The sequence below is a fragment of the Pedobacter antarcticus genome, from assembly GCF_900112985.1.
Taxonomy (GTDB): domain Bacteria; phylum Bacteroidota; class Bacteroidia; order Sphingobacteriales; family Sphingobacteriaceae; genus Pedobacter; species Pedobacter antarcticus.
In genome coordinates, this window is the sequence record NZ_FONS01000004.1 from 230687 (window position 1) to 288357 (window position 57671).

Sequence of the window (57671 nt, forward strand, 5' to 3'; positions counted from 1 at the left end):
TCCACTGATGCCTGGCATGTTAATATCTAAAAAAACTAGATCAACCGCTGTCTCTTGTATAAAAAGGCCGGCAGATGTCGCATTGTTAAAACTGCCTAAGAGTTCTAATTGTACAATCTGATCAACTAATTTTTTTACACCCTTGCGTGCTATAGGTTCGTCATCAACTATAATACATCTCACAGTTTTAAGATTAATTTCACGGTATAAGTATCAGTTGATTCGCTCTTCGTTAATGAATAGCTATTTGCGTAGAGCAAATTTAGCCTTCGAACGATATTGGTCAACCCAATGCCGCCTATTTTTCGTGAAACAGGCTGTGCAGGTTTTGAATTCTCACATATAAATTGAAGTTCTTTATTTTCCAGCTTAAAAACAACATGAACATAAGAAGATCCATGGCTATCCAAATTGTGTTTTACAGCATTTTCAACAAAGGGTATAAATAGCAAGGGGGCAACAAAAATCGAATTAAGGTCGCCTTTACTTTCCATGATAAACGTAAACTGTTCTCTCCGTACTTTTTCCAATTCCAGATAATCGTTCAATAATTGAATATCATCTGTCAGACGAACCTTTTCTTTAAAGCTGTCTGTAAATTGATATTTCAATAAGTCGTCTAATTTAGTTAAAATATGAGAAGCCATCTCAGGGTCTTCGTCTACTAATATATGGGCATTGTTAATGGTGTTAAATAGAAAATGCGGATTAATTTGACTTTTCAAAAATTTCAATTCTGACTCTCCTGCAGCTTTTTGCAATTCCTGTTCTTTAATATTGCTATACATTAATGGTTTAAACAATAAGACAGTTGACATGCCGAAAATGAACAAAATAATGGCCAGAAAGGACGAAGATAGGCTCAGAAAGAGAGCAAAAATGCTGGGCTCTTGCCGGCTGACGGCGATATCATAAAATAGGTCTTGCAAAACCATTAGTATCAAGAGGGCTAAAATTGTAAATAGCACCACAGCTATTAGATACGCTATCATCTTGTCTTTAGCCAGAAAATAAGGGAACAATAAGTAAACGTTGACATACACCAGCATATTCATAAATAAATAGTAAGTGATCCAGCCACAAAAACGATTGAAGGAAAGATTTAAACTGTCCGGGGCATCGAAAAATATACCAATTGTAATAAGTAGCATAATAACTTGTAAAGTAAGATGCCGGGGTACGCGATACTTATCTTGTGTCAAGAATGCGATTCCTTTATTATTTTCCGTTATAAATTCCATCACCTTAGGTCTAATTGGAGTTCTACTTTTCCTGATTGAGTAGTCAAATTATATAAATCGGGATATAATTTATTTAGTTTATTGACGACTTCTATTTTATCTTCATTACTTATGGTAAAGTCTTCAGAATAATAACAGTTAAATTCTAATTTATTGTTTACAGTTTCAATTGAAATATTCAGCGCTGTAACCGTGTTATTATTTAGAATATGCTGTGGCAACACAATTAACAGGAGGGGAGGAATTAGTATATTAGAGGTATTACCGCTTACTTCAATCTGGTATTCGAAATGCTGATCGCTGATTAGATCATTTAAGATTAAGAAGTTTTTTATAAAGGTGATCTCTGAATTAAGAAAAACCTTTTCCTGGTCGCAATCATATAATTGATAACGCAGGATTTTTCCAATTTGCATAAGGATTTCAGCTGCTTTTTTTGCATCCTGATTGGTGAGAGATGAAGCTTTTTTTAAGGCCTTGGACAGGAAAATTGGAGAAACCTGACCTTTGAGTTTGTTGACTTCCGATTCCAAAAATTGATATTCTAAGGTAATAATATGATCATTAGTATGCTTCCATTGACGAAACAAGGTCAGCGCGGACATGCTCCAAAAGCAAATAACTGTAATCATAGAATTGGATAGACTATCCAGAAAAATCAGGGGATTGGTGTAGGATTGTATCCGGTGCGGCAAACCCAAATAAGTTCGTACAGTATATTCCAGAATTATACCTGAATACAGCAGTATAAATACAATAAGCAGCAAATATAGAATATAGGTCATGTAATTCTCCTTGAGCAATAAGCGCGGGATCAGTAAAAAATAGTTAAGATAGGTGCTTACTAAATAGGTCGAAAACGATACTAGGCAAATGATATATAGCCTATTCCCCAATTGCGGCATACAATCCTGATAACTTATAAATACCTGATTGAAAGTTATAATAGCTAAGGTAAGAATAAAGAGAAGGTGTCTCCAGATTCGGTATTTAGAATCAACAATCAGCGGATAGAATTTACTTTGCATGTAATTTTCTCAAAGTTCAAATAAAATTACATTAAAAATCTATTCTGTATAATATATTAAAGAGTGAAGTTGCCTGTTTTTTGGGCTCAATATTGCCACTTTTTAGATTATAGGCATGGCCATAATACTCTTTGGTACCGGTAGCATTTAACCATTTAACAGCAAATTCCTGCGCACGTTTAGATCGGTTTATTCGATAACTTATGGAATAATTGGCTAGGAAAAGCGGTGCAAATTGTTTGGTGTAAGCCTTTGTCTCTTCGTATCCTATCTTGTGATCCAGAGGGTTAAAGGAAGCTGTTTCATCTACCGGAGTATAGCGATCGCCTCCCTGCAGCGTTAATTTCAGATTGACGCTCAATACATCTCTTTTTTGTACACCTAACCTCCACTCTTTGCCTGCTAATCCATTGACAATAAAACGTCTATTGAATTTTGTATTATGCCAGATACCGTCTCCACCAGTGTATTTGGAGTCAAATATAGAAGCGGTCATGATATAGTAAAATCCTTTGTTCAGGTATTTTTCCAGGGTTACATCTACACCAAAGTTTCTTCCTTTGCCTTGATTTACTAAAGCGTCCTCTACATAGAACAAACTACGATTGAGTACAGAATAAGAGCTGTCAGCTATAACCGGCACATTAAATAGGTATTGAAAGTAAGGTTCTGCTTTTAGACTCATATTCTCTGATATTTTATATTGATAGGATAATAATATGTGATGAGTTTTTATGAAATCAAGATTTTGGTTTACTTGGTGTCCGGTAATTTTATCTTTGACATAATACACATCCATTTTTTCCATACGGCTATGTAAGCCATAGGCCAAAGACACGACATTTTTTGGAGACGTTTGCCACCTGATAGATGCTCGCGGTTCTATCGCACGACTCTTATTTAAATTTAGCATTTGTGCATTTATGCCTATTGTAGCAGATAACTTATCACTTAACTCAAACCGGGAACTGCTGTATGCTGAAATTAGATTGGTATGGCCAGTTCCTTCCGCAATGCTTTCTAATGAGTTCCCTATATAGGGTGCAAGCTCGAAGTGCATATTATACTGCATGCGGGTAAGGGTGAAACCTGTTTTATTGGTATGTCTTGAACTGTATTGTTTATCAAAGGAAGATGTGAAGATCAGATTGGTATATCGGCTGTCTACGTTCAAATATGGACTTGTGTTTTCTGTATCATCATAGTAATCTTCTATAGCTTCATTACTGGAATAACTGGACGCCAATGTGCTGCGGAAGGTTCCTCCATTAGCCAGGTAGTACTGATGACTAATACCTGCTGTTGCCGTGGTTTGTTTCATTTCCGAATACTTGCCGTCATCTGTGTATTTCCAATTAGCTTCTTGTTCTTTTTTATTTCTGAATTTATCGACCAATCCTGTACCCCAGATAGAAAATGTTCCGGCGCGTCTTGTGGGGAAGTTCAATTTAAAGTTTAAGTCCTGATAGTCCAATAATTGGTTTTTATGATCGCCGGAACTTATTTTACTCATCAGTCCGGTTGTAGAATAGCGATAATTGAATAGATAGGATGCATCACTATTTTTACTAAAAGGACCTTCAGAAGCGAAGTCTAAACCCAATAAACCGGCCTGAAAAGTATGTTCATATTTGCGATTGTTGCCCTTACGCAGTTTCATGTCAAATACACCCGAAACCGCATTATTGTATTCGGCGGGAAAGGCACCAATATAGAAGTCCGAATTAGCTAAAACATTTGTGCTCAATGACGAGAGTACACCGCCCCCTAAGGTTGCTATATCTGCAAAGTGGTTTGGATTCGGTATTTCTACTCCCTCCATCCGCCATTGCAGCAAGCTAGGTGCATTGCCGTGAACGGATATCCCATTATTACCGACATTGAGGGACACCCCCGCAAAGGAGCTTACCAGACGAGCAGGATCATCCATTCCTCCGGCATAACGACTGGCTTCTTCCATTCTTAACAAGCGACCTCCTGTCAAAGCCATTTTATTAGAAACCTGTTCTTTGTTAGATACGTAGTTGATAACCACATCTTTTAAGGCAACTTCAGAAGTAAGCATCGTTATCTCTAACAACACTTCTTTGCCCGAACTCAAAATAATTTCATTGATTACTGTGGGGGTATACCCTACACAAGACGTCTGAATGCTGTATCGACCAATTGGTACATTTTGCAAGCTGAAGTGTCCATCTGCCGTTGTTTGGGTTGATATACCGGGAAGTTCAAGCAGCTTAACAGATACCATTGGGATGGCCTCACCCGACAGCTGATCTTTTATTACACCTCTTATTTGTTGGGAAACAGTTTGCTGACTGTACGCTGAAATAGGAAATAGCAGACTCAGCAGTAGCATGGGCATTTTATTCTTTAATATGCTCATAATCTTATAGAACATATTGAATATCTGTTGTATTCTTTTTTTCTTAGACAACTCTTCACTTAAAACTTCTTCAAGGGAAACCAATACTTTCTCGCAATCGGAAACTGCAATTTGTGATAATTCTGATATTTTTTTGATTGTGTCTCTTTTATTCATCTTTAACTCCTGATTGATAACACAAAATTAACTTGCGCCAAAACGTGCTCTGGAGATTTGCGACAGAATACCGGTTTTATGCGACGAAAGGGAGAATTAAGGGTAAGAGGTGGGGAGATTTACTTGGTGTAGAAATATAATCATTTATATCTCAATAAGTTAACTATTGGTATTCGTGTTAATAATGAATAGGTTTTAATTATATATTTGTTAAATATTATAATCTTATTTTTGGTTAAAATTAACTATTATGATTTCTTTTGTATCCATGTGTTGCAGATGTTCCAGTTAAATAGTTTGTAAACCAAATAGTACCCATATGAAAAATACAAAAATGGGTTTTGAAAAATATTTTTTTGTTGAGGAAGTGAGATGTATAATGGCCGGGAGTGCTGGGAGGCATCTTGGTTGTAATGGATTTTTGTTGGCATCTTTATCTCTTCTTCTTACGCCAGTAGCAGGGACCGCAGCGGGTGCAAGCCTAATAACCGGGCGGCTCTCATTTATTAACGACGCGCTTTCAATTGCAGGGGGGAACGATTAAGGAAATGCTTAAAATAGATAATTAGAATGGCAGGTGATTTTTATGAGGTGAAAGTTCTTAGCGCAGTTAGATATGGTGTATTCATAAATATATATTTGTTCGGGGGTGTAGCATTAACTGCTTTTTTAACATGGCAGCTGCATCAAATAGTAATATTATATATTGGAGTATTTATATTTTGTATAACTCCGGTTTTCATGAAAAAAATATTTAGGCGTAAGTTCATTAGAGATGTTAAAATAAATTTTTTGCCGGAAAGTATACATATAGATTTTTATAAAAAAGGCGAATCTGATTTATTTGACAGAATCGAAGTCGACTATAATAAAATCAATTCCTATAGATTTAGTGAGAATGTAGATTCTTCAGTAATTGCGCTTTACATCGAGAATACCTCAAAATTGAGCTTGCACTTTGAAAACCAAAATGATATTGATTCGATCGTTTCTGTTTTTAGAAAATATTTAAAAGACTATAACCACCGAAATGTAGGTAGACCCAAAATTCGTTTAAAACCAAGTCTATATACTACAAAATTAGGCACAGCAGTTATTATCTTTTTAGGTATCGGTTGGATCTTGATTTCTATTTATTTACTAATTAATATTCCTAAGACTATACCATTCACAACTATCGGAGGTATATTTTTCTTTCTTCAAATACTAACTCAGCGAAAAAGGGATATTCAAACAAGCGTCATGGAAAATGGTAAATAAAAATGTCTTCTTAAATGATTTAATTTAGTGATTGGATTCCACAGGAATTTCAGCCCGACGCAAAAGATTGTGGACCGACTTGGATAAAGATTATTTATAAGTATTATGGTCGATTTTTTAGTGACACTATTTAAGAGATCTTTGCGGAATTTCTAGAGAAGGAATTTCACTTTTTGCTCCGGTTGGACAGAAGCACGGAATGGGGATTAGCTCGCTGCGCTCGCTGATCCCCGGAGGGGGGGCTTCAACCAAAAATGCTGTCGCTGCGCTCCTGGCAATTTTTTGTTTTAACCTGGCCTTCGAACTGAAGGGTTCGGGCCGGTGTAAAACAAAAAATGCCACCCGAAAAGGGTAGCATTTTTGTTTGGCGGAGAGTGGGGGATTCGAACCCGCGGACCTTTAACAGTCAACAGTTTTCAAGACTGCCGCAATCGACCACTCTGCCAACTCTCCGCGACAAAAGTACAAATAATGTTTATTTGTGCAAACACTAGAGTTAAACAATCGCTTAAATGCCTCATTATAAAGTCGTTTTTTTTCAAAAAGACATCAAGTAGGCCGTTTAAACGGTGTTTTATTCCATTGCGGGTAGGCCGATAGCCTGCCATTCTTCCTTTGAAGGACCGTAAATACCAATAATAGGTAAGTCCAGCATGCGCATTATAATGGTCATCTGGCTGCGGTGGTGGGCTTCGTGTGCGATCAGCACATGCAGTACCTTTCCTTTTGGCCATTGTTCGCCATACATGTCGATACTATCTTCCAGGCTGGAGTCTGTCCACTTTAAGCGTACTCTTTTCTTTAAAAGGCTGCTATGCTCTTCGTGCAGCTGAATAATCTCTTCAATAGTGGATGGGCTTGAAAGATCAGCCATCGGATCAGAGTCGATTAATCCGGCATGCAGACCCATTTCTGTAATCGTTTGCGTAATGTGCCAGGCGAGCCTGTTTAAGCTGCGTATGTTTTCGTGGATCTTAATGTTTTTTTTGTCTTCCGTAATCAGGCTGAAAAGTTTGCGTGTCTGGGCGGTTTCTTCCTGATAGTTTTTTTCGAAGTCTGAAATGCTGCGGTACATAGGTGTGTTTAGATATTTGTTTTGCTCGATTAGTTTTGAATAGAGTGTATTCAGCTGTTGAAAATAAAAAAAATCCAGCTTTCAAGCCATATAAACAGGAATAAAAAAATATTTAAGATATTGTTTGTAACAAGTCTAAATAATCACAATATTTGCAGGACTAATACAAATCCACACATGCAAACACTTGTTGCCGCACCAAAAGTAAAATTAGCACCTGTATTTGAGACCAGTAATGGAAGTGTCTATCAGTCGGACAATGAGAATTGCTGGTATGTTGACTTTGCTGGTAAGTTTGCGCGTTTCGATTATCGTTGCATGATGAAATTGAAAAAAGCGGTGCTTGGTATAGATATAGAGGCTCTGTTGCTGGCTACAGACAAAGCTCCTGACGTAGAGATTGTATTTATCTGCGCTTGTGATCACTGTTATGTATTAACACTGCTGGAGATCATTTCATTCAAAGAATTACTCGAAGGAACCTTCGTGATGCTGGAACTCAATAGGATCATTCACGATAGAGTATATCGTCTGTCTTTCTAACTACTTAGAATTAGAATCTTTCCATATTTCTCATTTATAAGGTAATATAGAATTATAGCACTATTTTTGATTCATCAAATAGACTACAATTTAATATTATTCATATGAAAGATATCACTCGTGTAAAGTGTATGCTGTCTACAGAAGTAGAAACACTTTTAAATCAACAAATAAAAAAAGAAGCACAATCATCATCTGCTTATCTTTCTATGGCTTCATGGTGTAACAGAAATGGTTTCGACTTTTCTGCAGACTATTTCTTTAAACAAGCAGAAGAAGAAAGAATGCACCAGTTAAAAATTTACAAATACGTATTGGATTTAGGCGGGACCGCGATCTCTCCTGAAGTAACTAACATCAAAATAGAATACAATTCATTCAAAGAAGTATTTGAAGAAGCCTTAGATCAGGAAATCAGCGTAACGCAATCATTGAAAAACATTGCGGCTTATTGCTATAAAGAACAAGATTTTGTAACTATTGAGTTCCTTAACTGGTTCTTTAAAGAACAACGTGAAGAGGAATATAAAGCAAGACGCGCACTCGAACTGTTCGAAGTTATCGGTGAAGAAGGAACCGGAAGATGGCAGATTGACAAACACGTTGGGGGCATTCAATATAACGAAGATCCGGCGTAATCGTCCACAAATGAAATACAAAGGCACCCAATCGGGTGCCTTTTTTTATGCCTGTAATTTATGTTTAATGGTTGAGGTCAGGTGCCTGCTTAGATTTATGATAACAGCGGCAACCTTATTTAAAGGTAGATTATTGCTTTTCTGCATCTTTTGCAGCATTCGCCTCAGCCTTTGCTTTCTTCTTAAAGAAACCTCTCAGAAGGAAGTTATGCTGCAATGCTTCCATATTCTCGTCTAATTTTTTAGTGCTCGATTCCAGGTTGCTGACAGTAGATTTCAGGCGTGCGCCAGTCTCCTCATCATTTAGCAATACACCGATTGCATTCTTATCGGAATTCAGTTTGCTACTGGTTTTGTTCAGATTATTGGTCATTTCCGAAGCAGAGGCAGCAGTAAGCTGGAGACTTTTGACAGCACTTTTCAGATTACTGAATACAGTAGTGTCTGTTAGTAATTCCGTAGCAAGTGTACCCTTATTATTCAGTTTAGAAGTATATTGAGATATAGCTGATGTTACCCTGGCAGTGGTAGCAGATGCATTTTCAAGGTTAACACTCATCTGACGAAGTCTATCGGCCATTACCGAATCAGTAAGTAAAGTACCTAAAGTGCCTTTGCCTTTCAGCATACTGGAGCTAACAGATTTGAAGTCATTAGTAATAGCCAGTATGTTTTCGTTATTGGCTTGTAAAGTCTTCATTATATCTTCTGGCCCTAAAGCTTGCGCAATTTGCAGTTTATCGCCATCTTCAACTTCCGGGGATTGAGTAGGCCCACCGAGTATTTCTATCATTTTGTTACCGATAAAACCTTCTGAGCCTAATTTCGCCAGTGAATTTTTGTGGATATATTTCTGTGCAGATTTCTCGATATGCATAGTCACCTCGACCTGTGAGGTACCATAGAAATTGATTTTGCTAACTGTACCTATCTTTACGCCCGAGAAAAAGACATTATTACCCGCCTGTATACCGTTCACATTGTCAAAAACGGCGAACAGGGTGATGCTGCTGACAAAACGTTTTTGTTTCCCACCTAAAGTAAGTACCCCCGCAATAAAGATGACGAGTCCTATAAAGATGAAAATTCCTACTATAATTGATCTCTTATTTTCTGTAGCGCTCATTTATTTTGTGAAATTATAATTATAAAAAGATTGTACCCTTTCGTCCGGACTTGCAAATACTTCATCGAACGTTCCCTGTATTGCAAACTGTCCATCAAGCAACATAGCAATTCTGTCGCCAGTTTGCTTGGCACAGGTTAAATCGTGGGTAATGATAATAGATGTGGTGTTATATTTTTCCTGAACTTCATTAATCAGGTTGTTAATTTCGATACAGGTAATAGGATCCAATCCCGCTGTCGGCTCATCATAAAGCATGATTTCAGGCCTTAGAATTAGGGTTCTGGCGATACCAATACGTTTACGCTGGCCGCCCGAGAGTTCGGAAGGCATCTGTTCGATAGTCTGAGATAAACCCACTGCTTCTAAAACTCGTTCCACCTGGACATTGATTTCCTTGCGCCTTAAGTTTCTGGAGTTACGGACAAGCGGGAATTCAAGGTTCTTACGAACCGTCATACTGTCATATAATGCACTGTTTTGAAAAGAGAAGCCTACTTTAAGACGCAGCTCCATCAAATCCCGGGAGTTAAGAGTTTCTACTTCTCTTCCTAATACATTGACTTCTCCGGAATCCGGATAAAGCAGACCTGAAATAATTTTTATTAATACAGATTTACCCGTTCCTGAACGGCCAAGTACAACCAGGTTTTCCCCCTGGTAAACTTCCAGATCTACGCCGCGGAGAACGTGAAGGTCTCCAAATGATTTTTTAAGGTCTTTGATTGCAATGACCGCATTATTTCTGTCTATAGCTTTCTGTTGCATATTTGTCAAGGATTAACGGAAAGCATTTACAATCTGTACAATAATAATTTCTTCCACAAAAATAAGGAACATGGCCGCAACAACGGCAGAGTTTGCTGCCCGTCCGACACCTTCAGTACCTTTCGAAGAATTGTATCCATGATAACAACCAACTGCTCCAATTGTGAACCCGAAAACTGTCGATTTAAAAGTTGTCGAAAAAATATCAAGAAAGCTTAAAGAATCGAATACCTGGGAAAAGAACATTGCGAAACTAGTCTGTTCATTACTGTGTACGCTTAAGAATGCACCAAATAAAGCTACAAATGCGGTATACATTACAAGTACAGGAATCATAAAGGTAGTAGCTATTATTCTGCTTACAACTAGATATTTAAAAGGGTTTGTTGCTGAAACCTCCATGGCATCAATCTGTTCAGTAACTTTCATTGAACCCAATTCTGCACCCATGTTAGATCCAACCTTTCCTGCTGCAATTAATGCAGTAACAAGCGGAGCTAATGCACGCACGATAGCTATTGAAATAAGGGAAGGCAACCAGGACGTCGCACCAAAATTTGCGAGCGAAGGACGGCTTTGATTCGTAAATACTATACCTGTAATAAATCCTGTAAGTGAGATCAGGGGCAGAGATTTATAGCCTACCTCATAACACTGGTGGATGATTTCTTTAAATTCGTAAGGCGGTACAAAAACTTCTCTGAAGAAGCGGAGAATGAACTGGTAAGCATGGTAAATACTGTAGAACATGCTATCCAGTCTTTTGGAGACTACGTATTTTGGCTTGGGACTTTCCGGATTATCTGTGTTAGGATCCATTCTTAAAATTTGATGCAAAAAGATGATGCTTCATCCTGCAAACCAGCAGGGATATGAATGCAAACAATCAGAAATGCATTATTGTTTGTGCTGACTTTAGCTACATTTTGGTCAAATGTAAGATAACAGCTATTATTCGTGAATAGCTTACATTAAAATGACAAAATAATGATGTGGAGCCATAATAACATAGTTTCTAAGCACAAAAATATTCAATTTATGCAATATTGTTTCATTTACAATCCCATAAAGCTTAGTTTTACCATATTGATACCCTAAATATATATGTAATGAATAGAATTTTAAAATCCGCTCTGTTCGGTTTATCTCTCTTAGTTTTTTCAAACACCACATTAAAAGCCCAGGAACATCCCCCTTTCTGGCAGGACATTCAGGCCATCAAACAATATGATCGCGTTTATGAACCACCGAAAAATCCTATCTTATTTGTCGGTAGTTCTTCCATTCGCTTGTGGGTAGATTTCACAAAAACATTTAAAGATTATACGGTGCTCAACCGGGGAATTGGAGGAGCAGTTACAGCTGATATTGACCGGTATCTGGAAGATATCGTATTTCCATATCAGCCCAAACAAATTGTACTTTATATCGGAGAAAACGATTTACTGGAAGCTAGTAATGCTGAGCAGGTATTTAAATCTATAAAAAAACTCTATACAGATATCAGGACCCGCCTGCCGGAAGTTCCGATAATTTATCTCGCTATCAAAGGTAGCCCTTCCAGATCTAAAGAATTTAATAAGGCTAGTGAAACTAACAGATTGGTTAAGAATTATTTAATAGATAAAAATAACGCTATTTTTATAGATGTTTTTACGCCAATGCTAGATAAAAAAGGGGAAATGAACCCATCAATTTTCAAAGCAGATCAGCTTCATATGAATGCATCCGGATATGCCATCTGGAACAAATTATTGGTTCCGCATCTGCTTAAAGATTAAAGATAACCCTAAACTATAATAAACAGAATCATCAAATGAAGAAAACAGTACTCTTAGGTATTTTTCTGGCATTGGCATCTTTGTCCACACAGGCACAACAGCCAGCCAGATGGATACAGCAACCCGCAGTTTCACCCGATGGAAAATGGATTGCATTCAGTTATAAAGGCAATTTGTTTAAAGTTCCTTTCGCAGGTGGGCAGGCTTTGCCGCTAACAATCGCATCTGCGTATAGTGGTTATCCGGTATGGAGCCGTGATAGTCAGAAAATAGCATTTGCTTCAGACCGGTATGGTAACTTCGATGTTTATATTATGAGCGCCGCAGGCGGGTCGTCCACCAGGCTTACTTATAATTCCAGTAAAGACATTCCTTATGACTTTTCAGGAAATAATGAGTCGGTAATTTTCGGAACCGACCGTTATGATACCTACACCTCTGCACGTTTCCCGAACAATGCAATGTTTATGAAACTATATGAAGTTCCGGCTCAGGGTGGGAGCAGCAGAATGATTAGCAGTGCGGGAATGGAATTTGCCCATTACAACCCACAGGGTGATCAGGTAATCTTTCAGGATAGAAAAGGTTATGAAGATCCCTGGAGAAAGCATCATACCTCAGCTGTGACACGTGATATATGGACTTATCAGATTAATAGTGGCACCTATACCAAGGTATCGGATTTTAAAGGAGAGGACCGTGAACCTGTATGGGGTGAGAATGGTGTGTTTTACTATCTGAGTGAGCGTAATGGTAATCAAAACCTATTTCGTTCTTCGTTAAAAAACCCGGTGGAAGTTACGCAGCTGACCAAATTTGAGCAGAATCCTGTCCGGAATTTGTCCAGAGCTGCTAACGGTTCATTAGTGTTTACCTATAATGGGGATGTTTATACCTTAAAAGAGGGCGCAGAGCCGGTTAAAGTAGACATAAACTTACAGGCCGACTTTTCTGCAGATCAGATTGCAACGCTGCCTGTAAAAGGCCAGGCAGCTGAAATGGCTGTTTCAAAAGATGGAAAGCAAGTTGCATTTGTTTACAGAGGTGATATTTTTGTAAGCTCAGCAGACGGTTCCACTACCAAAAGGATTACAAATACGCCTTATCAGGAAAGAATGGTCGATTTTAGCCCTGATGGTCGTAAATTACTGTTTTCCGCAGAGCATGAAGGCTCCTGGGATATTGACGAGGTAAGCATTGTGAATGCTTCTGAGCCTTATTTTTACGTTGCTACAGTTTTGGATGTGAAATCTGTCATTGCCGGACCTAAAGATGAGTTTCAGGGCGTTTATTCGCCGGATGGTAAAAAAATCGCTTATCTGGAAGAAAGGAATGTCCTTAAATCTTTTGATATCGCTGCAAAGACGACACGCACGTTATTGCCACAGGGGTTAAATTACTCTTATGCAGATGGTGACCAGTATTTTACCTGGTCTCCGGATAGTCAGTTTCTGCTGGCACAATCGACAGAAGGTGGCGGCTGGTTTCAAAATGAAGTGGTGCTGATTAAAGATGACGGCTCGGGTAAACGGGTAAATTTGACAGAAAGCGGTTTTAGTGATCAGACTCCTCAATGGGGACTAGATGGCAAGATGATGTACTGGATTACGGACAAAGACGGTATGAAGAACCTGAGCAGGGGTAGTCAGGCAGATATTTATGCGATGTTCTTTGATCAGGCTGCCTGGGATAGATTCCAGCTGAGTAAGGAAGATTTTGACCTTAAAAAGGACGCAGAGAAAAAAGATACAGCAGGTAAACAGATCGTGTTGACGGCTAAACAGAAAAAAGAAGCTGCAAGAACTGATAAACCAGTTAATTATGACCTGAAAAATCTGGACAACCGAACTAAACGCCTAACAAATGCTTCAACAACAATTACAGGTCTTAAGCTTTCTAAAGACGGCGAGAAACTGTACTATATGGCACGTTATGAAAAAGGTTTCGATCTTTGGGTAACGCAGACCAGGACCAATGAGAGTAAGGTACTGGCTAAGCTGGACGCACCTTATGCAAGTCTTGATATCAGCGATGATGGTAAATCTTTATTCGTGCTTGCCAATGGCAATATCAGCAAAATAAACGCAGAAGATGGAAAGGTTAATGTAGTGAAGATCAATTCACAGATGGAGCTGAACGCTGCTGCTGAACGGGCTTATATTCTGGAGCATGCCTGGAAGCAAGTGAAAAAGAAGTTCTATGATCCGAAACTACATGGTGTCGACTGGGATTATTATTATAATAATTACAAGCAATTTCTACCATATATCAACAATGAATACGATTTTCAGGTTCTTTTAAGTGAGTTTCTTGGTGAATTAAATGCCTCGCATACCGGTGGACGTTATAGCCCCTCGTTTCCAAACGGCGATGAAACTGCGGCTTTAGGTCTGATCTATGATCTGGGTCGTAAAGGTGACGGACTGCTTGTAAAGGAAATTATTCCGGGAGGTCCATTTGACAGGGCTGGTTCGCAGATGAAAAAAGATATGCTCATCGAGAAAATTGATGGCGTGCAGCTTAATCAGAAAAGTGATTGGGCAAAACTGTTGAATCAAAAAGCCGGTCAGCTGACAAGAATTACTTTCCGCCCGTTAAAAGGTGGTAGTCAGCTAGAAGAAAGTGTAAAGCCAATCAAGCCCTCAGTGGAAACCAGCGTCCTGCTTTATAAGAAATGGGTGAAGCTGATGGAACATTTGACTGACAGCCTTTCTGGTGGTAAAGTCGGCTATGTACATGTGAGAAGCATGGACGACCCTAGTTTTAGGGTTACTTTTGATAAAGTACTCGGTAAAAACAAAGATAAAGGTGCATTAATCGTCGATTCCCGCTTTAATGGCGGAGGTTGGTTGCATGATGACCTGGTTACTTTCCTGGGTGGTAAGCAATATTTCACCTTACGCCCTCAGGGACATATCACAACAGGTGGCGAGCCGTTAAACAAATGGTCAAAACCAAGTTGTGTGCTAATGAGTGAAGGTAATTATTCTGATGCGTTTATGTTCCCCTATGCCTATAAGGCACTGGGAATGGGTAAACTCGTCGGTATGCCGGTAGCAGGAACAGGAACCGCCGTATGGTGGGAAACTCAGATCAATGACCGTTTAGTCTTCGGAATTCCGATGATCGGTACTTATGGTCCGAATGAAACACATGCGACCGAGAACCATCAGCTGGAACCAGATGTACTTATCGCCAATGAATACGAGAAAGTACTGGCAGGGCAGGATCAGCAGCTTGAAGCGGCTGTTAAGGAAATGCTAAAGACAATTCCTAAGTCCTAGTCCTTAAAACGAAGTCTTTATAAATTAAAGGGGCAGTCCAATCCGGACTGCCCCTTTTTTTATGCAATCATTTGCTAAACCTTAATTCCAAACCGGTCTGCAGCTTTCAGAAACTGCTGACGGAGTTCGATACTCAGCTTATCTCGCTTGTAACCTTTGCTGATGTCTTCAAGTCCGTTTAATATGGCAAGTCCAAACCGGATTTCCTGTAAATACCTGCGTTGAAAATCAGGCGGCAGGGTATAGACATAGTTGAACTCCTGTTCCAGGAACCCTGCTGTTTGCCTGGCAAGTTGCTCCGCTTCCTGAGTTCTGTTTAAAGCATATAGATTTTGCACCGTGTACATCCGGTAAAGTGTATCACTGACATTGTAATTGCGCAGTGGTAACTGATCTAAACCTTTATTTAAGACTAACCCTGCTTCTTTACTTCTACCTTCCTTTATAAGGTTCGCAGTCAATGTGTTATTGAGTTCCCAGGTTGAATTCAGAATCCTTCTGGATTCAGGATCCAGATATGTCGATTTTTTAAAACCTGCAAAATCCAGTTTCTCCATCATATTTTTATAGAGAACAGCAGTATTTGTTCTTTCTCTTTTACCCTGCAGTTCCTCTTTCTCATGCGAGATAGGCAGAAGGCGGTAGGCATAGCCTTCCAGATAAAGATAATCATCCATACCGGCATAGGAATCCTCAGATACCGAAGTCGCAAAATATATTGGTCTTTTCCAGTTGTTCTGAACCAGGATATCAAATAAGGCCAGATCACCTTTGCCAGCATAGTTTTTCTTGAAAGTCCATTCCATCGAAGATGCGGCTTTGTGTATCTCGTCTGCTGGTAAAGTTCCTGTTTGGACAAGCTCATTGGCATCTATTGTCATTTTTAGCTTTCTGGCTGGCAGAAAATTCATAAATGTACCGTCAGCCATTTCCACCTGATCACTCTTATTTTCAGATGTCATTACAGCTAACAGATCCTTTAGTTCCACACTGTCTTTGATCCCATAATCTACATAGGGTAGATAGTCCCGCACCCCGTCAACGTACTGTTCCTCTTTCATCTGCATAGGAATAGCAGGGCTTTCGTTTAACGGTTTCCTTAATTGGTTAATAAAAGACGGATCTTGTAAGAACTGTAAAGAAATAACTCTGATGTCAGTTCGGATACCCTCAACTTCCTGTGCATACCATAGTGGATAGGTATCGTTATCTGCGTTGGTAAACAATATAGCATCCTTTTCACAGGAATTCAGGTAGTTTCTTGCCCAGTCCAGTGCTGTAGTTTTAGCAGAACGGTCATGATCATTCCAGTTTTGGGTGGCCATTCTCAGGGGAACGGTAAGCATACAAATTGCCGTTACGAGCATCAAACTCCATTTCGGATTCATCAGTTTGGAGAAATTGTCTTGCAGGAAGAATACGCCAAATCCAATAAAGATCGCGAATGCGTAAAAGGAGCCCGTATAGGCATAATCACGTTCTCTGACCTGAAGCGGATCCTGGTTGAGATACAGAATGATGGCGATACCGGTAAAAAAGAAAACGGTGCTCACCAATATCAGTGCAGACTTATCCTTTTTACTCAGCCAGAATAGTCCGCAAATTCCTAAAATCAGCGGTATCCCGAAATAGACATTCCGACCTTCGTTAGCTTTCATACGATCCGGGAGATTTTCCTGACTGCCTAAACGTGGGCCGTCAATAAAATTCAGCCCAGACAGCCAATTCCCATTTTGAATCTCACCCTGTCCCTGTATGTCATTTTGCCTGCCGGAGAAATTCCATAGAAAATAACGCCAGTACATAAATCCGACCTGCCAGGAACTGAAGAATTTAAGATTAGACAACATATCCGGACCTTCATTTTCGCCAAGGTCCAGCCAGTCCCTGTAGTATTGCACGTGCCCCGGCTTCTGACTGTAGGTGCGTGGGAAAATTAAGTTCCTGTCGAATTTCTGCTGGTAACGGCTGCCGGAAACTTCATAGCTTGTTTTCCCCTTCCTGTAGGTGTCTTCTTTGGGGATATTAGCTGTGTTTTTTGCATCAAAAGTCTGTCCGTAGAGTAACGGGGTAGAGCCATAGCTGTTTCTGGACAGGTAGTCAAATAAAGAAAAAGGGTTATCCGGATTACTCAGGTTGATATTAGTTTTGGCGTCTGCACGAATAATAATCAGCATATAAGAACTGAATCCAAACATTAAAAACACTGTGCTTAGTAGTGCCAGATTTAATCTTGGATAGTGTTTTTTGATGCTATATTTAACTCCTGAAAATAATAGTAATGCAATAGTAATCAGTGAAGTTAATGCGCCTGATCCGAATGGTAACTTTAATTCATTTACAAAGAACAGATCCGTATACGCAGCAAAACTAACCATGTATTGGATAACGATAAATTGTACTAAACCAACAATTGCACAGCCTGCAAGAAATGCTTTCAGCAAACCTTTAAAAGTAGTTTTTGAATAATGATGAAAGTACCAGGCCAGGGAGACTGCCGGAATGATGAGCAGGCTCAGAAGGTGGATACCTATAGAAAGTCCGATTATAAATGCGATGAATAAAAGCCAGCGGTTGTCTGCCGTACTTTCCCACCGAAATACTGCCCAAAAGGTGATTGCTGTAAATAAAGATGACAACGCGTAGACCTCAGATTCCACTGCCGAGAACCAGAAAGTGTCTGAAAATGTGTAAGCTAAGGCGCCAACAGTTCCTGCCGCAAGTATCGCCCAGGTATTTGACTGAAGATTTTTTCCGGATTTGACTTTAAGAGCCAGTGCGGTAATAGTCCAGAATAAAAACATAATTGTTGCTGCACTGGCCACTGCGGCACTCCAGTTTACCCAGTAGGCAATTCTTGAGGTTTCTCCCATGGCCAGTAGAGTGAACATTTTGCCAATCATTAGAAAAAGGGGGGCGCCGGGCTGGTGGCCAACCTGTAATTTATTAGCGGTTGCTATAAATTCTCCACAGTCCCAAAAGCTCACTGTTGGCTCCATGGTCAGCCAATAAGTAGTCAGGGCAATTAAAAACACGCCCCACCCGAATAAGGTATTTAGTCTTTTATAACGAAGTACGACTTTAGGCTGATTAATTATGTCGCTGAAATCCTGTTTGATATGAGATTTGATTTTGTCGAGGTCGAAGGCTTCGCCTTTCTCTTTTTCCAGTGCGGAGAGAATGTGGTCATATATCTCATCTTTTAACTGCCTGGTTAGCCCGAACTCATTCAGACAAGACCTGATCTGTTCCTGTTGCGGGATACTAGCTTTCATGTACGTTCAGGTTTGAGGTTTAAAAGAAGCTTTAAGTTCTCCATAAAACTGGTTGTTTCCTGAACCTTTATTTCCAGCGCTTCCAGTCCGGCAGATGTCAACGCATAATACTTTCTGATGCGGTTATCGACTTGTTCAGTGCTGGTTTCCAATAAACCTTCCGCCTCCATTTTATGAAGTGCGGGATACATAGCGCCTTCTGTCAGTTTGATTTCACCACTAGTGATGTCTTTTACCTTTTGAGTGATCTCATAACCGTACATCCGGTCATTCTCCTTAAGCAGGTTCAGAATAATAGTCTGAAGACTGCCCTTCAACAAATTATTTGGTATATGCATAAAACAAATATATATAATTTACCTATATACATAAGAAAATTATGCATACTGATTTATAGTATATTAGTCTACTTTCAACTTTTATTATGTATCATAATGGTCGTAATAATGGAAATGGTTCTCCATGTACGTATGAGCAGGTTGATCTCTTGTCCTGCAGCCGCAGGTGTATTTCTTTTTGGGTTTACCGGATTTAATTAGGAGGGCTTAAGTCAGGAGTAAAGTTTTTAAAGCGATTATTGAATTGAAAATCAGTGTTTTGATAGTTTATTTTATTTTTTGGAAACCGTGACGGGTATATCCACCGTACATATGGCAAATATCAAAACTAAAATGAAAAAAATATTCTTATCCGCATTTGCAATAGCAGCTATCGCATTTGCTTCAACAACAGCAGTTAAAGCACAATCGAGCATGAAAATGTCTGCAGACACTAAAATGGTTGGTGGCGCTGAAATGTATCCTACCAAGGATATTATCGATAATGCTGTTAACTCTAAAGATCATACTACATTAGTTGCAGCTGTTAAAGCAGCGGGTTTAGTAGAAACCTTAAAAGGAACTGGTCCATTTACTGTGTTTGCCCCGACTAATGCTGCGTTTGATAAACTACCTAAAGGAACTGTAGCCACCTTGCTTAAACCAGAGAATAAAGCTGCACTGACTAAAATTTTAACGTATCACGTTGTTTCCGGAAAAATGGATAGCAAAGCAATTGCTGCTGCAATTAAAGCCGGAAATGGTAAAGCTGAATTGACAACTGTTGAAGGCGGAAAGTTATGGGCCTGGATGGACGGTAAAAAATTGGTACTGAAAGATGCAAAAGGTGGAATGAGTACAGTAACTATTGCAGATGTAAACCAAAAAAATGGTGTCATTCATGTAGTAGATACCGTGCTGATGCCGAAATAACGACTTCAGATTTAAATACTTCAAAAAGACCGCTTCTGGACCGACGTTTCAGAAGCGGTCTTTTTTTGTGAATTGGCTAGAGGTTCGGAAGGAACCATTTACGATTGTAGCTCATTAAAATGAAAGCTTTTGGTATTTTTGTTCCGATGAATAGAGAACATAACTACAAATTGTCTTTAAAATGGGATGGAAATAAGGGGCAGGGCACTTCTGATTATAAAGCTTATGGGCGTGAGTATTCAGTAGGTATCGCAGAAAAGGAAACTCTTATTGGCTCTGCAGATCCAACATTCAGAGGAGATAAAACCAAATATAATCCCGAAGATATGCTGGTCACAGCACTAAGTGCCTGTCATCTCTTATCTTATTTGCATGTCTGCACAGTCGGGGGAGTAGTCGTAGTAGACTATGTTGACAACGCGACCGGCCTGATGGTAACCAAATCAGATGGATCTGGTCATTTTGTTGAGGTTGTACTCAATCCTGTGGTGACGGTTGCCGACCCTTCCATGGTTGAAAGAGCAATGGAATTCCATAAAAAAGCCAGTGAATTATGTTTTATTGCGAACTCTGTAAATTTTCCGGTGAAACATGTACCGGTGGTTAATGTAAATGCTAAACCCGATATCAATTAGAAATACCATTTATAGAAGAGTTTTGGTCAACCGATTAGTAGATGTACCAGGAGCAACAACTACTGTTGCTTCAATCATAGCTGAGGGAGACGTCCTGAATTCGGAGTCTAAGGCGTGGTATGTAGAAAAAGACGGGCCGGTGCTTAACTCCACTTAAATACAATTCTTTTGCAAGTGCTGGCAGCAAAACAAGAAAAGAGCGTAAGGAGATTTTTAAAGGATTTGCTGTTAGATAATGATAAGGTATCACAAAGTTATGCCCAACGTAAATCCTTTTACATTCGGAATCGTGAAGGCGCCTGTCCATGAATATAATAATCCGAAGAGCTGATTAAATACTGGCATTGATTTAATAAAACAATCCCCAAATTCAAAGCGTCCATGTCATAAGACCTATCCACCCATTTATAAGCAGAACATAACAAATAAAGACTAATGAGAACGATATCGATACTATAATCCATCTACTGAGTCGGGTACGAATAGCAGTCCATTCCTTGAATACAATAAAGAGATTCAGGATAGAAAAAATACCGAAAAGGGTAAATCCTAAAAAAATAGAAATTGAGATTAAACCTGGCACTTGAAGCTGATAAAGTAAATAATTGCTCTTTTTTACCTCCATAAAGAAATAGATTCCCCAGGAGAGAAACATGACGCTTATCATTGGTAGCACTCTTATTTTAAGTTGTTTTAAGCTTAACTTCTTAAAGGTGAAGTAAAATAAAGCACCAAATCCCATTAAAACCGACAACATTGCAAAAATACCGGCTAAAAGCATCACTATTCGCCAGCTTATAGCGCTTATAGCAGAAACCTGTTCAGCGTAATGTTTATTTATAATTAAAACTCTTTTGCCATCCCCATTTGTCGCAAAAGCTATTTCAGCTGTCTCTGATCCCGGTTGGATAAAGATCAACGGAGTGGTCTGTAATAATTTATGTTTCTTTCCAACGATGTTAAAATTAACTGTGTCATTTTCAACCTCAATCTTTACAAGCATAAAACGATCTACAAATGCTAATAAATCAAATCTCGGATCTTCTAGCTGATAATAGCCAAAGTATGGTGTTATCTCTTTTATATTTAAAGGTTGGGCTTTTACACCTGCCGTAGGTTTATTTTTCATCAGGTACCCGTTGATTAAAGATTCGATACCAGCAAGGCCGTTTGCATTAGATGATATAACGAACCCATATCCTGATTGTCTGTCATACCTGTAGCTTGATCTGCACGTTCCTAATATGCCATCATGTCCCCTGAGCCTTCCAAAATCCTCATTACCCAAAGCGTATCCACTTTTTAATCCGGCGTTGGCGGCTAAAGAACTAGTAGGGGTTTCCATTCTGCTAATGCTTGCTGGTTTTAGGATTGGGAAACCATTTTTAAGGAAAAGTTGTAAAAATTTTATCATATCGTCAGACGATGACCATAAAGATCCCGCGGCTGCAGGCAAAAGTGTTACTGAAGGCACTTCTTTCAGATGCCCCGAGGAACTGCTGTATTCTTTAACATTTTGATCTGGAGTCCGGCTCCAGGCGTTAAAACCAGAAGAGTTCATATTAAGGGGCGTAAGTATGTTATCCGTCAGATATTGATCATATTCCATACCAGTGAGCTTGTATATGATATAAGCAAGTATGACATAGTTTACATTACAATAAGTATATCTTTCTGAAGGTCTCCATCTGCAACTCATTGAGGACTGCTGAAGTAACATCATTTTTTTTGTACTATATGATTTTTGATCAATACTATACATTTTGTTTAGCTTAAAATCGTCAAACCCGGATGTGTTTTCTAGTAAATTAACTATTCTGACCGGGTTAGAGTTTTCCCATTTATTTGTAAATGGTATTTCTGGTGCAATTTCTTTTAACGGGTCGTTTAGGTTCAATTTCCCCTGCTCAACAAGTTTCTGTATAGCTATAGCCATAAAGGATTTTGTTATGGATCCCAACCTGAAACGCGTCCGGTTAGTTACCGGTCGTTTAATTTTTATATCTGCATAACCAAACCCGCCAGAATATAAGACAGAATCTTTTGTTGTAATTCCAAGCATCAGACCTGGAATATTGTTTTTGCGAACAAGGATAGCTATAGAATCGGTGAGATCTTTAATAGAGTTAATTGCTTTAGGAACCTGTGCACAACAAACAGTGCTAATCTGGAACGCGAGTATGAAAAAGATACATTTTTGCATATTATTTTTTTAACTGATGCAAATATGATCCGATAATCAAACATTATCCCAGAGTGGGTTCGGAAGCTATTAATCTATACACAGATGTGTTAAATATGGTGCTTAATCCTAAACACCTGATTCATGGAGATGGACACCAATATTTTAATGTTTAACCTTATTCCTGAAACTATACGTTTCATTTTGGATATTCGAGGCATGGAAGTAATTAAAAAAGCCATTGCGAGTCTATTCGAAAAAGGAACCAAAGTACATCTTTATTTTCTTGTAGGTCTTTTTTTAGCTACGGCTTTAGTGACATTGCAGAAGCGTGATTTTATAGAAATTATCCCAAGAGCATTTTTGTTTTACGTGATGGTCGTTTGTTGTGTTTATGCTGGAAGATGGCTTACACGGCAATTTTTAATAAAAAACAGGTGGGCTTACCTTATATTATTCGGGGGTATAACTGTTATAGTTTTTTCAATAATCAGTACAAGTTTGCTAATCTATCTTTTCGGGAATACGAATGAAGGTGACGTGTCTGACTTTTTGATTACCACCCCGCTATTTGTTATCATTATGATATTTTGTGGTGGATTTATAGCTATTACCAGAACAGTAATACAACAGCAAATTAATGAAGTAAAGATTTTGCAAAACCAAGCTGAAACTGAATTAAACTTACTTACAAATAGATTGAGTCCACATTTTCTTTTTAATACTTTAAATAATTTATATGGACTATCTATTAGCGAACATAGGAAAGTACCGGGGCTATTGCTTAAACTTTCTGCATTATTAAGCTACGCTCTTTACAGCTCCAGTGAGACATATGTAAAACTAAATGATGAACTGGACTATATTAATAATTTTATTGATTTAGAAAAGGTAAGGGTTAGCGACCGGCTGGTTTTAAATGTAGATATTACTAAGGTTAATGGCGATATAAATATTGCGCCAATGGTGCTGATTGTTTTTGTGGAAAATGCTTTCAAACACGCGAAAAACACTTTGGACAAACAAATTAGGATAGATATAAGAATATGGGTAGACCAACAATTTATTCACTTCTTCATTAAAAATAATTGTCCTGACGGGCTTGTCGGTGTCCGGGACGATATGGAATCTGGATTGGGGATAGTAACGACTGTAAAACGACTCGATCTGTTATATGGAGACAATTACAGTCTGGATTATGGTAAGGTAAAAAGTGACTTTTGCGTAAATCTAAAAATTAAAAATGATGCAAAATCTTAATTGTTTAATTGTTGATGATGAACCAATAGCAAGAAAAATTCTTGTTGATTATTGTAGTTATCTCCCAATTTTAAATATAGTTGGTGTATGCGGAAGTGCTTTTGAAGCACGGGATATTCTTTTAAATCAAAAAGTTGACGTCGTCTTTTTAGACATAAATATGCCTGTTTTAGATGGGATTAGCTTTTTGGTCACTATTAAAAAACCTCCACGAATTATCTTTACAACTGCCTATAAAAAATATGCAGCTACCGCTTTCGATTTAGCGGCCTCTGATTACCTTGTTAAGCCATTTTCGTTAGAGAGATTCATACAAGCGGTCGATAGGGTATCGATTCCTGTTGACAATTCTCATAACTCTGCTGCGACAAATGATGAGTTTATTCTGATTAAGACCGAAAACAAAATTTACAATGTTATAAAAGGTGACATCTTCTATTTGGAGGCCAAAGGTAATTATACGCATCTTGTTTTTGAAGATAATATATTAAAGCCTAAAATGGCACTATCTAGTTTGGAAAAACTATTACCAGAAGGACAGTTTCTCCGTGTTCATCGATCTTTTATTATTAATAGAACTAGAATAAATCATATTGAGGGTAATCGGATATTTATGAGAAATTTCGAAATACCAATTGGTTACAGTTTTAAAGAGAGTTTTATGATGACATTAAATATAAAAGATAACTGATACAATTAAGGTTAAGGTAAAAGATGCACATTTTATTACTCTAGATCATGATCAGCTGCAAGGGGAATCTATACCACTTCGAGAGTGATCAATACTTCGTTTATCGCTCCTAAACATCGCCATACGCACGATGTTGAATGGTTTCAACTACTGAGTCTTCAAGAGTTTTTAGCGCAGCTATTACGCTTTCGTTTACCTCCGTTTCTTCAATGAAGGTTTGAATCAGACAATCATTGGTTTGCATTGAACAATTTTCTGATCCGATGGCCTGATAACTTTGTATCATAATAATTAAGAATAATATTATGACTACTGTAATCACGGAATTTCCAAAGAAAGAGCATTCATCAATTGAGTTGGAAGATATCTTCCAGAAACCCACAGGGAATAGTCCTATTACATTATTGAAAAATTGGAATCTGAAAGGGATTTGCAAAATCATGCTGAATTAGTGGCAGAGAAAGGATATACGGCATCTTCAGCAGATTTGTGAAAATGAGTGGGATATATTATTCTTCGGACTTTAAATTAAGAAAAAATGAAAACAGTATTAATTACAGGTACATCTTCGGGAATTGGAAGAGCCGCAGTATTAAAATTCAACAACGAAGGCTGGAATGTGGTCGCTACGATGCGTGACCCATCCAATGAAACGGAATTAAACCAATTGGATAATACTCTTGTTGTTGCTTTGGATGTCCAGAAACCTGAAACCATCACTCAAGCTATCGACGCTGTAATAAATAAATTCGGACAGATTGACGCAGTCGTGAACAATGCCGGAGCTGCAATATTTGGCGTGTTTGAGATGGCGACAGAAGATCAGGTGAATAAAATATTTGACACTAACGTATTTGGACCAATGCGTGTTTTGAGGGCTATTCTTCCTCATTTCAGGGCACAACGTTCAGGAACCATAATCAATATCACTTCGCAGGGGGGAAGAATTACTTTTCCAACCTGTAGTATTTATCACGCAACCAAATTTTCTCTGGAAGGATTAACCGAAGCTATTGCCTATGAATTAATCCCCTTTGGAATACGTACAAAAATAGTAGAGCCGGGCTCAACAGCTACAAAATTTGTTGGTGGAGCAGAACTGACAGCAGGGGAGGTTCCTGAATATGAGGAATTTATTAAAATAGGCTTAGGAAACTGGGCTAAATATGATACTATGACTTCTCAGCCCGAAGAAATAGCGGAAACTATTTTCATAGCAGCAACTGATGATAACGATCAATTGAGATACAAAGCAGGTAGAGATACGGAACTGTATATAGGAAAAATGCAAAATGGAGATGATCAGTCTTATGTAGACTATATGCGTGAAAGGTTTATTCCAGAATATTTAGATAAAAAACAATAGCCATGAATTTCAAAGAAAGCACAGTACTTATCACCGGCGCAGGAATGGGCCTTGCGGCCGCAAGCTGATGGCTCAGAACTTACTTTCGCTCGCCCTTAGCGGCTTTATTAATGGTCAACAGGCAACCGGAGCTTAATTATTTATAAATTTATAGGACGATAAAAGCCGCTTAAAATTCTAAGCAGCTTTATATCTTACGAAACATCGGTGTTATTATGAAAGAGGATAAAACCAATAGATTGATTCATAAAAGTGAACAATTGAAAGACTTTGAGACCTTAAGACTGCAGCCTGGTTCAGACTCCAAGCAGCATAAGCCTTTCCGCTTTTTTAATTCTGCCGAATGCTTGTCTGGAAATCCAATTCTTTACAGAAGAAGGGACTTCTTCAAGGTTAGTTTACTGAAGGGTGAATACATTGTTCATTATGGTGATGAGAGTATAAAAGCCTTTGGTTGTTCACTTTCCTTTTTTAGCCCATGGGTTCCCTATACCATAACGCAATTAAAGGAAGAAGAAAATGCTGGCTACATGATATTTACTGAGCTATACTATAATACTTATTTCAATCAAACCATTAGACAATCTCCCTTATTCGATAACGAATCCAAACCGATCTTTCTGCTTGATAAAAATCAGGTAGAAGAAGTAAAAGCTATCTTCTCAAAAATTGAACGCCAGGAGCAATCCGACTACCCGTTCAAAGATGACCTGATTAGAAATCACCTTAATGAATTGATACATTATGCAAACACACTGCATCCAGCTACGGAACGGCATCATGCACTTTCTTCGAAAGAGCGGTTGCACAGCATATTTCACGAGTTGCTCAATCGGCAGTTTCCTGTTGATGTTTCCAGGCATAAACACCTTCGGACAGCGAGTGATTTTGCTGAAAACCTTAACGTTCATGTAAATTATCTAAACCGTATTTTAAAAGAAATAACTGGTAAGTCTACAAGCGAAATTTTGTATGAGCGACTCCTGAGGGAATCCATTATTCTGCTGAAACATACTAACTGGAGTATATCGGAAATTGCTTACAGCCTTGGGTTTAAAGACTCATCGCATTTTAACCACTTTTTTCGAAGACAAGCTAATGTTACACCAAGCTAATGTTACGCCAAGCTATTTCAGGAATTGAATTTAACAGGTTGAAAGATCACTTGACAATTGGATCCCAGGTCCCTCTTGTTGCGGGGTCTTCCATTTGAATGCCCCAGTCGTACATGGCTTTCAAAACAGGGATTAGTGTTTTACCAGACTCACTTAGTTCATATTCAACGCGTGGCGGTTTTTCCATGTAGCTGTAACGCAGGATCAAACCATCTTCTTCCAACTCTTTCAATTGTTGACTAAGTATCTTTCGGGATATATCAGGCATTTGTACTGCCAATTTTCCAAAACGCACTTTGCCTCCATTTAATAAGCGGATCAGGATGATCGGCTTCCATTTCCCCCCGATATAACCTACAGTGCGTACTACAGCACAGTTTTCCGGATTTTGCAGCATTTTTCTCATTAGTTACTTATATGTTACCAGTTAATAACCTTTAGTCACCACCAGGTAACTGCTAATATCAGGCAGAATAGTAATTGCCTGCATTTGCTTTAGTTACTTTGCGAAACAAAAGTAAATTAATTTTTATAAAATGAGTAATCAACAAAATCAGGACAGAGACCTGGAAGGAAAAATAGCACTAGTAACGGGCGGTACAAAAGGTATTGGAAAGGCTATCGCAAACAGGTTGGCAAGGGCAGGGGCTAAAGTGATCGTAACAGCGCGAAACAGTCCGGTAGAAGCAGATTCGGATCATCATTTCATCGCGGCAGACCTATCATTACCGGCAGATGTGATCAAAGTAGCCGGGCAGATTAATGAATTATTTGGTGGGGTAGATATCCTGGTGAATAATATGGGCGCGAATACTTATCCTGGCGGAGGGTTCGGTACGCTGACAGATGACGACTGGGACCAGGCATTTCAAGTCAACCTGCTGTCATCAGTGCGTTTGGACCGGGCGTTGTTGCCTAAAATGCTCCAGCAAAAAAGCGGCGTTATTATCCATATATCATCCACCAGCGGACAGTTTCCTATATGGGAGTCAACCATGGCTTACAGTTCCGCTAAAGCGGCATTAAATGCATATAGTAAAGCCTTAGCAGACGAGACAGGTCCTCAAGGCGTGAGGGTGCTAACAGTATCTCCAGGATTGACCAAAACTGAGGCTATGGAGGTGTTCTTAAAAGATTTAGCTAAAAAATCTGGTATCACGGTCGATGAAATGACACAAACGCTTTTTGAAAGAGTTGGCGGGGTGCCCTTAGGAAGAATGGCCGAGCCGGAAGAGACTGCGGAATTGGTTAATTTCCTGGTCTCGCCAAAAGCCTCTTACATTACAGGCGCAAATTATTTTATTGATGGAGGTAATTTCCCTGTAGTGAAGTAACGGTCGGATTAGCAAATGGCATCAATCAGGAAGAAAACAGCCAGTGCAGTTCTTCCTGATTGAATTGAACTATTTAAGGTACGGATGCCTGAAAATTAAATATTTCCAGACCTATCTTTTCAACCTGCGGGGTAAACCTGTTAATTTTTATTTATACCAAAAAACTTTTTACTACAGTTGCCAAGGGGGTAGTTGGGTGTCCGATCAGTTGGGATAATGTTTTATTATCAGAAAAAAGAGCACCTTTTGCCGCTTTCGCATCACTATCTGCTAAAACTTGTGCGAATCCTTCTGGTAAGCCAATGTTTACTAGTGCAGCAGTAAAGTCCGCTTCGGACAAATTATGGTAAGGGATATCCTTGCCAGACTGACGGGAGATTTCAGCGGCAAATTCGGATAGGGTATAGGCCTCATCACCTGCTAATTCATAGATTTTGTTTTCATGCCCATCTGTAGTTAAGACCGCTGCGGCAGCTTCTGCATAATCTTCACGGGTAGCAGAGGAAATCTTTCCTTCACCGGCACTTCCGATAACTGCACCGGCTTGAACGGAACCCGGAATAGATGCGGCATAATTTTCTGTATACCAGCTATTACGTAAAATAGTGTACGTTATGCCAGATTCTTCCAATGCTTTTTCTGTAGCCACGTGCTCTGGTGCCAAAGCCATTTCAGAAGTGGCGGCGTGCAGTAAACTGGTATACACAATCCATTTTACACCTGATTCCTTAGCTGCCTTTATTACATTTTGATGTTGTGAAATACGTTGTCCGACTTCACTGCCTGAAATAAGCAAAAGGGCATCGATTCCTTTCAGCGCGTCGACTTGGCCATCTGATTTTGAATAATCAAAAGCCCTTGCCTCAACACCCAATTGTATAGCCTTTTCAGGGTTACGCACCAATGCTACCAGATTTTCCGGAGCTGTTTTTGTTTTCAATTTTGCGATAACCAATTGACCTAAATGTCCTGTCGCACCAGTGATTCCTATTTTCATTTTTTAAGATTTAATATTTTATATAATTGCCTTATTTTTTCCGGTGTCCAATATTGATTTATTGCATTGTTAGGAAAAGATGTACATTTGTTTCACAAAGTAACTAATAAAAGTTTTATTAAGTAACAAGTAGTAAATAGAGAACGAAAAAAGTAGTAACCTTAAGGTAACAGAGTCTATGGCGATTGAAAACGTAAAATGCCCAATAACTTCTTTTTTAATGTTGGTGGGAGGAAAATGGAAACCTATCATACTATATTATTTAGCGTTGGGACCAAAAAGGTTTGGTGAAATTGATGTTCGGATCAACGGGCTTTCCAGAAAAGTACTTACAGAGCAATTAAAGGAACTGGAACGGGACGGGTTCGTTACCCGTAAGGCGTATCGCGAGTCTCCTCCTCGTGTTGAGTATGAGCTTACAGCTGAGGGTTCTAGTTTATCAAATGTATTTGATTCCATGGAAGCCTGGGTTAACCAGTATAAAGAAAAGATGTCCTAACAAGCTCTCCCGCCAGGGGGCTGATCATTCCTATTATAGAAACTAATGTGATGATCTTGCCAGAACACTGTTTTCTAAAATATTTTCAATTTACTGCCAATAAGTTTTAAATGTTCACGTAGCGATACCGTGTAAAAAGTCAAAGCTGTTTTAGAAGAAGAATAGGTAGCCTCGATCAAAGATGGGCATTGGCATAGGATCGACGTTTTCGGGGAGTCTTTAAATCAAAAAAGCCCTTAATAGTGTGATTAAAGGCTTTTTGAATGTTTTACTACTTTTTTTGCGGACCGGACGGGACTCGAACCCGCGACCTCCGCCGTGACAGGGCGGCATTCTAACCAGCTGAACTACCGGTCCGTTTCTCCCTTGCGGGGCTGCAAAGATAGAAAATAGAATTTCAATTGCAAATCTATTTCTGTTTTTTATTCTTTTTCTTTCTTCCCAGCCAGATCATCAGGCCTGATATGGGTAAGCTAGCAGCTACAAGTCCCCCAATTAGTGCTAGGATTTTGCCGGGCAGGCCTAAAATTGCGCCCACATGAATATCGTAGTTCATTGCCGATAATTTTTCGCCGGCGTTCATTTCATCGTAATTTCTCCTATTTAATAGTTTGGCGGAATACTGGTCAAACTGCAGTACATCAAAGTCGTAATACACTTCTTTGCCGCGTATTCCGGTAACAAAAACTGCTGCTTCCTCGCTGAGTGGCGGACTGACTGCAATTCGGTCTGTTTCTTTAAATAACTTTTGTGATTCGATAAATATTCTGTCTAATGGTTTTCCTGTAAAAGGAGCGGGGGTAGATACCTCATACTTAATTTCAGGCTGCTCAAAAGTACGGGCAGCAATTACGTAAACCGTTTTTTGAAACCAGGGTAATGCATATACCAGTCCCGATAACGCTAAGATTAGCGTGATAAACATAGTGTAGAAACCGGGTACATTATGTAGGTCGTAATTCAGTCTTTTAAAGCTGGCACCCCATTTAATTGTAAAGCTCTTCTTGATGTTGGTTTTGCTCCATTTTTTTGGCCACCATAAGATTATTCCCGTAATCAGCATGAAAACAAAGATTAAGGTGCTGTATCCAACAATATATTGCCCATAATCCGGATTCAATAACAGTCCCCAATGAAGATATTTAATGATATTGAAAAAGTCATATTTATAATCATAGTGACCGGTTATCTTTCCGTCATATGGGTTGACGAATATCGATTCATAATGTGCTAAGGATCCGAAATAAGTAAGTGCCTTCGGGTCACCCGCTTTATAAGTCATGAACTCCCATGCTCTTCCCGGATCTTTATAGGTCACCGTATAATTTATGGCTTTATCTTTTCCCAATGCGGTTGAAGCCTGACTCAGCAGGTAGCTGAATGGCAACTGTGTCTTTTGGGCAGGAGGTTGTACGAAGAATGTCTTTTTATGGACCAGATCGGATATTTCTTTTTGAAACACAAATAAACAGCCTGTTATGCTAACTATGAATACGATTAAACCAGTTACCAGGCCTAGCCAGAGATGTATTTGTTGCGTAGCCTTTCGAAATTTTGTCATTATTTATAGGAGTGCCTTATTTAGACTTGTTAAGGTTTAACAAAGCACTGCAAATTTATTTAATCGAACAAATTTGCCGGCACAAATATTTACCTGGCCTGAAAAGTAGGGAGCTACCCGGTTTTCACTGTTAATGCCCGGCTATTATAATAACTATTAATCGGAGTATTGCCTGTGTTTTGTGTGGGTCTTGCGTGTACCAGGTTTTAGCCTTGTTCGACTGGAACCCGAACTTTTATTGAGCCCAACCCGATGTTGACCCGAAGCCGACCCGAACGTTACAAATCTTGTTTTGCAATCATCGTAATGATAATGCCACCTTGCAGATTTTCTAGATTCAAAGAAAAAAAGAGCAGCTTGTATAATTGAATAGGAATAACAAATTTGCGTGTATAGTCTATCTAAAATTAATTCAGCAAACTGTATAGCCATTTCAGGATAAGACATCGATAACTATCAATTGGAGTATTGTCCGTGTTTTGTTCGGGTCTTGTTGGGGTGAGCTGTTACTGTTGCTCCTGTAAAACCCACAAGAACCCTACAACATACCCACATGAAACCCACATGATACCCACAAGACTATGTGTTATTGGTAAGGTCGCTGACGATAATTGAGATTTTTAGTCGAATCCGACTCCTGCAAGACTAAAATGTACCTGGTCACAGCCTTGTTCGGGTCTTGTGCTGGTGTCGGTCTTAGTTGGCCCATTTTTTACCGGGGCTGGCCTATCTAAAGCCCATCCTTTGCCCAATTATATGCTTAGAAACACGTTTTTTTATAATAGAAATAAGCTAATTGTTCCATTAAGTGTAAATGGAAACTAAACTATAACTATCTGATTGTTAAATATTTGTAGGTATAATTATTCAAGTTTTGACAGAAGTCGTGTTCAGGATTAAATATAAAAAATGGAACATTTCGCTTGAACCCTAGTCGACGTTTTATGTGGACACTGCAAAATGTTCCGCCTTGTGTTATATAATATTCGTTAAATGAATAAAAAATGGATTTTCGAAGAATGTGAGGCTAATATGCTGCTGTAAAGCGCTCACGGATATGAGCCGGTTTTTCCAGCTCGTCCAGTACTGCCACAGCTAAATCTTCTACTGAAAGCTTGCTCCGGCCGTGTTCATCAAAAACGGGAGTATCTTTCGATGTTCTGTATTTTCCGGTTCTGGTACCAGGATTGCCTACATTCATTTCAGGTGCCGGGCTGAAATAAGTCCAGTCCAGTTCGTTTTCTTGTCTGATGATATTCAGATAGTCTCTTGCTGCGGATGCACCTGGTTTGTAGGCTTCCGGGAAATCAGGAGTATCGATAAGCTGTAATCCAGGTTTAATTTCAAGGCTGCCTGCACCACCGATAACAATAAGCCGCTTCACACCAGATTCTTTGACACCTTGTTGTATAGCTTTAGACCCCGCGATAAAATCATCATAAATATTGGGGTTAGACCATCCGGAATTGTAAGCGCTAATTACTGCGTCATTACCCGATAATGCATCCTTTACCTGTCCGATGTTAAGAATGTCAGTTTTAACAATTTTCAAATGCTCGTGGTGTACGCTTAATTTTCCAGGGTTTCTGACCAGCGCTGTAACCTGATGGCCTCTGTTTAATGCTTCGTTTAAAATGGCTGAACCTACAAATCCTGTGGCTCCAATGATTGCAATATTCATAAAATTCTGTTTTAAGGTGAAATTCAAATTCCCTGCCATTTTATTGCTTCGCAGGCCTGCGCGTTTTTGGCTGGACAGCTTCCACCGGACAAAAAAGAACCCGCATGAATAGTTCAATGCGGGTTCTTTAGAACTGGATTTAAGATTTTTTTCTTTCCTCTAAGATGAAGCTGTTTCCTGTTTTTCTTTTGCCAGAGTGATTAATGACAATATTATACTGATTCAGGAATGCAGCACCAACCAGATGGTGGGGGAAAGCTGTGCTGAGTGTAATTTGTTGATTTTTAAGGGTTAAACCGTTAAACTGTAACTCCGGTACCTGTATTTTATAGATTGTATCTACGAGTTTTCTTGCATGTACTGTAGAGGTGAGTGTAACGCGGGGGCGTGGCTGATATTTTTTCAGCAGGGCCTGGCCAAGCGGACTTTCTGTGTTTACCTGAAAGGACGCACCAGAACCCAGATCCAGTTTGAAGTCTTCTATAATACCATCAATTCCCACAGAGACCTGCGGTGCAGTGTTTTTGGCAAAGGGAATAGCAGTGAACTCATTAGAAGGCAGAAAGGCACCTTTAGAGAAAGCCAGCTTCTTATTATCATTATCTATGCTCCAGTTATATCTGCTGAGCATTTTTGTGCCGGTAGATCCGGTAACCAGTGAATCTGGAAATGCATAGTTAACCAGTACAGGCAGTGATCTGACTTTGGTTTTGCCAATCTCCATCTTAGGCAGATTAAATATGAGCCTTCTATGGCTTTTCCCGTTTCGGTCCGTCTGCATCATGTATTCCCAGCCAGGAAATAGCTCTTCCGTCTTCTGAAAATAGGAACTCAGACGTACAGGTTCTCCGAATGTACTGAACAATAAAGTTGCAGTGTCTTTGCTAATCTTTACCGGGAAGAAGATCCGCCCGAACTTGTCCTGCTGGAAATTCACCTGTTCTACCGGCTTTCCCTTCACCGTCGTCTGCGCTGAGCCTGCTGCCGGGTTAAAAGTCAATAATCCGGATATGCCTACCACGGTAAGCATAAATTTTCTTATTCTCGATTGGATTATATTAGAATTGTTCATATTCTTCTATTTTAGTATAAAAATACTTTAGAAACAGGCCAAAAACAAATTCTCCTGTCAAATGTTTATCATTAAATAATTTACGCCTACTCTATGCCAATCTGGTTAAAACGTGTCCTGCAGGTATTTGCTGCCCTTATTTTATTGATTATCGTTGTGTTCATTGGCCTTGGCATTTACGTAAGTTCTCATAAAAAAGAACTCCTGGTTTCGGTCACGAAAGAGCTGAATAAAAGTCTGAACGGTACTTTAACAGTAGGTGGTATGGAGCCAAGTTTTTTAAAGGGTTTCCCCGGTGTTTCCGTTAAATTATCAGATGTGGAACTTAAAGATAGTCTATGGAACACTCATAAACATACTTTCTTAAATACGAAGGATCTTTCTGTTTCTGTTAATGCATTGGCCTTGTTAAAAGGGACTGTTGAAATTCGCAGGATATATATCAATGATGCTGAGATTTATCTCTATACAGACAGCACCGGATACAGTAACACATCGATATTTAAATCCACTAAAGATACGACCAGAACTAAAGAAGATAAGTCATCTCCGGCAGAGATTAGACGTTTTGATTTAAACAATGTCCGTTTTATTCTGGATAACAGAAAGGGGAACAAATTGTTTCTGTTTGCCGTTGATGAATTCAGCGGTAAAGTTGACTATCCATTTTCGGGCTGGAAAGCAGATATTAAATTAAAAACACTCGTCAGAAGTCTGGCTTTTAATACTAAACGCGGGTCCTTTATTAAAGATAAAGTGCTGGAAGGTAAAATGGATATTTCGTACAGCAACAGCACCGGTATCCTTACCGTGGAGCCAAATAAGTTAAACATCGGCAACGACCCGTTTGTCATAGGGGCGAAGTTTAATATCAAAAGTGATCCTGTAGATTTTGCAATCAATATAGAAGCTAACGGCATTTTATGGCGTAATGCTTCTGCTTTACTTGCACCAAATATTACCTCTAAACTAAATATGTTTAACCTGGAGAAGCCGATAAATGTAAAATGTATTATATCTGGCAATATGGGAGCGGGCGATCCTTCAATTTTGGTAAACGCATCTGTGAAGGATAACAAATTAACCAGTCCTGGTGGCGCAGTAGACGACTGTAATTTTGCAGGCGTGTTTACCAATAACTTTATTAACGGCAAGGGTTTCACCGATGCTAATTCGGCTATTAAGCTTTATCGTTTTTCCGGGAAATATAAAGATATGCCATTTACAATCGATACAGCTTTTATTCATAACCTGGATAAGCCAATAGCTACGGGTACTTTCCGCTCTAAGTTTGAGGTTACTAAACTCAATCCTGTTGTTGGAGAGGATATTCTGAAATTTACGAAGGGGAGTGCAGACCTTGCCTTGCATTATAGTGCAGATATTGTAGATTTTAAATTGGTCAAACCAGTAGTTACCGGTTTGGTCAGTGTAAAGAATGCAGATGTGAGTTATGTACCCAGAAACGTCAATTTTAAGAATACTTCCATAACGCTGGACTTTAAAGGAAATGATTTATTTATACGTGATATCCGCCTGCAAACCGGAAAAAGTATAATTAATATGGACGGCAGTATTGCCAACTTCATGAATCTGTACTATAACGCTCCCGAAAAAACCCTGTTGAAATGGAAGATGTACAGTCCCCAGATACATCTTGGAGAATTTATGGGTTTTCTGGGTAGCAGAAAGGGCAGGAAACCGGTTGCCAAAGCTAAAAAGAATTCAAATTTCAAGGATCAGATGAACGAGATGCTGGAGAAAGGCAAAGCTGAAATCGAGATGAAAGTTGACCAGGTTCATTATGGGAAGTTTATCGGCACGGGTATGAATGCCAACGTTTTTCTTTCAGAAACAGGTCTTGAGCTTAAGAATGTAACTATGAAACATGGGGGAGGTGCAATTCGTCTGAATGGGAGTTTAACGCAGCAGGGCAGCGGGAATAAATTTAAGCTGAATTCGGTGGTTGACAACGTAAATATCCGAAGTTTCTTTTATGCTTTTGATAATTTTGGCCTGAAAAGTCCGACCTATAAAAACCTGAAAGGTAATTTTTTTACGAAAGTTAATCTTAGTGGAAATATCTCGAATCAGGGAAAGATGTTACCTGGATCTATGAACGGGGATATACAATTTGACCTGAAAAGAGGGGCCCTGCTTAATTACGACGCGGTGAAAAGCGTAGGTAAATTTGCATTTCCATTCCGTGATCTTGATAATATCACATTTGACAATTTACATGGCAACTTTCTGGTACGGGGTAATCTGATTACTATTAAACCTATGCAAATTAATTCAAGCATTCTGAATGTAGATTTGGAAGGGGTTTATTCGATGGGTAAAGGAACGAATATCTATTTGGACGTACCGTTAAGAAATCCTAAAAAGGATGATGGTATTCAAGATAAGAAAGAAATAAAAGAAAGAAGAATGAAAGGGATCGTCGTGCATATTCTGGCCACGGACGGCGATGACGGGAATATCAAATTTAAGCTGATTCGCAAGAAAGATAAGAACGGCTAGGCCGTTCTTTAGGACTGCATGCTTTCAAATTTATCACCAATTAATAGGATCAGGTCTTCTTCAAGTCCGTTCTCGTCATTGGTTACCCATTCATCATCTTCTGACAGGAATATTTCAAATTTTTCTTCACCGGGTATTTCTACATAAAAAAATACTTCTTCGTCAATTTCAGTTTCGGTAATTCTTACCTGAATCTCTGCTCCTTCATAGGATACAGTAAAATTGTATATGATATCTTCCATCGGCGGCAAAGATATTTATATTTGCCTTATGAAGTATTTTTTAGCCTGTTTGTTTTTATGGGTTTTTCATTTCAATACAGCCTCGGCACAGAATCTTGCCCTGGAAGATTTGAATGGCTACATTGGACAAACTGTTTTCAAAGTTAATGAGTCCCTAAAAAGTAAAGGCTGGGTTATTCATCCTGAACTTTCCGGAGAGCAGCAGAACCAGCTTTACAAAACATTTGCCTTCGGTAATGCCGAAAATGAACAGGGAAAAGCGATTTCCTGGTTCCGTATCCATGCAGACAACCAAATGGTTAACCAGCTTTATTATCAATTGCCAGGTAAGGCAGAACTGGAGACCTTAGTTGCTGCTATTATCGCGGGTGGCGCACAGAAGAAAAATATAGACGAGATTTCTAATGAGCAGCTCAGTTCTTACTATATCGGTTATGATCTGGTTTATCAGACTATTACCGGGAAAGACAGCTATACACTCATGGTCGTTAAAAAACCTCTCCAAGATTGATCTGAAAGCCAGAAAAACCTTTACTGAAACCGTAGTCTATCGCAATATTAGTATTAGATGCCTTATTGAATTTTATTCTCAGTCCTGTACCTGCTGCCGGATGAATCTTCTTAAACTGATTATTGGCTTCTGTCACTGAGGTTGCGTTGGCAAACACTACGAAACCAAATAATCCATTATCTGTAATGTCCCTGCGGTATTCTCCTTCCATATAAAATAAGCCCTTTCCACGATAGCGATTCTGATCTATTCCCCGTCCCGATTTGTTATATGGATCCCAACCAATACTAGGCAGGTTAAGGTAGGGGATATTGCTGGATAGTCCGGTCCAAAGATAAGTCCAGAGTGCGAGTACATTTTGCTGGTGGGGTCTGGTGTTCAGGGGAATATATTTACGTGCATCAATATAAAGTGACTTCCAGTTGGTTTTACTACCCAGAAATACAGGATTGTTTCTCACAACCAAGTTAAGGTAGGCACCCGGAAGTGGGTTAATTGAACTGTTTCTAGTATCATATAATACGTTCAGTGAAATTCCGGAAGAGAAGGAGTTATTGCCTTGTTCTGTGCCGACATCGTAACCTGAAAATTCCTGCAGGCGCTGTTCTGGTGTTTTGATATTCACAAAGTAATCTAGATTGTAACCCAAACCGACGTAAAGAAAAGGTTTGATTCTTTTCAAAGCACTCTGATAGAACCTAACATATTTATAATCGACCAGCATTTTCTCATCTTCCTTGCCGCTACCTATTCCCCAGGTATACTGCGGATACACGAGAAAACGGGTGTCTCCCTGAATATTCCAGGAGTTATCCGAAAGCCAGATACTGGAACGTAAAGGTAATCCGAAACGGCTTTTGAAATTCCAGTAGGGCGTGAAAGTAACGTTGGAAATATCCGTAGTTTTTCTATCCCCGAGATAAAAACCCGCACTGGTGGAGGTAATCAACGCACGGCCACCCCCCGGTACAGTAGCACCTATTGGAAGCAAAGAAAACATAACCTTCTTAGGGTTTTCCTGACGCGCAGGCGAAGTTCTGATATGAAATATAGATTTACCTATATCAATCAGATCTCTCTTCCTCGCCGTGTCCCGGACTTCATTATTTACTTTAAGCGCATTGTTCGCATTTTGCGCGCTGGCGTTATAAGAAATGAATAAAAAAAGGAGGAACGTTGTACTTTTATGCATATAGAGCCGAATTTGTAATTCGCATATGCAATTAGTTTGCCAAACGAATAACTAAAGCATTTTTGCTTAATTGATACAATTAATGGCTATCAATAAAATGCCCGATACGCCCTGCTATGGGTTTCAGAACATTGTAAACGGTTGTCCACTTAGCCTCGGGTTGGCTTACTGTATCCTTTAAAAGAATTCCCAGTAAAGAGCCGTCACAAAAAATGCGGTACTCGGTGTTGTCTTCTTTGCCGATGATTAATAACTCTCTTGCTTTACCTTTAAAAATATCCTTATATATATACTGCTGCACGGGCCTAGATAGCTTTAATTTGTTTTCTGTTGAGTTTAAATACTGCGTACATAATTACCAGTGACATAAATATTAGTATCATGTAGCTGTAACTCAGGTTTCTTTCGTCACTTGCCGGTAATAATGAAATGATCCCATAACTCATCATGGATACAATAACATAATTTATTCCGCCGGTAAGTCCGCCCGCAATTCCTGCATTTTTAGGAAACTGACTCAGACAGTAAGTAAAATAATTATTAAAGGTGAAACCGGCACCCACGTGTATAACAAATGCAAAGCCTAATAATGTATAGAGGTTGTTTATATATAACGTGCTGATCCACATTAGTGCTACAAAGACAACCTGAATAGATACATTGACGATTAGTCTGTTGAAGAAAGGTTTATTGATAGTTGCCTTGCCAATAAAACCACCCGTCATCCAGGCAAATCCCAGGAATAATGAACTGTATCCTGCAATGATCGGAGAAAGTTTGAAATGATGTTCTATGATGAAAGGACCAGACATATTATAAATCATAACCATCGAATAGGCAAGCCCAAGCATGATAATTCCCAGTGTAAAACTCCAGGTACGGATCATATCAGCGTAAACCAATGTGATCTTCTTCAGGTTAAATTCCATAGCGTGTTTAAGCGTTTCTCCGCTATAAACAAATTCCAGTATGGCCAGCAGGATGGCAAAACCGCCCAGGAAATAAAAATTGGATTCCCAGCCCATAGAAGTTTGAAGATACCCACCTATAAAAGGGGCTATAATCGGGCCTGTAGACCATATAATAGAAAATAAACTTAAATAGTGTTTGAGTTTTTCGCCGGTAAATAAATCTACGAAATAAGCTCTTTTAGCCACAACGATTGTACCCACCGTTAGACCATGAATAATTCGCATCAGGTAAATAAGGTAAATCTGGTGGGTTGTTGCAATTACAAAACTGGCTCCCGCAAATATCAGCAGACTGATCAGACTGAGCTTATATCTGCCAAAGCTATCCAGCACACTACCTATAAATAGTTGCGATAATCCGTAACTGATTAGAAAAAGACTTAATGTTAACTGGACCTGTATGTCGCTGACCTGTAGCGATGCAGCCATTGAAGGTAGTGAAGGTATGTAGACATCGGTGGCAAAGCCAGATAGCGGCAGCAGTGCGAATGCAAGCAGCGTAGCCATCCCCTGATTCTTCGATTTGATTGTTTTATGTGTTAACTTGCTCATCATAATAAGGGCGCAAAAGTACAGCTTAAAATGATGCGTTATGACAGGACTACGTCAGATTGTATTTAGTACTTGTCTATATGGAGTATATTACTTAAATTATGCAATATAAATTCAGGAACTGATCAAGATAAAAAAGTCCTGTGAGCGGGCATCCGCGAAGGGCAGGCACACCATAAACGAATGTCCGGTATACTATACAGAAGGCCCGCATTTATTGCAGGCCTTCTGCGTCGATAAGCATGGCTAACCTTGCTTTCTTACATATTTGGTCAGGATAACAATCAGCTGTCCTTCTACTTTTCCTTCGATCTGGTCTGTGTTATCTTCAACTATTCTAATGTTCTTTACTACCGTACCCATCTTCGCATTTAAAGTAGATCCTTTAACATCGAGCGATCTGGTGAGCACCACTGAATCTCCAGTCTGCAGAATGTTTCCGTTGGCGTCTTTATGGAAATCTATTGTTGTATCATTCTCATGATCACCCGTGCTTTTTGCCCAGGCCAAAAGGTCGTCATCCAGATACATCATATCCAGGTTATCAATTGCCCAGCTTTCGTTGCGTAGACGATTAAGCATCCTCCAGGAAACGACCTGCACAGCCGGAACTTCCGACCACATACTTCCGCTTAAACACAACCAGTGCTTGCTGTCAAGTTCTTCTTTCTTTTCCAGCTGCACTTCGCATTTACTGCAAATTAATATTGTATTGTCTGTTGTACTTCCATTAACTGGCGGAACTTCGTATAGTCTCAGCGAGTCTTCCGATCCGCATAACTCACACTTATTCTCACTTCGTTGTTGTATTTGTTCTTCCAGTTTCATGTTTATACTTTGTTAATGAACGGCGAAGATAAATATTTTATGCAATAAGACCTTTTCTGTAAATGTATTGCTAATATTGATAGTTAACAGAACCCGGAATAGTTATTTTTATCCTAATTTAATTAGTATATTTCCTGCTGAGGAACCGCTGCCAATTGCCGGTTCCATAATCATTAATATTGCTTATGAGAATTGAAGAAACTTACATTATTGGTCTTCCTGTGAGAACTACCAATGAAAATGGCCAGTCGGCAAAAGACATACCTTTATTATGGGAGCGTTTTTTTTCAGAGAATATTGCTGCGGGGATACCTGGTACGACAGGGCCGGAGGTCTATTGTATCTATACTGATTATGAAGATGACTATACCAAGCCTTACACTACCATATTAGGATGCCCGGTTGCCGACCTAAGCCAGATTCCGGAAGGATTAACCGGTCATACTATTGCTGCCGGAAACTATAAGCATTTTCAGGCTAAAGGGAAATTGAATGAAGGAATAGTTTATAAAGAGTGGACCGGCATTTGGAATTCCGATATCCAAAGGACTTATGATTCCGATTTCGAAATTTATGGTGAAAAGGCACAAGACCCTGAAAACGCAACGGTGGATATTTTTATTTCCGTCCCCCGATAATGAATTCCGTACAGCCTTTGGAATTAATATAAACTTAACACAGGCTGAACGTGGGTTTACCGCGCCGACGTTAGTTTTGCCCGCAAGCCGTTATTTGCGGACAAAACTAATCAAGACGGAATTCAGGTAAACTAAAATAAATGAAAAGAAGAGATTTTTTTAAGAACAGTACCCTTGTCGCGGCGGGTTCATTGCTGGCCCCTTTATACGGCTTTTCAGCCGGAACAGACTTGGCCGGTTCAGCAAGCGGAACGGCTAAGAACATTATATTTCTGGTTAGTGACGGAATGAGTATCGGGACGTTAACACTGGCCAATCTCTTTGCGCAACGTAAATTTGGTAAGGTAACAAACTGGATCTCATTATATGAGCAGCAAAAGGCAGTTAGAGCACTAATGGATACTGCATCTGCAGATGCGTTAGTAACAGATTCTGCTGCGGCAAGTTCTGCGTGGGGTGGAGGAGTGCGGGTTAACAATGGCGCCATCAACGTCGGGCCGGATGGTACTTTTCATAAACCTATTTTGCAGAAATTTAAAGACGCAGGCAAAGCAGTAGGCTGCGTAACTTCTGTTCCTATTACCCATGCCACACCTGCAGGTTTTTGTGTAAATAGCGATGCCAGAAGTGACCAGGATGGAATTGCATTGCAATATCTTGATTTACGTTTTGATGTGATGCTGGGTGGCGGAGAAGAATTTTTTGATGGTGCAAAAAGAAAAGATAAAAAAGATCTTTTTAAAGCTTTTAAAGAACGAGGATATTCGGTGCTCCGTAATAGAAAAGAACTTCAGGCTCAAGATTCAAAAGAGACCAGACCGGTTTTGGGTGTTTTTTATGAAGATGGCCTGCCTTATGCACTTGACAGAAACAGTAGTTCTGAATTGACCGCGCAGACGCCTTCTCTCGCTGAAATGACCAAAACTGCAATTCAGCTGATGGACGGCAAGAAAAACGGCTTTGTGTTACAGGTGGAAGGCGGAAAAGTTGACTGGGCAGCACACGCTAATGATGCTGGAGCATTAATATCCGATCAGCTCGCTTTTGATGAGGCTGTTGGAGTTGCTGTTGAATTTGCGAACAGGGATAAAAACACATTAGTGATCATTACTACTGATCATGGGAATGCAAATCCTGGTTTGTTCAGTGCTGAAGGCGATGTCAATGCTAATTTTGACCGGTTTATGTCTTTCAAGCAAACCAACGAATGGGTATTAAAGGGAATTACTAAAAATGATTCTCCGGTCCAGGTTATCGACAGAATTGAAGCCGCGCAGAAATTGGTGTTTACGAAGGCTCAGGCTACAGAAATTCTATCTCACTACCTTAAACTGGACGACACCGGTTTGTATAACCCTAAAAAACTGCCTTTCAAATTATATGGAGAGCTACAATCTAAACATACATCTGTGTCTTTCGGCTCTATGAACCATTCGGCAGATTTTGTAGAACTAGCGATGTTGGGGCCTGGCAGCGAGCAATTAAAACCTTTTATTAAAAATACAGATTTGCATAACCTGATGCTGAAAGCAACAGGCGTGATGAAATAAATTGCTTATCTGCAGCAGGTTTATGAATTAAATCTGCTGCAGATATCTACTAACTCTATTCTGATATGTATTTTTGCTATCAAGCCATCGATAAAGGTGGATGAGACCTAAGAATATGATATTTTTTAAAAAAATGGCTTTCTGTGCACTGTTTATGTCCATTGCCAACTCTGGTTTTGCACAGCATAACGTTTTACGGCAAAAAGCAGAGGAGTTGGTAAAATCTAAACCAGCCGCTATTGGTTTTTCAATTATAAACCTGAAAACAGGAGACACACTTTCTGTAAACGGAGAGAAACATCTGCCTATGCAAAGTGTTTATAAATTTCATCTTGCCCTGGCGGTGCTAAAGCAGGTGGATCAAAATAAGTTCACACTTGATCAGAAGATCCTGGTTAAAAAAAAGGATCTGCTACCAAATACCTGGAGCCCCCTAAGAGATAAGTATCCAGGGGGTAATATAAAATTACCGCTATCGGAAATCTTGTTCTATACTGTCGCTCAAAGTGATAATAATGGCTGTGACATTTTATTCAGACTCCTGGGTGGCCCGGAAATAGTAAATAAATATATCCATAGTCTGGGTATCAAAGATGTAGAAATAAGATCTACAGAAGAACAGATGCACGCTGACGATCAATTGCAATTTAAAAACTGGACGACCGCAAATGCTGCTACGCAGCTGTTGAAACGTTTCTACATGGGTCAGTTACTTAAACAACCGACAAATGATTTTCTGATGAAAATTATGGCAGGAACAACTACAGGTACAGGAAAGCTCAAGGGGAAACTACCCACAGGAACAGAGGTTGCACACAAAACAGGCTATTCCGGTCAGAATGAAGCCGGAATTATTGCAGCGACCAACGATATTGGCATTATAACGCTGCCAGATGGAACTCATTTCGCTATTGCCATATTTGTATCTATGACCGCATTAGATGAGAAAGCATCAGACCAGATTATTGCTGAACTTGCAAAACTGAGCTGGGATGAATTCGCTTCATAAACCGGATTAAGTCTTTAGTAAAGCGCTCCGGATGCTGATAATGAATATTATGTGTTGTGTTTTGGTAGATAATGTATTCTATCAACCGCGAATGTTTTTGGTGTAAAGCCTGATTCTCTTTTTCAAAAGGCATGGGATCATTTTCGCTAACCGGATCGAGCAGGAGTAGGGGAACATTTAGGTTTCTGAAGATGGCCCCAGGATCCATTGTTACAATTGATCTCGCAAATAAGGGGACGGAGAATGGCCTTAAAATCAGGTCAAGAAACTGTTTGCTGCTTGCCATTTTAAAAAGAGGCATCATTTTATCGTAAATAACAGACCATTTTTTTGCAGAATCCATACGAAGCAATGCTAGAATGGCGAATTGATTTCCATTTTCATCAGGTTCATACAAGGCTTTGTAGGCATCAAATTCAGAGGTATAAGTGGTGTCCCAAGGCATTTTTTCTGTCAGGTCAAATTCGGCGGCTTTTTGCATTAAAGCTTCGGTTCCAAGTTTATGATAATAGTTGCTGAAAGGCACAGAACCTCCATCCTCAAGAATTAATCCTTCAACTTTTTCAGGATAAGCATCATAAAAGGCAGTTGCAATATACCCGCCTCTGGAAAAGCCGCCTATAAATGCTTTTGGTATATTAAGCTTGTCGAGTAAGAATCTGATATCATCAGCGACGTGGTAAAGCGATACCTCATGTTTCGGGATTGCAGTTTGTCCATGTCCGTAGTAATCTATTGCGATCACATAAAAACCAGCCTTTACAAGACTGTCAGCGATATTCAAGAGCTCATATCCATTATTCATACTGCCATGAACCCAGATCAGGCATGGTTTTTCACGATCTCCCCAGCTCAGGTAATGCATATTGACATTGTTTGTCTGAATAAAATTCCCATGTTCACGCTCAAAAGTCAGGAACTGATTTTTGGCGCTCAGATAGCGTTTCTTCATTTCCGCATCATCGGCTGTTTTCAGTTGCGCCATGGCAGGCAGACTGAAATGGGTTGTCATTATTAATAACAGAAATAGTATCAGCCTCATAGCTCAAAATTAGAACTTAATGTCAATTTTTTCTATTTTTACACCAATCGCAATGAGAAAATTAGATAAAGTTTCATATAACCCTGTGACAAAGCACTGATCCGTTTTTGAATCCATCCATACTGATCTTATTCCTGATCAGGTAATTCTACTTGTCTCTTTTATTTACATTTTTCTTCGATATGTCTTCACGTATTCGTTTTTTCGACTTTTCGCAAAAAGTTAATTATAAAACCGAAATTTTGGCTGGCCTGACTGTGGCGATGACCATGATGCCGGAATCTTTATCTTTTGCAATTTTAGCAGGATTTCCACCACTGGCTGGTTTGTATGCTGCGTTTATAATGGGTTTAGTCACTTCGGTTTTTGGCGGGCGCCCCGGCTTGATTTCCGGTGGGGCGGGTGCAGTAGTGGTTGTTTTAATAGCCTTGATGAACTCTCACGGAATAGAGTTCGTTTTCGCGGCGGTGGCGCTGGCCGGTGTAATCCAGATTATGATCGGGCTCTTCAAGCTTGCCAAATTTATCAGGCTTGTCCCTCAACCGGTTATGTACGGTTTTGTAAATGGTTTAGCCATAATCATATTCATGGCACAGCTTAAGCAATTCAAAACCATTTCCGGTGGGACGGAAGTCTGGCTAACAGGTATGCCTCTTCTCATAATGGGGAGTCTGGTTGCATTAACTATTGCAATTGTTATATTCCTGCCGAGGTTCACGAAGGCAGTTCCACCTTCTCTTGTTGCTATCGTAGTCGTCTTTTTTATTGTGCTTATTTTTGGTATCCAAACCAAAACTGTTAGTGACATCGCCTCAGTAAGTGGTGGTTTTCCACCGTTTCATATCCCGAATATTCCGTTAAATCTGGAAACGCTTCAGGTTATATTTCCCTATGCTTTAATTATGGCCGCAGTTGGTTTAACAGAAGGCTTGCTTACCCTCAACCTTGTGGATGAAATTACAGCGACCAAGGGTAATGGAAATAAGGAATGTATCGCGCAGGGGAGCGCAAACATTCTCAATGGTTTTTTCTTTGGTATGGGCGGTTGTCCGATGATTGCGCAAACGCTGGTTAATCTTTCTGCAGGTGCAAGGGCCAGGCTTTCTGGAATTGTCGCTTCATTGACGATATTGTTGATTATTTTGTTTGGCGCGCCTGTGATCGGACGGGTTCCTATGGCAGCGCTAACCGGTGTAATGATTATGGTGGCGTTCGGGACTTTTGAATGGGTAAGTCTTAAGATCTTTAACAGGATGCCCAGACAGGACGTATTTGTAGGGATACTGGTTGCAGTAATTACCGTTTTATTGCATAATCTTGCCTTGGCTGTATTGATAGGGGTTATAATTTCTGCACTTGTTTTTGCATGGGAAAGTGCTAAACGGATCCGGGCAAAGAAATATATGGATGAAACTGGTGCCAAACACTATGAGATTTATGGTCCGTTGTTTTTTGGATCCGTTGCAGCGTTTAATGACAAATTTGACATTATGAACGATCCGCGGGTGGTAATTATAGACTTTAAAGATAGCAGGGTTGCCGATATGTCTGGAATTGATGCGCTGAATAAATTGACAGAGCGTTACCAGAAAGCGGGTAAAAGCCTTCATCTGCATCATCTGAGTGAGGACTGTATTAAACTGCTAAAAAACGCAGGTGACGTGATCGAAGTGAATATTCTTGAAGATCCTGAGTATAAGGTCGTAGCCGACTAGTGACTGGGTGATTAATAATATAAAACCACCAAAAAAGCGATGACTCTTTTGGTGGTTTATTGTACGTAATCTTTATTTATAAAATTCTGGAATTGGATTTAATTTCAGATTTAAACGCTGATGCCAGTATGGATAAACGGGCTCGACTTCACTTGCTTTATCCAGACGTTTAATCTGATCTGTGGTTAAGTTCCAACCAGTGGCGCCAAGATTTTCAATTAATTGCGCTTCGTTACGTGCACCGACAATTATACTCGAAACGGTAGGTCTCTGTAGTAACCAATTGAGCGAAATCTGAGATATGGATTTTCCTGTTTCTTCTGACAGTTCTTCTAAGATATCTGTAATTTTAAACAGATGCTCTTTCTCCAAAGTTGTCTCTGGTACCGGGCTTCCACCCTCTATTACACGGCCTGTGCTTGGCCAATCCTTTTTCCGGCTGAATTTTCCACCAAGACGGCCTCCGGCTAAAGGACTCCAGATTAGAGAACCTACATTCTGATCCAGACCCAATGGCATCAGTTCCCATTCGTATTCCCTGTTGCTTAGGGAATAATAGACCTGGTGTCCTACGTACTTGTTCCAGCCATATTTCTCTGCGATACCCAACGACTTCATTAAATGCCAGCCCGAGAAATTCGAAGCAGCGATATAACGTACTTTCCCGCTCTGAATTAAATCGTCCAGGGTGCGGAGTGTTTCTTCTACGGGCGTATTACCGTCGAATCCGTGCATATGGTAGATATCCAGATAATCGGTACCTAATCTTTTTAAACTGCCTTCAATCTGTCTGAGTATATGAAATCTGGAAGAACCCTGGTTATTTGGAGCTTCTCCAAAAGTAAATGTGCTTTTGCTGGATAGTAATATTTTATCCCTTTGCTTGCCGGCAATGGCTTTTCCTAATACCTCTTCAGCTAAACCGTCTGAATAGATATCGGCGGTATCGAACAGATTTACGCCATGCGCTAAACATGTATCTATTAATCGGGTCGCTTCTGCTACCTGCGTCTGTCCCCATGCTTTGAAGAACTCATTACTTCCTCCAAATGTCCCCGTCCCAAAACTTAGTACCGGAACAAATAAACCAGATGCTCCTAATTGTCTGTATTCCATTTTATAGTGATTTAGTGTTAATAAAAACCGTAATAAAAAAACAGTTCATTATTTATAACACAATAAATATCAGTGAATAGTTCGGTTAGAGGATTAAATTTTAAAATGACTACATCCAGATTACAATTTCTTAACCGTCATAATTTGTCACCTGGAAATTGATTCCAGCACCGATTTACGTAAGTATTTACTGATCGGCACCCGATATTTCTGAATGGATATGATATTACCCTCTATGGAATCTATATTATTTATGCTTGCGATATAGGATTTGTGCGTTTGTATAAACCGTTTTACAGGTAGTTTCTCCAACAGCGCTTTAATCGTACTTAACGTAATTATTTTTTTATCCCGGCAATAAATTGCTACATAATTTTCCATGCCTTCAATAAACAGAATGTCGTCAAAAACGATTTTCTCTAACCGACCGTTTGTTTTTACGAACAGATAGGGCAGCTGATCTTTACTTTGTTTGAGCTCAAAATAATTTCTGGCCTTCCATGCGGCTTTAATGAACCGGTCGTAGGAAATTGGCTTAAGCAGATAGTCTATTACTTCCAGTTCGAACCCTTGAATGGCATACTGTTCAAATGCGGTTGTGAATATAACTTTCGGCGGGTTTTGTACAGTTTCCAGAAACTCAATTCCAGAGATAAAGGGCATCTGTATATCCAAAAAAAGGAGATCTACTGGTCGGTGGCTCAATAAATCACTGAGTTCAATCGCATCTTCACATGAACCTCTGAGTTCAAGAAAATCTATTTTTTCGATATACCCTTGTAATCCTTTACGGGCATAAGGTTCATCATCTGTTATAATACAACTGATCGGGTTATTCATAGTCAATTTTTATAGTGGCTTTAAAACTGTCCGCCTCTTTTTTAAGTGTCAGTTCATGCCGTTCTCCGTAGAGCAGATCCAGTCGTCGTTTTAAATTTTCCAGGCCAATACCGCCAGACTTTAAATGTCCGTTAGTAATTAGTGGTATGGAATTCTGTACACTGAAAGTTATCCATTTCTGATCTATACTGGCATTCACACTCATTTTATAGGCTCCACCGATAAATTTAAACGCATTTTCGACCAGTGGTAAAAAAAGCAAAGGATAGACCAGCTGATCACTCAGCTTTTCGTCGAAAAACAGCTCCAGTCTAAGCCGTTCACTACTACGGATCTTTTGAAGATCTATATAACTTTTAAGATAAGCTATCTCTTTAAAAACAGGAACTTTTTGCTGCTGATCGTAAAGCTGATAGCGTAATAACTCTGAGAATTTTTCAATACTCTTTTTTGCGCCGGGTAAATCCTCATCCATTTGAAAATAAACTGTGTTTAACGCGTTAAAAAGGAAATGAGGGTGATACTGTGCTTTTAGAAATTTAAGTTCAGTTTCCAGTTGCTGATTAGTTATTTTTTCCAATAGTAACCGATTACCGACATAAGCTTTAAGCCAAAGCCTACTGCGCGCAATGCCGTAATAAATCAGCGCATAAAGTGTCGGTATGATAGTGAGGTCAGCAAGATCTCCCCAGGAGAGCCCATCATCGGTCAATGCACACATTGGAATAAATACGGTGCTTACAACAATTAAATTCGCGATGACCAGCAAAGCCAGTTCCTTTAATACGCCGTGATAATTACTTTGTAATGCGCTGGTAAGATCGTAAAAACGGAAGAGTTTTTCGAAGGTATATACGCATAAATAGCCAACGAGTACACTACAGGCCATTTCCAGCAAATTTAACATCCAGTCCCGTTTCCAAAACTGTTCGTCGACAGCCAGGTCATGCAGCAATCTTATGGTGAAGTAAATGAGTAGTCCGTAGAAAGCCGGGGAAATATATTTACGGAATGTATTCATCTGGTGCCAGTTGATTACTGATTGGGGTTTTCGGCTTCATGCCGAATAGCAGACGCGTTAATGCAAAAGGACGGATCAGTAAATGATAAGTAAGCAGGGTAATAAAAAATGTGAACCCTAAAGTATAAATATATTTAGATAAAATACTTTCGTGTTGTAATGGAATTAAGTAATAAACCAGAATAACAATGACAGTTTGATGCAGAATATAAAAGGGATATGCGGCCTGATTCATGTAATTGAGTGCTGAGGCTTTACGATTTAAATAGTATTTGCCATAACCGACGAGTGCGAGTACCCAACCCCACGCGACGATTGGTTTGATGGCATCAAAGAGGTATACATACAGGTGGCTGGTAAAAGGCCAGTCCTGATTGCCCGGTTCTATTTTATTCCATCTAAGATAATTAAGGAACATGATTGCTAAAAAGCCTGTAGTTAGTGCAAAACGTCGGTTTCTTTCCAGGCTATCCATTAATTTTGGTTGCACAACACAGATAAACCCAGCCAGCAGGAAAAAGATCCAATAGATAAAATAACCGCCGTCATTTATCAGGTCGTTGGTTTCCGGATATTTCCTGCTGAAAAGGGCATACCAGATCACACCTGGAATTATTAGTAAGTAAACCCTCTTACCTCTGGTTAATGATTCCAGTAAATTTTTAAAGGTTTCACTTTTGCCGGCACTCATCCAGGAAAAAAGAGGTGCAAGCATGATGTCGTAAATAAACAGATAAGCTATAAACCACAGATGATGCCAGCTAAAACTGCCTTTAGGATACAGTATGAAGTTAAAAACATCAGGATACCAGCTCCAGAAATTGCCCTGATATCCGCTAGCGAGTCTTTCCATATAGATCTGTGGGGGAACAATTATAAACATTCCGGCTAGAAGCGGAATGAAAAGTCTGCGAAACCGGAGACCTATAAACGTTACTGCAGAACGTTTTTGCATCATATAATAGCTTACCGTTCCTGAAATAAAGAATAGCAGGGGCATACGGAACAGATGCAGGAAAAAGTTAGACTCCATTAATAAATTACTGGTTTCCGCATTTTTAAGGTGCCATCCATCTTCGGCAACAAAAGGCATTGCTGAGTGAAAAAATAATACACCCGCAATAGATAAAATTCTTAACCAATCCAGATAGGTCTGTCTTTCTGTATTTTTCATTTACATTTTCTTTTGATGCAAAAGAAAGATTTAGACTTATCGGATAAGATTTTTCTTGACCAGGGGGTATATTTCACTGATAAGCGGGCATTATTCTAAAATTGAATATCTTCAGCATTGATTAATTCCTAAATTTACCAGATACCTATTCTTAAAATTATGAAGCCGACTATTGTTTTTATCAAAAGAATCCTGTTCAGTTTTTCACTCTTATTCTGCCTTTTTCTTGGAGGGACGAAGAGTTACGGACAGACTGCCGTTTTACCTTTGCAGGACATTTCTTATTATAATAAGGCAGAATCTGGTGATGATTCTTACCTCAATGCGCAGTGCAAATTAGATGTTTATTATCCAAAAGGCGTAAAGAATTTCGCGACAATTGTTTGGTTTCATGGAGGAGGAATTACTGGAGGGAAGAAAGAAATCCCGCAGGAATTAAAAGATAAAGGTGTTGCCGTGATCGGTGTTGGATACCGGTTATCGCCTAAAGCTAAAGCACCCGCTTATATTCAGGATGCTGCGGCAGCGGTCGCCTGGGTTTATAAAAATATTGAAAGTTATGGAGGAAATAAAAAACTAATCTTTATTTCCGGTCATTCTGCAGGTGGTTATTTGGGAATGATGATTACCCTGGACAAGCAGTATCTGAATAAGTACCAGATTGATGCAAATAGCATTGCCGGGCTTATTCCTTTCAGCGGACAGGCAATTACACATTTCACAGTCAGACAGGAAGCCGGTATAAAAGATACACAGCCGGTAATTGATAAATATGCTCCTTTATTCCACGTAAGGGCAGACGCACCACCTATGCTGCTCATTACAGGAGACAGGGAGATGGAATTGCTTGGGAGATACGAAGAGAATGCATACCTGAACAGAATGATGAAACTAGCAGGGCATCATTCAACGAGACTTTTTGAACTGCAGGGATTCGATCATGGTGGAATGGCTCAACCGGCTTTTCCACTGCTGCTGAAAGAAGTAAATGCGCTTAGTAAGAAAATACTGGCAACTAAATAAGGATGGATACAAGCTTGTTTGATGAGGCTATTTTAAAAGAATTTACACTTTCATTTAAAACTATAGAGGTTCCTGCAAGGACCATTTTGTTAAGAGAAGGTGAGATCTCTAAAAAAGCTTTTTTTATTGAGAGTGGCTGTCTGCGGGTATGGTTTAATAATAATGGCAAAGAGTGCACCACACAGTTTTTCTTTGAGAGGGAAATGGTTTCTTCGATTGAAAGCTTTAGAACAGGCGCACCCGGCCTTTTCAATATTGAATCTATAGAGCCCTGCGTGATAAAAGTAATCACTAAAGCAGAATTAGATAAGATCGAGCAAAATTCACCCATATTCCGCAAAAGAATGGAAGAAACCATTTTAAAAAGACTGTTTGTTTACCAGAAGCTCTTTTTATCAAGGATAAAAGACAGTCCGGAAAAGCGGTATCATGATTTGCTGGAAAACAATCCTGAAATGATCCTTAGAATTCCTCAGCACTATATTGCTTCTTATCTCGGAATCACTTCAGTGTCATTAAGCCGTATCCGCAGACGGGGTTGAGATTTATTAACAATTGTTATCGGCTGACCCGGCATTGCCTGATTAATTTTGTTTTCAGATTTAAATAAACAAGAGTATGAAAGCAGCAGTGATATACAATGCAAATGAGGCACCTAAGTACGAAGAATTCTCTGATCCGGTATCCGCTGGTGAAAACGAAATTCTAGTGAGTATGAGAGCGGTAGCAATTCCTAATTTTGAGAAAGGCCTGGCCAGTGGTAAACATTACGCCAGTAGTGCGAATACGGTGCCCAGAATTCCGGTAACGATGGGCGTGGGTGAGATGAAAGATGGTACGCATTTTTTCGGTGTTGGTATAGGCGGTGTACTGGCAGAAAAAGCATTGTTTAATAAGGCGCAAATGATCCGGGTCCCAGACGGTCTGGACAGTGTAACAGCGGCGGCAATTCCAAACGCTGTTGTAGGCTCTGCTTTGGCATTATTGTTCCGCGCAAATTTGAAATCCGGTGACGTAGTCCTGATTAATGGGGCAACTGGCTTTACCGGTAAACTTGCGGTTCAGCTGGCCAAACATTACGGAGCTAAAAAGGTAATTGCAACAGGAAGAAATCAGGAACAGCTTGAGGAATTATTAGAGCTGGGTGCAGATGAGGTGATATCTCTAAAAGGTACACCTGATGAGATTAGCAGAAAAATACGTGTGTTGCATGAATTTGATCCCATTGGAGTAGTTCTTGACTATACCTGGGGTAAGCCGGCTGAACTGATACTTAATGCTTTACAAGGTAAAGGTAAATTTACTCCTGTGACACGTTTCCTGACTGTGGGCTCAACTGCTGGTGATTCAATTAATCTATCTTCAGCTATATTAAGAAGTTCTGGTTTGTCACTAATGGGCTCAGGTGTCGGCAGTCTTCCGGCAGACGCACTCCGGCAATTGTTCTCTGTTGTACTTCCGGATGTTTACGCGCTCGCAGCCGCGGGTAAGTTGAAAATCGACACGGTAAGCGCCAGGCTGGCAGACGTAGAAACCGATTTTTACAAAGAGGTTGCTGCCAGCAAGAGACTGGTATTCGAGATTTAATCTGATTATAGAGTTTACTTGTCGCACAACTAAGCGGAGTGAGTGACAAACTACAGCTTTACATGCAGTAGTTTGTCTTTATAAAGCATTAGCTGGCGGCTGGAAGTTGTAAGAGACTTATTTTTCTGTGAGAGCGACTTTTATACCAAGTAGAATGAAAATAAAACCAGATGTTTTATTCATGATTTCTTCGGCTCTTTTATGTCTGTTGAAAAGTACCGCGACCTTACTACCCAGCAGTGCAAGCAAGGTGCACCAGATCAGCGTAATCAGCAGGATTATTGTACCCAGGATAAAATAGGGAGCCGGGCTGTTTATGGCTGCGTGGTTTACGAATTGAGGGAGGAATGCAAGGAAGAAAATGGCAATTTTAGGGTTTAACACATCACTGAGAAAGGCGGTGTAAAACATCTTGAAATTACTTCCTGATTTTGTAGTTACCACAAGTTCAGTTGGGGCCGGTTTTGCGGTAATGGATTTATATCCGATATAAATTAAATACGCCGCGCCGAGATATTTGATAAAACTGTAAGCAAATGCAGACTTTGCCAGGACAAGTGACAGACCGAAAGTGGCGGCAGATGTATGCACCAATAAACCCATACTAACTCCAACGGCAGAATATAAACCTGCTGTTTTACCTTTAGAAATACTTCTGGTTAACACCATGATGGTATCTACTCCAGGGCTGATTACAACAATTATAGCCGTTAATATAAAAGCAGAAAGATTTTCTATACCGTACATAAGCGGATGATGTATATGTTTGTTTCAAATATAAAATTTTGTATTATAAATAAGGATTTTTGTAATCATGAGTTCAGATTATGCCATGCGGCCGGGTTAAACTAAAATGATGCGCTATTATAACTAAGATTAATTGGTAAATTTGGACTCTTTATTCTTTTCCGGAACAACTCCATGAAAAATATCCTCACCCATAAGCCAGGGGAAACCTCCAATAATCTGCGTAAAGTATTTATACTTTTTTTAGCGTTTACATTTCTAATGGCAGCAGGCTCATTATTACTTCGGCATTCTATTTTTCAAAAGCTGCACATACTCAGCGATAAATTAAGAGAACATGCACCAGGGCAGGAAATCAGCAATATTCTGCTGGATCTGAATGGTGCCGAAAGTGATTTTCAGCAAGCTATTTTATCCGGAGAAAACGAAAAACTCGAAAATTATAAGACTAAGGTTAGCAATATCTTTATTCAGATAGAAGCTATTTTAAAAAAATACGATCTGGACAGCGGTCATGTACTCGCTAAAAGCAAAGATAGGATTGGAGAATCATTTGAGCAGAAACTCGAGCTTTCCAACCAGGTTTTTGGTCTTAAACACAATTTTGACTCTTTGCTTAAAATTACAACAATTCAGAAGATCTCTGGTTCTTCGTCAAATGATATACTTGGTAAATATCAAATTAGACGAAGTATTAAAGGCACAGTATCAAAGGCAGATACATCTGTAAGGATCATTAATGGGGAGCCTGGTAAAAAGGGTTTATTTAAGCGCTTACAAGACGCTATTGCAAATAAACAGGAGGGTGGCCAGTCGGTGAAAGTAGTGACTGTTAACCGCGAAAAGGAAATCCGGGATTCTATCAGCCGAACGCTGGCACACAAAGATTACAGTTCACAGGGTGGGCTACTGAGGAGGTTAAATGAAGAGAATAGCCGTCTGGCAAAATCTAATCAGCAACTTATTTCTACAAATTTAAGTCTGGTAATCGGATTGCACGAGTTAGTACAGCAATTGAAAGATATTCATCTGACTGAATGGGAGCAAACCCGTGCCGAGATGCTAAACCAATACCAGTCAGCGACTGAAGATATGAACACTTTTACTGGGGTCGCTGTTCTGATGGTATTAATTTTTATTGTGCTCTTGATCATCTACATCCGGAAGGCAGGTGAAGCAGAGGACAACTACCTGCTTGAAAATGAACGTGCAGTCGCATTAGCAGAACAAAAATCAGAAATGCTGGCCATTATGAGTCATGAGATCAGAAATCCTTTGACCGCGATTACGGGCATCATTTATCTGCTGAACCGGTCTGAAATGACGGAAGATCAGAAGAAAAAGCTTAATTCGATAAATCTGTCTTCCAATATGCTGATGGAAACCGTTAATGACATTCTGGACGTCAGTAAAATTGATAACCAGAAAGCAGGTGCACTACATATTGTATCCTTTCAGCCTTGCGTGGAAATTAAAGAAACGATAGCCGCAATGAGTTTTTCTGCAGAAAGAAAACATATTAAACTGCAGGCTGAGTTTACGGGAGACCAGGAGATTACCGTAAAAGGGGATCCCTTTAGATTGAAGCAGATTATGATTAACCTGCTTAATAACGCAGTCAAATATACAGATCAGGGGGGAGTAACGGTAAAAGTAACGATCGGCTCGCATAGCGATACAGAATTATTGACAGTAAGCATAATTGACACAGGGATAGGAATTCCAAAAGAGCAGCAAGCTAAATTATTTACACGATATTATCAGGCCAACCGGTCCGCAGGAAAACCTGGCACTGGTCTGGGTTTGTATATCTGCCAGCAACTGATACAGATTCAGAAAGGAAGTATCAGTGTGGAAAGTGAAGCAGGGAAAGGTTGCCATTTCAAATTTGAAATCCCGTATGCCGCTGATAAACCAGATTAGGAAGACGCCTTAAACGATCTTAACCTACATCAAGGCCGGACTGGTTATAGTTTCTTAAATTTGAATAAATAAAAAATAAGGAGAATTATGGAACTAGGAATTGGAATGTTTGGCGACTTATCATTTGATCCTCAAACTGGAAAACCCCGTCAGGCAGGAGTTAAACTTCATGAAATTCTGGAGCAGATTAAACTGGCTGATGAAATCGGACTGGACGTATTTGGTTTGGGCGAACACCACCGCCCTGACTACGCTGTCTCTTCTCCGGAAATCGTTTTGGCCGCTGCTGCAAGTATCACGAAAAATATAAAACTAACGAGTACTGTAACAGTATTAAGTTCAGCCGAACCTGTAAAAGTATATCAGGACTTTTCTACCATAGATTTGATTTCGGGCGGACGTGCCGAAATTGCTGTTGGGCGTGGTAGCTTTATCGAGTCGTTTCCGTTATTTGGGTATGACCTTAAAGATTATGACCAGCTGTTTGAAGAAAAACTGGACCTGCTTTTAAATATTAATAATAATGAAGTGGTGAACTGGTCTGGAAAATTAAGGGCACCACTGGTTAATCAGTCTGTATTTCCAAGAGCTACAAATGGGGGGAAACTGCCTGTATGGATTGCGGTTGGTGGTACACCTGAATCGGTTTTGCGTGCTGCCAGATTAGGGTTGCCGTTAATCGTTGCTATTATAGGGGGAATGCCAAAACAGTTTCAGCCGTTGATTGAATTCTATAAAGCTGAATATATTAAGAATGGTCATGATGTTAGCCAAATGCAGATCGGTATTCATTCACATACATTTATGAGTGAGGAAAGTACTGCTATAGATCAATATTATTCAAATTATGCTTCACAGATGAACAGAATAGGCTCGAGCAGAGGCTGGCCTCCATATAGCAAAGCACAATATGATGGCGGAAGGTCGAAAGAAGGGGCATTGTTTATTGGATCACCGGAAGAGGTGACTGAAAAAATCTTATACATGCATGAGTTATTTGGGATAACGCGTTTTATCGGACATATGGATGTCGGCGATCCTTCACATGCCGATATGATGAAAGCTATTGAATTATTCGGGACTCAAGTGGCCCCTGCAGTAAGAAAAGCTTTAGCTTAAGTATTTTAACAATGGCTGGATCGAATTTCCGGCCATTGCTTTTTAATGCGAGTTGGTTCCTTTAATGATTAATCTGGTAGATTTTAGCTTTACCGATAACGATACCTTTCTTGATTTCCGGATTTCCCTTGTAACCTATTTTGG

The 57671-nt window shown here is 39.5% G+C and carries 54 protein-coding genes and 2 tRNA genes (2 of these 56 running past the window's edge); 26 read left to right on the forward strand and 30 right to left on the reverse strand.

From position 1 onward, the window contains the following. The 4 genes from BM192_RS10770 to BM192_RS10785 form a co-directional block, all read right to left on the reverse strand. Window positions 1–183 carry the 5' end (the start) of a LytR/AlgR family response regulator transcription factor gene (locus BM192_RS10770; RefSeq protein WP_037444361.1) on the reverse strand. 525 nt of this gene lie to the left of the window's left edge, so 183 of the gene's 708 nt are visible here — the first part of the coding sequence; its start codon is at window positions 181–183; the stop codon falls past the left edge of the window. Beyond that, the gene (locus BM192_RS10775; RefSeq protein WP_037444359.1) at window positions 180–1241 is read right to left on the reverse strand and encodes a sensor histidine kinase; all 1062 of its coding nucleotides are present in this window, start codon (window positions 1239–1241) and stop codon (window positions 180–182) included. The genes BM192_RS10770 and BM192_RS10775 overlap by 4 nt, the downstream gene beginning before the upstream one ends. Next, a complete protein-coding gene (locus BM192_RS10780) occupies window positions 1241–2026 on the reverse strand; it encodes a histidine kinase (RefSeq protein ID WP_157282948.1) in 786 nt (261 codons plus the stop codon). The genes BM192_RS10775 and BM192_RS10780 overlap by 1 nt, the downstream gene beginning before the upstream one ends. Window positions 2027–2300: 274 nt before the next feature. Then, window positions 2301–4811: a TonB-dependent receptor gene (locus tag BM192_RS10785; protein ID WP_088776005.1), complete on the reverse strand. Its 2511-nt coding sequence runs from the start codon at window positions 4809–4811 to the stop codon at window positions 2301–2303. 319 nt (window positions 4812–5130) lie between these two features. Between BM192_RS10785 and BM192_RS10790 the strand changes: the two genes are divergently transcribed. Then, a complete protein-coding gene (locus tag BM192_RS10790) occupies window positions 5131–5355 on the forward strand; it encodes a hypothetical protein (protein ID WP_037444354.1) in 225 nt (74 codons plus the stop codon). A gap of 26 nt (window positions 5356–5381) precedes the next feature. Continuing rightward, complete coding sequence (locus BM192_RS10795) at window positions 5382–6071, forward strand: hypothetical protein (protein WP_037444352.1); 690 nt, start codon at window positions 5382–5384, stop codon at window positions 6069–6071. Between the two features lie 365 nt (window positions 6072–6436). Here the strand turns inward: BM192_RS10795 and BM192_RS10800 are convergent. After that, window positions 6437–6524: transfer RNA gene (locus BM192_RS10800), tRNA-Ser, on the reverse strand. Between the two features lie 121 nt (window positions 6525–6645). Beyond that, complete coding sequence (locus BM192_RS10805; protein WP_037444350.1) at window positions 6646–7146, reverse strand: DinB family protein; 501 nt, start codon at window positions 7144–7146, stop codon at window positions 6646–6648. A gap of 177 nt (window positions 7147–7323) precedes the next feature. Here BM192_RS10805 and BM192_RS10810 point away from each other — a divergent pair, with 177 nt between their 5' ends. Next, window positions 7324–7689: a hypothetical protein gene (locus BM192_RS10810; protein ID WP_037444348.1), complete on the forward strand. Its 366-nt coding sequence runs from the start codon at window positions 7324–7326 to the stop codon at window positions 7687–7689. A gap of 104 nt (window positions 7690–7793) precedes the next feature. Then, window positions 7794–8327 (forward strand): ferritin, encoded by a 534-nt coding sequence (locus tag BM192_RS10815; RefSeq protein ID WP_037444346.1) that lies wholly within the window; start codon window positions 7794–7796, stop codon window positions 8325–8327. Window positions 8328–8457: 130 nt separating this feature from the next. Here BM192_RS10815 and BM192_RS10820 read toward each other — a convergent pair whose 3' ends face one another. Genes BM192_RS10820 through BM192_RS10830 form a run of 3 tightly spaced genes read right to left on the reverse strand, consistent with a single transcriptional unit; the run spans window position 8458 to window position 11040 of the window. Further along, window positions 8458–9453 (reverse strand): MlaD family protein, encoded by a 996-nt coding sequence (locus BM192_RS10820; RefSeq protein WP_037444344.1) that lies wholly within the window; start codon window positions 9451–9453, stop codon window positions 8458–8460. After that, window positions 9454–10221, reverse strand: a complete 768-nt coding sequence (locus BM192_RS10825) for an ABC transporter ATP-binding protein (RefSeq protein WP_037444342.1) — start codon at window positions 10219–10221, stop codon at window positions 9454–9456. Between the two features lie 12 nt (window positions 10222–10233). Next, on the reverse strand, window positions 10234–11040 hold the full coding sequence (locus BM192_RS10830; protein ID WP_037444340.1) for an MlaE family ABC transporter permease: 807 nt from the start codon (window positions 11038–11040) through the stop codon (window positions 10234–10236). A gap of 290 nt (window positions 11041–11330) precedes the next feature. On the opposite strand from BM192_RS10830, the gene BM192_RS10835 reads away from it, so the two are divergent. Next, window positions 11331–12002, forward strand: coding sequence for a GDSL-type esterase/lipase family protein (locus BM192_RS10835; protein WP_037444339.1), 672 nt, complete (start codon window positions 11331–11333; stop codon window positions 12000–12002). Window positions 12003–12037: 35 nt separating this feature from the next. After that, the gene (locus BM192_RS10840; RefSeq protein WP_037444337.1) at window positions 12038–15286 is read left to right on the forward strand and encodes a S41 family peptidase; all 3249 of its coding nucleotides are present in this window, start codon (window positions 12038–12040) and stop codon (window positions 15284–15286) included. Between the two features lie 74 nt (window positions 15287–15360). Here BM192_RS10840 and BM192_RS10845 read toward each other — a convergent pair whose 3' ends face one another. Together BM192_RS10845 and BM192_RS10850 are read right to left on the reverse strand one after the other, a co-directional pair. Beyond that, window positions 15361–18561 carry a glycosyltransferase family 117 protein gene (locus BM192_RS10845; protein WP_051760226.1) on the reverse strand — a complete coding sequence of 1067 codons (3201 nt, stop codon included), beginning with the start codon at window positions 18559–18561 and terminating at the stop codon, window positions 15361–15363. Next, a complete protein-coding gene (locus BM192_RS10850) occupies window positions 18558–18899 on the reverse strand; it encodes a PadR family transcriptional regulator (protein WP_037444334.1) in 342 nt (113 codons plus the stop codon). The genes BM192_RS10845 and BM192_RS10850 overlap by 4 nt, the downstream gene beginning before the upstream one ends. A 333-nt stretch (window positions 18900–19232) precedes the next feature. Here BM192_RS10850 and BM192_RS10855 point away from each other — a divergent pair, with 333 nt between their 5' ends. The 3 genes from BM192_RS10855 (at window position 19233) to BM192_RS21190 (ending at window position 20603) form a co-directional block, all read left to right on the forward strand. Then, entirely contained in the window at window positions 19233–19811 is a 579-nt protein-coding gene (locus BM192_RS10855) for a fasciclin domain-containing protein (protein ID WP_037444517.1), read from the forward strand. A 146-nt stretch (window positions 19812–19957) separates the two neighbouring features. Continuing rightward, a complete protein-coding gene (locus tag BM192_RS10860) occupies window positions 19958–20446 on the forward strand; it encodes an OsmC family protein (protein ID WP_037444515.1) in 489 nt (162 codons plus the stop codon). 22 nt (window positions 20447–20468) lie between these two features. Beyond that, entirely contained in the window at window positions 20469–20603 is a 135-nt protein-coding gene (locus tag BM192_RS21190) for a hypothetical protein (RefSeq protein ID WP_262496583.1), read from the forward strand. Window positions 20604–20816: 213 nt separating this feature from the next. On the opposite strand, the gene BM192_RS10865 is transcribed toward BM192_RS21190, so the two are convergent. Further along, window positions 20817–22649 (reverse strand): serine hydrolase domain-containing protein, encoded by a 1833-nt coding sequence (locus BM192_RS10865; protein WP_037444331.1) that lies wholly within the window; start codon window positions 22647–22649, stop codon window positions 20817–20819. A gap of 129 nt (window positions 22650–22778) precedes the next feature. Here BM192_RS10865 and BM192_RS10870 point away from each other — a divergent pair, with 129 nt between their 5' ends. The 4 genes from BM192_RS10870 to BM192_RS10890 all read left to right on the forward strand — a co-directional run bounded on the left by BM192_RS10870 (window position 22779) and on the right by BM192_RS10890 (window position 27060). After that, window positions 22779–23888 (forward strand): sensor histidine kinase, encoded by a 1110-nt coding sequence (locus BM192_RS10870; RefSeq protein ID WP_157282945.1) that lies wholly within the window; start codon window positions 22779–22781, stop codon window positions 23886–23888. Then, complete coding sequence (locus BM192_RS10875) at window positions 23872–24579, forward strand: LytR/AlgR family response regulator transcription factor (protein WP_201771419.1); 708 nt, start codon at window positions 23872–23874, stop codon at window positions 24577–24579. The genes BM192_RS10870 and BM192_RS10875 overlap by 17 nt, the downstream gene beginning before the upstream one ends. A 538-nt stretch (window positions 24580–25117) precedes the next feature. Further along, window positions 25118–25945 carry an SDR family oxidoreductase gene (locus BM192_RS10885; protein ID WP_037444325.1) on the forward strand — a complete coding sequence of 276 codons (828 nt, stop codon included), beginning with the start codon at window positions 25118–25120 and terminating at the stop codon, window positions 25943–25945. Between the two features lie 215 nt (window positions 25946–26160). Then, window positions 26161–27060 carry a helix-turn-helix domain-containing protein gene (locus BM192_RS10890; protein WP_051760225.1) on the forward strand — a complete coding sequence of 300 codons (900 nt, stop codon included), beginning with the start codon at window positions 26161–26163 and terminating at the stop codon, window positions 27058–27060. Between the two features lie 46 nt (window positions 27061–27106). Here the strand turns inward: BM192_RS10890 and BM192_RS10895 are convergent, their stop codons facing one another. Continuing rightward, window positions 27107–27466 carry a winged helix-turn-helix transcriptional regulator gene (locus tag BM192_RS10895; protein WP_037444323.1) on the reverse strand — a complete coding sequence of 120 codons (360 nt, stop codon included), beginning with the start codon at window positions 27464–27466 and terminating at the stop codon, window positions 27107–27109. 130 nt (window positions 27467–27596) lie between these two features. Here BM192_RS10895 and BM192_RS10900 point away from each other — a divergent pair, with 130 nt between their 5' ends. After that, a complete protein-coding gene (locus tag BM192_RS10900) occupies window positions 27597–28394 on the forward strand; it encodes an SDR family oxidoreductase (protein ID WP_037444320.1) in 798 nt (265 codons plus the stop codon). 151 nt (window positions 28395–28545) lie between these two features. Here the strand turns inward: BM192_RS10900 and BM192_RS10905 are convergent, their stop codons facing one another. After that, complete coding sequence (locus tag BM192_RS10905) at window positions 28546–29391, reverse strand: SDR family oxidoreductase (RefSeq protein ID WP_037444318.1); 846 nt, start codon at window positions 29389–29391, stop codon at window positions 28546–28548. Window positions 29392–29611: 220 nt separating this feature from the next. On the opposite strand from BM192_RS10905, the gene BM192_RS10910 reads away from it, so the two are divergent. Further along, on the forward strand, window positions 29612–29890 hold the full coding sequence (locus BM192_RS10910; protein ID WP_262496582.1) for a winged helix-turn-helix transcriptional regulator: 279 nt from the start codon (window positions 29612–29614) through the stop codon (window positions 29888–29890). Window positions 29891–30173: 283 nt separating this feature from the next. Here the strand turns inward: BM192_RS10910 and BM192_RS10915 are convergent. The 4 genes from BM192_RS10915 to BM192_RS10930 all read right to left on the reverse strand — a co-directional run bounded on the left by BM192_RS10915 (window position 30174) and on the right by BM192_RS10930 (window position 34204). Further along, window positions 30174–30247 (reverse strand) — tRNA-Asp (locus BM192_RS10915). A 52-nt stretch (window positions 30248–30299) separates the two neighbouring features. Next, window positions 30300–31451, reverse strand: a complete 1152-nt coding sequence (locus BM192_RS10920) for a PepSY-associated TM helix domain-containing protein (protein ID WP_037444314.1) — start codon at window positions 31449–31451, stop codon at window positions 30300–30302. A 1027-nt stretch (window positions 31452–32478) separates the two neighbouring features. Beyond that, window positions 32479–33132, reverse strand: a complete 654-nt coding sequence (locus BM192_RS10925; protein WP_037444312.1) for an NAD(P)-dependent oxidoreductase — start codon at window positions 33130–33132, stop codon at window positions 32479–32481. A gap of 139 nt (window positions 33133–33271) precedes the next feature. Beyond that, complete coding sequence (locus BM192_RS10930; protein WP_037444310.1) at window positions 33272–34204, reverse strand: hypothetical protein; 933 nt, start codon at window positions 34202–34204, stop codon at window positions 33272–33274. A gap of 93 nt (window positions 34205–34297) precedes the next feature. On the opposite strand from BM192_RS10930, the gene BM192_RS10935 reads away from it, so the two are divergent. Then, window positions 34298–36727 carry an AsmA family protein gene (locus BM192_RS10935; RefSeq protein ID WP_037444308.1) on the forward strand — a complete coding sequence of 810 codons (2430 nt, stop codon included), beginning with the start codon at window positions 34298–34300 and terminating at the stop codon, window positions 36725–36727. An 8-nt stretch (window positions 36728–36735) separates the two neighbouring features. On the opposite strand, the gene BM192_RS10940 is transcribed toward BM192_RS10935, so the two are convergent. Beyond that, a complete protein-coding gene (locus BM192_RS10940; RefSeq protein ID WP_037444306.1) occupies window positions 36736–36969 on the reverse strand; it encodes a hypothetical protein in 234 nt (77 codons plus the stop codon). A 28-nt stretch (window positions 36970–36997) separates the two neighbouring features. Here BM192_RS10940 and BM192_RS10945 point away from each other — a divergent pair, with 28 nt between their 5' ends. Further along, entirely contained in the window at window positions 36998–37480 is a 483-nt protein-coding gene (locus tag BM192_RS10945) for a hypothetical protein (RefSeq protein ID WP_139218430.1), read from the forward strand. Here the strand turns inward: BM192_RS10945 and BM192_RS10950 are convergent. From BM192_RS10950 to BM192_RS10965, 4 genes are all read right to left on the reverse strand, one after another. After that, entirely contained in the window at window positions 37458–38672 is a 1215-nt protein-coding gene (locus BM192_RS10950; RefSeq protein ID WP_037444298.1) for a BamA/TamA family outer membrane protein, read from the reverse strand. The two genes, BM192_RS10945 and BM192_RS10950, sit on opposite strands and share 23 nt — an antisense overlap. A gap of 79 nt (window positions 38673–38751) precedes the next feature. After that, window positions 38752–38973, reverse strand: a complete 222-nt coding sequence (locus BM192_RS10955; RefSeq protein ID WP_037444297.1) for a hypothetical protein — start codon at window positions 38971–38973, stop codon at window positions 38752–38754. Window positions 38974–38977: 4 nt separating this feature from the next. Beyond that, complete coding sequence (locus tag BM192_RS10960; RefSeq protein WP_394358821.1) at window positions 38978–40198, reverse strand: MFS transporter; 1221 nt, start codon at window positions 40196–40198, stop codon at window positions 38978–38980. A gap of 243 nt (window positions 40199–40441) precedes the next feature. Then, window positions 40442–41023, reverse strand: coding sequence for a PhnA domain-containing protein (locus BM192_RS10965; RefSeq protein WP_037444291.1), 582 nt, complete (start codon window positions 41021–41023; stop codon window positions 40442–40444). 185 nt (window positions 41024–41208) lie between these two features. Between BM192_RS10965 and BM192_RS10970 the strand changes: the two genes are divergently transcribed. From BM192_RS10970 to bla, 3 genes are all read left to right on the forward strand, one after another. Next, window positions 41209–41661, forward strand: a complete 453-nt coding sequence (locus BM192_RS10970; protein ID WP_037444289.1) for a GyrI-like domain-containing protein — start codon at window positions 41209–41211, stop codon at window positions 41659–41661. Window positions 41662–41801: 140 nt separating this feature from the next. Then, entirely contained in the window at window positions 41802–43211 is a 1410-nt protein-coding gene (locus tag BM192_RS10975) for an alkaline phosphatase (RefSeq protein ID WP_037444287.1), read from the forward strand. A 115-nt stretch (window positions 43212–43326) separates the two neighbouring features. Further along, window positions 43327–44220 (forward strand): class A beta-lactamase, subclass A2, encoded by an 894-nt coding sequence (gene bla / locus BM192_RS10980; protein ID WP_037444509.1) that lies wholly within the window; start codon window positions 43327–43329, stop codon window positions 44218–44220. Here bla and BM192_RS10985 read toward each other — a convergent pair. Further along, a complete protein-coding gene (locus tag BM192_RS10985; RefSeq protein ID WP_051760224.1) occupies window positions 44174–45232 on the reverse strand; it encodes an alpha/beta fold hydrolase in 1059 nt (352 codons plus the stop codon). The genes bla and BM192_RS10985 overlap by 47 nt on opposite strands. A gap of 212 nt (window positions 45233–45444) precedes the next feature. Between BM192_RS10985 and BM192_RS10990 the strand changes: the two genes are divergently transcribed. Beyond that, the gene (locus tag BM192_RS10990; protein WP_037444284.1) at window positions 45445–46977 is read left to right on the forward strand and encodes a SulP family inorganic anion transporter; all 1533 of its coding nucleotides are present in this window, start codon (window positions 45445–45447) and stop codon (window positions 46975–46977) included. Window positions 46978–47049: 72 nt separating this feature from the next. Here BM192_RS10990 and BM192_RS10995 read toward each other — a convergent pair whose 3' ends face one another. The 4 genes from BM192_RS10995 to BM192_RS11010 form a co-directional block, all read right to left on the reverse strand. Further along, a complete protein-coding gene (locus BM192_RS10995; RefSeq protein WP_037444281.1) occupies window positions 47050–48093 on the reverse strand; it encodes an aldo/keto reductase in 1044 nt (347 codons plus the stop codon). Between the two features lie 147 nt (window positions 48094–48240). Then, complete coding sequence (locus BM192_RS11000) at window positions 48241–48933, reverse strand: LytR/AlgR family response regulator transcription factor (RefSeq protein ID WP_037444278.1); 693 nt, start codon at window positions 48931–48933, stop codon at window positions 48241–48243. Then, entirely contained in the window at window positions 48926–49954 is a 1029-nt protein-coding gene (locus BM192_RS11005; protein WP_037444276.1) for a sensor histidine kinase, read from the reverse strand. The genes BM192_RS11000 and BM192_RS11005 overlap by 8 nt, the downstream gene beginning before the upstream one ends. Then, window positions 49938–51128, reverse strand: a complete 1191-nt coding sequence (locus BM192_RS11010) for an acyltransferase family protein (protein WP_051760223.1) — start codon at window positions 51126–51128, stop codon at window positions 49938–49940. Before BM192_RS11010 ends, BM192_RS11005 begins: the two co-directional genes overlap by 17 nt. 159 nt (window positions 51129–51287) lie before the next feature. Between BM192_RS11010 and BM192_RS11015 the strand changes: the two genes are divergently transcribed. The 3 genes from BM192_RS11015 (at window position 51288) to BM192_RS11025 (ending at window position 53738) form a co-directional block, all read left to right on the forward strand. Beyond that, window positions 51288–52151: an alpha/beta hydrolase gene (locus tag BM192_RS11015; protein ID WP_081857567.1), complete on the forward strand. Its 864-nt coding sequence runs from the start codon at window positions 51288–51290 to the stop codon at window positions 52149–52151. A 2-nt stretch (window positions 52152–52153) separates the two neighbouring features. Then, the gene (locus BM192_RS11020; protein WP_051760222.1) at window positions 52154–52693 is read left to right on the forward strand and encodes a Crp/Fnr family transcriptional regulator; all 540 of its coding nucleotides are present in this window, start codon (window positions 52154–52156) and stop codon (window positions 52691–52693) included. Between the two features lie 76 nt (window positions 52694–52769). Continuing rightward, entirely contained in the window at window positions 52770–53738 is a 969-nt protein-coding gene (locus BM192_RS11025) for a quinone oxidoreductase family protein (protein ID WP_037444273.1), read from the forward strand. A gap of 117 nt (window positions 53739–53855) precedes the next feature. On the opposite strand, the gene BM192_RS11030 is transcribed toward BM192_RS11025, so the two are convergent. After that, window positions 53856–54485, reverse strand: a complete 630-nt coding sequence (locus tag BM192_RS11030) for a LysE family translocator (protein ID WP_037444272.1) — start codon at window positions 54483–54485, stop codon at window positions 53856–53858. 174 nt (window positions 54486–54659) lie between these two features. Here BM192_RS11030 and BM192_RS11035 point away from each other — a divergent pair, with 174 nt between their 5' ends. Next, a complete protein-coding gene (locus tag BM192_RS11035; protein ID WP_051760219.1) occupies window positions 54660–56408 on the forward strand; it encodes a sensor histidine kinase in 1749 nt (582 codons plus the stop codon). A gap of 87 nt (window positions 56409–56495) precedes the next feature. Further along, window positions 56496–57527, forward strand: coding sequence for an LLM class flavin-dependent oxidoreductase (locus BM192_RS11040; RefSeq protein WP_037444269.1), 1032 nt, complete (start codon window positions 56496–56498; stop codon window positions 57525–57527). Window positions 57528–57588: 61 nt separating this feature from the next. On the opposite strand, the gene BM192_RS11045 is transcribed toward BM192_RS11040, so the two are convergent. Then, window positions 57589–57671 carry the final stretch of a GIN domain-containing protein gene (locus BM192_RS11045; RefSeq protein WP_037444266.1) on the reverse strand. Its footprint extends 673 nt past the window's final position, so 83 of the gene's 756 nt are visible here — the last part of the coding sequence; its start codon lies beyond the right edge, outside the window; its stop codon occupies window positions 57589–57591.

Bases quoted from the DNA above. Each gene is read 5' to 3' on its own strand.
- BM192_RS10775 (WP_037444359.1), bottom strand. From the start codon at position 1,241: ATGGAATTTATAACGGAAAATAATAAAGGAATCGCATTCTTGACACAA.
- BM192_RS10780 (WP_157282948.1), bottom strand. From the start codon at position 2,026: ATGACCTATATTCTATATTTGCTGCTTATTGTATTTATACTGCTGTAT.
- BM192_RS10785 (WP_088776005.1), bottom strand. From the start codon at position 4,811: ATGAATAAAAGAGACACAATCAAAAAAATATCAGAATTATCACAAATT.
- BM192_RS10790 (WP_037444354.1), top strand. From the start codon at position 5,131: ATGAAAAATACAAAAATGGGTTTTGAAAAATATTTTTTTGTTGAGGAA.
- BM192_RS10795 (WP_037444352.1), top strand. From the start codon at position 5,382: ATGGCAGGTGATTTTTATGAGGTGAAAGTTCTTAGCGCAGTTAGATAT.
- BM192_RS10805 (WP_037444350.1), bottom strand. From the start codon at position 7,146: ATGTACCGCAGCATTTCAGACTTCGAAAAAAACTATCAGGAAGAAACC.
- BM192_RS10810 (WP_037444348.1), top strand. From the start codon at position 7,324: ATGCAAACACTTGTTGCCGCACCAAAAGTAAAATTAGCACCTGTATTT.
- BM192_RS10815 (WP_037444346.1), top strand. From the start codon at position 7,794: ATGAAAGATATCACTCGTGTAAAGTGTATGCTGTCTACAGAAGTAGAA.
- BM192_RS10820 (WP_037444344.1), bottom strand. From the start codon at position 9,453: ATGAGCGCTACAGAAAATAAGAGATCAATTATAGTAGGAATTTTCATC.
- BM192_RS10825 (WP_037444342.1), bottom strand. From the start codon at position 10,221: ATGCAACAGAAAGCTATAGACAGAAATAATGCGGTCATTGCAATCAAA.
- BM192_RS10830 (WP_037444340.1), bottom strand. From the start codon at position 11,040: ATGGATCCTAACACAGATAATCCGGAAAGTCCCAAGCCAAAATACGTA.
- BM192_RS10835 (WP_037444339.1), top strand. From the start codon at position 11,331: ATGAATAGAATTTTAAAATCCGCTCTGTTCGGTTTATCTCTCTTAGTT.
- BM192_RS10840 (WP_037444337.1), top strand. From the start codon at position 12,038: ATGAAGAAAACAGTACTCTTAGGTATTTTTCTGGCATTGGCATCTTTG.
- BM192_RS10845 (WP_051760226.1), bottom strand. From the start codon at position 18,561: ATGAAAGCTAGTATCCCGCAACAGGAACAGATCAGGTCTTGTCTGAAT.
- BM192_RS10850 (WP_037444334.1), bottom strand. From the start codon at position 18,899: ATGCATATACCAAATAATTTGTTGAAGGGCAGTCTTCAGACTATTATT.
- BM192_RS10855 (WP_037444517.1), top strand. From the start codon at position 19,233: ATGAAAAAAATATTCTTATCCGCATTTGCAATAGCAGCTATCGCATTT.
- BM192_RS10860 (WP_037444515.1), top strand. From the start codon at position 19,958: ATGAATAGAGAACATAACTACAAATTGTCTTTAAAATGGGATGGAAAT.
- BM192_RS10865 (WP_037444331.1), bottom strand. From the start codon at position 22,649: ATGCAAAAATGTATCTTTTTCATACTCGCGTTCCAGATTAGCACTGTT.
- BM192_RS10870 (WP_157282945.1), top strand. From the start codon at position 22,779: ATGGACACCAATATTTTAATGTTTAACCTTATTCCTGAAACTATACGT.
- BM192_RS10875 (WP_201771419.1), top strand. From the start codon at position 23,872: ATGATGCAAAATCTTAATTGTTTAATTGTTGATGATGAACCAATAGCA.
- BM192_RS10885 (WP_037444325.1), top strand. From the start codon at position 25,118: ATGAAAACAGTATTAATTACAGGTACATCTTCGGGAATTGGAAGAGCC.
- BM192_RS10890 (WP_051760225.1), top strand. From the start codon at position 26,161: ATGAAAGAGGATAAAACCAATAGATTGATTCATAAAAGTGAACAATTG.
- BM192_RS10895 (WP_037444323.1), bottom strand. From the start codon at position 27,466: ATGAGAAAAATGCTGCAAAATCCGGAAAACTGTGCTGTAGTACGCACT.
- BM192_RS10900 (WP_037444320.1), top strand. From the start codon at position 27,597: ATGAGTAATCAACAAAATCAGGACAGAGACCTGGAAGGAAAAATAGCA.
- BM192_RS10905 (WP_037444318.1), bottom strand. From the start codon at position 29,391: ATGAAAATAGGAATCACTGGTGCGACAGGACATTTAGGTCAATTGGTT.
- BM192_RS10910 (WP_262496582.1), top strand. From the start codon at position 29,612: ATGTTGGTGGGAGGAAAATGGAAACCTATCATACTATATTATTTAGCG.
- BM192_RS10920 (WP_037444314.1), bottom strand. From the start codon at position 31,451: ATGACAAAATTTCGAAAGGCTACGCAACAAATACATCTCTGGCTAGGC.
- BM192_RS10925 (WP_037444312.1), bottom strand. From the start codon at position 33,132: ATGAATATTGCAATCATTGGAGCCACAGGATTTGTAGGTTCAGCCATT.
- BM192_RS10930 (WP_037444310.1), bottom strand. From the start codon at position 34,204: ATGAACAATTCTAATATAATCCAATCGAGAATAAGAAAATTTATGCTT.
- BM192_RS10935 (WP_037444308.1), top strand. From the start codon at position 34,298: ATGCCAATCTGGTTAAAACGTGTCCTGCAGGTATTTGCTGCCCTTATT.
- BM192_RS10940 (WP_037444306.1), bottom strand. From the start codon at position 36,969: ATGGAAGATATCATATACAATTTTACTGTATCCTATGAAGGAGCAGAG.
- BM192_RS10945 (WP_139218430.1), top strand. From the start codon at position 36,998: ATGAAGTATTTTTTAGCCTGTTTGTTTTTATGGGTTTTTCATTTCAAT.
- BM192_RS10950 (WP_037444298.1), bottom strand. From the start codon at position 38,672: ATGCATAAAAGTACAACGTTCCTCCTTTTTTTATTCATTTCTTATAAC.
- BM192_RS10960 (WP_394358821.1), bottom strand. From the start codon at position 40,198: ATGATGAGCAAGTTAACACATAAAACAATCAAATCGAAGAATCAGGGG.
- BM192_RS10965 (WP_037444291.1), bottom strand. From the start codon at position 41,023: ATGAAACTGGAAGAACAAATACAACAACGAAGTGAGAATAAGTGTGAG.
- BM192_RS10970 (WP_037444289.1), top strand. From the start codon at position 41,209: ATGAGAATTGAAGAAACTTACATTATTGGTCTTCCTGTGAGAACTACC.
- BM192_RS10975 (WP_037444287.1), top strand. From the start codon at position 41,802: ATGAAAAGAAGAGATTTTTTTAAGAACAGTACCCTTGTCGCGGCGGGT.
- bla (WP_037444509.1), top strand. From the start codon at position 43,327: ATGATATTTTTTAAAAAAATGGCTTTCTGTGCACTGTTTATGTCCATT.
- BM192_RS10985 (WP_051760224.1), bottom strand. From the start codon at position 45,232: ATGACAACCCATTTCAGTCTGCCTGCCATGGCGCAACTGAAAACAGCC.
- BM192_RS10990 (WP_037444284.1), top strand. From the start codon at position 45,445: ATGTCTTCACGTATTCGTTTTTTCGACTTTTCGCAAAAAGTTAATTAT.
- BM192_RS10995 (WP_037444281.1), bottom strand. From the start codon at position 48,093: ATGGAATACAGACAATTAGGAGCATCTGGTTTATTTGTTCCGGTACTA.
- BM192_RS11000 (WP_037444278.1), bottom strand. From the start codon at position 48,933: ATGAATAACCCGATCAGTTGTATTATAACAGATGATGAACCTTATGCC.
- BM192_RS11005 (WP_037444276.1), bottom strand. From the start codon at position 49,954: ATGAATACATTCCGTAAATATATTTCCCCGGCTTTCTACGGACTACTC.
- BM192_RS11010 (WP_051760223.1), bottom strand. From the start codon at position 51,128: ATGAAAAATACAGAAAGACAGACCTATCTGGATTGGTTAAGAATTTTA.
- BM192_RS11015 (WP_081857567.1), top strand. From the start codon at position 51,288: ATGAAGCCGACTATTGTTTTTATCAAAAGAATCCTGTTCAGTTTTTCA.
- BM192_RS11020 (WP_051760222.1), top strand. From the start codon at position 52,154: ATGGATACAAGCTTGTTTGATGAGGCTATTTTAAAAGAATTTACACTT.
- BM192_RS11025 (WP_037444273.1), top strand. From the start codon at position 52,770: ATGAAAGCAGCAGTGATATACAATGCAAATGAGGCACCTAAGTACGAA.
- BM192_RS11030 (WP_037444272.1), bottom strand. From the start codon at position 54,485: ATGTACGGTATAGAAAATCTTTCTGCTTTTATATTAACGGCTATAATT.
- BM192_RS11035 (WP_051760219.1), top strand. From the start codon at position 54,660: ATGAAAAATATCCTCACCCATAAGCCAGGGGAAACCTCCAATAATCTG.
- BM192_RS11040 (WP_037444269.1), top strand. From the start codon at position 56,496: ATGGAACTAGGAATTGGAATGTTTGGCGACTTATCATTTGATCCTCAA.